At 69.4% G+C, this 47,264-nt stretch carries 36 protein-coding genes and 2 tRNA genes; 13 read left to right on the forward strand and 25 right to left on the reverse strand.

All coding sequences use genetic code 11. The annotated features are described in order from the left end of the window. Positions 1 to 203 precede the first annotated feature (203 nt). The 3 genes from IBL26_RS19230 to IBL26_RS19240 all read right to left on the reverse strand — a co-directional run bounded on the left by IBL26_RS19230 (position 204) and on the right by IBL26_RS19240 (position 3,295). The gene (locus IBL26_RS19230) at positions 204 to 1,100 is read right to left on the reverse strand and encodes a septal ring lytic transglycosylase RlpA family protein (RefSeq protein ID WP_187786135.1); all 897 of its coding nucleotides are present in this window, start codon (positions 1,098 to 1,100) and stop codon (positions 204 to 206) included. Positions 1,101 to 1,102: 2 nt separating this feature from the next. Then, positions 1,103 to 2,092, reverse strand: coding sequence for a lytic murein transglycosylase (locus tag IBL26_RS19235; protein ID WP_187786136.1), 990 nt, complete (start codon positions 2,090 to 2,092; stop codon positions 1,103 to 1,105). A 147-nt stretch (positions 2,093 to 2,239) separates the two neighbouring features. Continuing rightward, complete coding sequence (locus IBL26_RS19240) at positions 2,240 to 3,295, reverse strand: lipid A deacylase LpxR family protein (RefSeq protein WP_187786137.1); 1,056 nt, start codon at positions 3,293 to 3,295, stop codon at positions 2,240 to 2,242. Positions 3,296 to 3,380: 85 nt separating this feature from the next. Here IBL26_RS19240 and IBL26_RS19245 point away from each other — a divergent pair. After that, a tRNA-Ser gene (locus IBL26_RS19245) sits at positions 3,381 to 3,470 on the forward strand. A 125-nt stretch (positions 3,471 to 3,595) separates the two neighbouring features. Here the strand turns inward: IBL26_RS19245 and IBL26_RS19250 are convergent. Both IBL26_RS19250 and IBL26_RS19255 read right to left on the reverse strand, forming a co-directional pair. Continuing rightward, positions 3,596 to 4,792 carry a GGDEF domain-containing protein gene (locus IBL26_RS19250; RefSeq protein ID WP_187786138.1) on the reverse strand — a complete coding sequence of 399 codons (1,197 nt, stop codon included), beginning with the start codon at positions 4,790 to 4,792 and terminating at the stop codon, positions 3,596 to 3,598. Between the two features lie 382 nt (positions 4,793 to 5,174). Then, on the reverse strand, positions 5,175 to 6,068 hold the full coding sequence (locus tag IBL26_RS19255; RefSeq protein WP_187786139.1) for a LysR family transcriptional regulator: 894 nt from the start codon (positions 6,066 to 6,068) through the stop codon (positions 5,175 to 5,177). A gap of 88 nt (positions 6,069 to 6,156) precedes the next feature. Between IBL26_RS19255 and IBL26_RS19260 the strand changes: the two genes are divergently transcribed. Together IBL26_RS19260 and yghX are read left to right on the forward strand one after the other, a co-directional pair. Next, positions 6,157 to 7,149, forward strand: coding sequence for an SDR family NAD(P)-dependent oxidoreductase (locus IBL26_RS19260; protein WP_187786140.1), 993 nt, complete (start codon positions 6,157 to 6,159; stop codon positions 7,147 to 7,149). An 84-nt stretch (positions 7,150 to 7,233) separates the two neighbouring features. After that, positions 7,234 to 8,121: a YghX family hydrolase gene (yghX, locus tag IBL26_RS19265; protein ID WP_187786141.1), complete on the forward strand. Its 888-nt coding sequence runs from the start codon at positions 7,234 to 7,236 to the stop codon at positions 8,119 to 8,121. Positions 8,122 to 8,130: 9 nt separating this feature from the next. Here the strand turns inward: yghX and IBL26_RS19270 are convergent, their stop codons facing one another. After that, positions 8,131 to 8,763: a metal-dependent hydrolase gene (locus IBL26_RS19270; RefSeq protein ID WP_187786142.1), complete on the reverse strand. Its 633-nt coding sequence runs from the start codon at positions 8,761 to 8,763 to the stop codon at positions 8,131 to 8,133. A gap of 148 nt (positions 8,764 to 8,911) precedes the next feature. On the opposite strand from IBL26_RS19270, the gene IBL26_RS19275 reads away from it, so the two are divergent. Continuing rightward, complete coding sequence (locus IBL26_RS19275; protein WP_367615468.1) at positions 8,912 to 9,598, forward strand: DsbA family oxidoreductase; 687 nt, start codon at positions 8,912 to 8,914, stop codon at positions 9,596 to 9,598. A 296-nt stretch (positions 9,599 to 9,894) separates the two neighbouring features. On the opposite strand, the gene IBL26_RS19280 is transcribed toward IBL26_RS19275, so the two are convergent. From IBL26_RS19280 to IBL26_RS19295, 4 genes are all read right to left on the reverse strand, one after another. Continuing rightward, positions 9,895 to 11,217, reverse strand: coding sequence for a GGDEF domain-containing protein (locus IBL26_RS19280; protein ID WP_187786143.1), 1,323 nt, complete (start codon positions 11,215 to 11,217; stop codon positions 9,895 to 9,897). A 2-nt stretch (positions 11,218 to 11,219) separates the two neighbouring features. Next, entirely contained in the window at positions 11,220 to 12,029 is an 810-nt protein-coding gene (locus IBL26_RS19285; RefSeq protein WP_194443656.1) for an alpha/beta fold hydrolase, read from the reverse strand. Positions 12,030 to 12,246: 217 nt separating this feature from the next. Further along, entirely contained in the window at positions 12,247 to 13,452 is a 1,206-nt protein-coding gene (locus tag IBL26_RS19290; protein ID WP_187786144.1) for a mandelate racemase/muconate lactonizing enzyme family protein, read from the reverse strand. A 6-nt stretch (positions 13,453 to 13,458) separates the two neighbouring features. Beyond that, positions 13,459 to 14,451 (reverse strand): Bug family tripartite tricarboxylate transporter substrate binding protein, encoded by a 993-nt coding sequence (locus IBL26_RS19295; RefSeq protein ID WP_187786145.1) that lies wholly within the window; start codon positions 14,449 to 14,451, stop codon positions 13,459 to 13,461. A gap of 157 nt (positions 14,452 to 14,608) precedes the next feature. Between IBL26_RS19295 and IBL26_RS19300 the strand changes: the two genes are divergently transcribed. After that, entirely contained in the window at positions 14,609 to 15,304 is a 696-nt protein-coding gene (locus IBL26_RS19300) for a FadR/GntR family transcriptional regulator (RefSeq protein WP_187786146.1), read from the forward strand. 14 nt (positions 15,305 to 15,318) lie between these two features. Here IBL26_RS19300 and mfd read toward each other — a convergent pair whose 3' ends face one another. Both mfd and IBL26_RS19310 read right to left on the reverse strand, forming a co-directional pair. Beyond that, the gene (gene mfd, locus IBL26_RS19305; RefSeq protein WP_241749565.1) at positions 15,319 to 18,783 is read right to left on the reverse strand and encodes a transcription-repair coupling factor; all 3,465 of its coding nucleotides are present in this window, start codon (positions 18,781 to 18,783) and stop codon (positions 15,319 to 15,321) included. Then, complete coding sequence (locus IBL26_RS19310) at positions 18,780 to 19,094, reverse strand: FAD assembly factor SdhE (RefSeq protein ID WP_241749566.1); 315 nt, start codon at positions 19,092 to 19,094, stop codon at positions 18,780 to 18,782. The genes mfd and IBL26_RS19310 overlap by 4 nt, the downstream gene beginning before the upstream one ends. A gap of 34 nt (positions 19,095 to 19,128) precedes the next feature. Here IBL26_RS19310 and recG point away from each other — a divergent pair, with 34 nt between their 5' ends. From recG to IBL26_RS19340, 6 genes are all read left to right on the forward strand, one after another. Continuing rightward, positions 19,129 to 21,210 carry an ATP-dependent DNA helicase RecG gene (gene recG, locus IBL26_RS19315; RefSeq protein WP_187786148.1) on the forward strand — a complete coding sequence of 694 codons (2,082 nt, stop codon included), beginning with the start codon at positions 19,129 to 19,131 and terminating at the stop codon, positions 21,208 to 21,210. 89 nt (positions 21,211 to 21,299) lie between these two features. Then, positions 21,300 to 22,028 carry an ABC transporter ATP-binding protein gene (locus IBL26_RS19320; protein WP_187786149.1) on the forward strand — a complete coding sequence of 243 codons (729 nt, stop codon included), beginning with the start codon at positions 21,300 to 21,302 and terminating at the stop codon, positions 22,026 to 22,028. Further along, the gene (locus tag IBL26_RS19325; protein ID WP_187786150.1) at positions 22,028 to 22,759 is read left to right on the forward strand and encodes an ABC transporter permease; all 732 of its coding nucleotides are present in this window, start codon (positions 22,028 to 22,030) and stop codon (positions 22,757 to 22,759) included. The genes IBL26_RS19320 and IBL26_RS19325 overlap by 1 nt, the downstream gene beginning before the upstream one ends. Before the next feature lie 5 nt (positions 22,760 to 22,764). Further along, positions 22,765 to 24,717, forward strand: a complete 1,953-nt coding sequence (locus tag IBL26_RS19330; protein WP_187786151.1) for a GldG family protein — start codon at positions 22,765 to 22,767, stop codon at positions 24,715 to 24,717. A 16-nt stretch (positions 24,718 to 24,733) separates the two neighbouring features. Further along, positions 24,734 to 25,804, forward strand: coding sequence for a DUF4340 domain-containing protein (locus IBL26_RS19335; protein WP_187786152.1), 1,071 nt, complete (start codon positions 24,734 to 24,736; stop codon positions 25,802 to 25,804). Then, positions 25,801 to 26,238, forward strand: a complete 438-nt coding sequence (locus IBL26_RS19340; RefSeq protein ID WP_187786153.1) for an NUDIX hydrolase — start codon at positions 25,801 to 25,803, stop codon at positions 26,236 to 26,238. Before IBL26_RS19335 ends, IBL26_RS19340 begins: the two co-directional genes overlap by 4 nt. 79 nt (positions 26,239 to 26,317) lie before the next feature. On the opposite strand, the gene msrP is transcribed toward IBL26_RS19340, so the two are convergent. From msrP to IBL26_RS19355, 3 genes are all read right to left on the reverse strand, one after another. Beyond that, complete coding sequence (msrP, locus tag IBL26_RS19345) at positions 26,318 to 27,262, reverse strand: protein-methionine-sulfoxide reductase catalytic subunit MsrP (RefSeq protein WP_187786154.1); 945 nt, start codon at positions 27,260 to 27,262, stop codon at positions 26,318 to 26,320. 64 nt (positions 27,263 to 27,326) lie between these two features. Next, positions 27,327 to 28,781: a glycosyltransferase family 39 protein gene (locus IBL26_RS19350; RefSeq protein ID WP_187786155.1), complete on the reverse strand. Its 1,455-nt coding sequence runs from the start codon at positions 28,779 to 28,781 to the stop codon at positions 27,327 to 27,329. After that, complete coding sequence (locus IBL26_RS19355; protein WP_187786156.1) at positions 28,781 to 29,866, reverse strand: glycosyltransferase; 1,086 nt, start codon at positions 29,864 to 29,866, stop codon at positions 28,781 to 28,783. Before IBL26_RS19355 ends, IBL26_RS19350 begins: the two co-directional genes overlap by 1 nt. Positions 29,867 to 30,262: 396 nt before the next feature. Between IBL26_RS19355 and IBL26_RS19360 the strand changes: the two genes are divergently transcribed. Continuing rightward, positions 30,263 to 31,855 carry an ABC transporter substrate-binding protein gene (locus IBL26_RS19360; RefSeq protein WP_187786157.1) on the forward strand — a complete coding sequence of 531 codons (1,593 nt, stop codon included), beginning with the start codon at positions 30,263 to 30,265 and terminating at the stop codon, positions 31,853 to 31,855. Positions 31,856 to 31,914: 59 nt separating this feature from the next. Here the strand turns inward: IBL26_RS19360 and IBL26_RS19365 are convergent, their stop codons facing one another. From IBL26_RS19365 to ssb, 9 genes are all read right to left on the reverse strand, one after another. Further along, positions 31,915 to 32,778 (reverse strand): FkbM family methyltransferase, encoded by an 864-nt coding sequence (locus tag IBL26_RS19365; protein ID WP_187786158.1) that lies wholly within the window; start codon positions 32,776 to 32,778, stop codon positions 31,915 to 31,917. Positions 32,779 to 32,917: 139 nt separating this feature from the next. Next, positions 32,918 to 32,990: transfer RNA gene (locus tag IBL26_RS19370), tRNA-Lys, on the reverse strand. A gap of 102 nt (positions 32,991 to 33,092) precedes the next feature. Continuing rightward, on the reverse strand, positions 33,093 to 33,617 hold the full coding sequence (locus tag IBL26_RS19375) for a peptidylprolyl isomerase (protein WP_456316411.1): 525 nt from the start codon (positions 33,615 to 33,617) through the stop codon (positions 33,093 to 33,095). Positions 33,618 to 33,672: 55 nt separating this feature from the next. Then, positions 33,673 to 34,200: a pantetheine-phosphate adenylyltransferase gene (gene coaD, locus IBL26_RS19380; RefSeq protein WP_187786160.1), complete on the reverse strand. Its 528-nt coding sequence runs from the start codon at positions 34,198 to 34,200 to the stop codon at positions 33,673 to 33,675. Beyond that, the gene (gene gyrA, locus IBL26_RS19385) at positions 34,193 to 36,949 is read right to left on the reverse strand and encodes a DNA gyrase subunit A (protein ID WP_187786169.1); all 2,757 of its coding nucleotides are present in this window, start codon (positions 36,947 to 36,949) and stop codon (positions 34,193 to 34,195) included. Before gyrA ends, coaD begins: the two co-directional genes overlap by 8 nt. A gap of 225 nt (positions 36,950 to 37,174) precedes the next feature. Then, complete coding sequence (locus IBL26_RS19390) at positions 37,175 to 38,944, reverse strand: fructose-specific PTS transporter subunit EIIC (RefSeq protein ID WP_187786161.1); 1,770 nt, start codon at positions 38,942 to 38,944, stop codon at positions 37,175 to 37,177. A gap of 42 nt (positions 38,945 to 38,986) precedes the next feature. Then, a complete protein-coding gene (locus IBL26_RS19395; RefSeq protein WP_187786162.1) occupies positions 38,987 to 39,937 on the reverse strand; it encodes a 1-phosphofructokinase family hexose kinase in 951 nt (316 codons plus the stop codon). Next, positions 39,927 to 42,428: a phosphoenolpyruvate--protein phosphotransferase gene (gene ptsP, locus IBL26_RS19400; RefSeq protein WP_187786163.1), complete on the reverse strand. Its 2,502-nt coding sequence runs from the start codon at positions 42,426 to 42,428 to the stop codon at positions 39,927 to 39,929. The genes IBL26_RS19395 and ptsP overlap by 11 nt, the downstream gene beginning before the upstream one ends. Positions 42,429 to 43,074: 646 nt before the next feature. Beyond that, positions 43,075 to 43,608: a single-stranded DNA-binding protein gene (ssb, locus tag IBL26_RS19405; RefSeq protein ID WP_187786164.1), complete on the reverse strand. Its 534-nt coding sequence runs from the start codon at positions 43,606 to 43,608 to the stop codon at positions 43,075 to 43,077. 247 nt (positions 43,609 to 43,855) lie between these two features. On the opposite strand from ssb, the gene uvrA reads away from it, so the two are divergent. Next, positions 43,856 to 46,831 (forward strand): excinuclease ABC subunit UvrA, encoded by a 2,976-nt coding sequence (gene uvrA / locus IBL26_RS19410; protein ID WP_241749567.1) that lies wholly within the window; start codon positions 43,856 to 43,858, stop codon positions 46,829 to 46,831. 38 nt (positions 46,832 to 46,869) lie between these two features. Here uvrA and IBL26_RS19415 read toward each other — a convergent pair. After that, positions 46,870 to 47,264, reverse strand: a 395-nt coding sequence (locus IBL26_RS19415) for an energy transducer TonB (RefSeq protein ID WP_194443658.1), incomplete at its 5' end; no start/stop codon positions are given.

Genomic DNA, 47,264 nt, shown 5'->3' on the forward strand with positions numbered 1-47,264 from the left:
CGCCGGCGTGGCGGGCGCGCGCCCGCGCGGGGCGCGCTGCGCGGCGGCGGGGTCGATCAGGGCGCCCGTTGCAAGCAGCGCAGCGGCCCCGCCCAACAATTCGCGGCGATGCGGCATGACAGGAAACTCCCCCAAGAACGTCCAGGCTGAGCGCCACGGGCTCCTCAGCCGCGGGCGTTCACCTACTTTATCAACAATAAGCGCTAATCGACCAGGATGCGCGCATCCGATACGCCGGACCGGCGTACCATCTCAAGCCCCGCATCCGCCTGTGCGACGGATGCGTAGGGGCCGAGGCGCACCCGGTACTCCGGCCGCCGCCCCGGACCAAAGGCGTCCACCCGCGCACCCGGCAGGCGGGCGGCCTGGCGCTGCGCGGCATCGCGCGCCGTAAAGGTACTGGCCTGGATGAACAACCGGCCAGGGCGGGCATAGCCCTGCGCGACAGCCTCCGGCAGACGCGTCGGCACCAGGGCGCGCGGCGTGGCATCGACGCCGGTGGCCACCGGCGTGGCGGACCTGCCTTCGCGTACCTGCGTCGCCACCCGGGCGCCGGGTGGCGGGGCCAGCGTCTCCGCTTGCAGGGATTCGCGCGGCGCGGTGGCAATCGCCAGCCGGCTCTCCGCCGGCTGCGGCAATGCGGAGGCCAGGGAGCGCGACGCCTCCCCATCCACCGCGATCGACACCTGGGTGCCGCCGGCCGAGACCCGTAGCAACTCCGCCGCGCGGCGGGACAGCTCGATCACCCGTCCGGGGTTGGCGGGGCCACGGTCGTTGACCCGCACCCGCAGTTCCAACCCGTTCTCCAGGTTGGTCACCACGAGGATGGCGGGCAGCTGCAGCGTGCGGTGCGCCGCCGTCAGCAGCGCCGGGTCGTAGATCTCGTCATTGGCGGTGCGGCGCCCGGCGCGCGGGTCGGCGATCACGGTCGCCAGCCCGGTCTCCTGCAAGGCGAAATCCTCGCGCGGGTAGGACCAGACGCCGCCGAGCTGGTAGGGCTCGCCAACGATGTAGCGGGGCTGGGCCACCGGCAATTGCGGTGCCCGTGGGGTACAGGCGGCCAGGAAGGGCAGCAGCAGGGCGGCGCGGCGCGGCAACATGCTCAGGCCACCCGGTCGGAGAGCAGGCCGACCACCAGCGCGTAGTAGTCGGACGGGTTGTAGCGCCGGATGACGTTGAAGTTCTGGTACACGGCGAAGGCCTGCCCTGTCGGGCCGCTGGGCGCGACAATGGCCGTCGGCATATCCAGCGGCGGCAGCACGGAGCCATCGGCAGCGGAGACACCCAGCCGCACCCACTCGCTTAGCGGCCGGCGGTTGTTGCGGCCGATGCTGCCGGCGTCGATGCCGCCGGGCAGGACGACCTCCCTGCCCCAGCGCTCATCGCCCTTCCAGCCGCTCTTGGCCAGGTAGTTGCCGATGGAACCCAGCGCGTCCGCCTTGTCGTCCCAGATGTCGCGCCTTCCATCGCCATCGAAATCCACCGCCAGCCGCTCGAAGCTGGTGGGCATGAATTGCGGGTGGCCCATGGCGCCGGCCCAGCTGCCGCGCATCCGCTCCGGCGTCGTGTCGCCCTTCTGCAGGATGCGCAGCGCCGCCAGCAACTCGGCCCGGTAGAAGGCGGCACGGCGGCCTTCCCAGGCCAGCGTCGCCAGGGCCTCGATGACGTTGTAGTTGCCGGTGAAGCTGCCGTAATTCGTCTCCAGCCCCCAGATGGCCACGACCACGCGTGGGTTTACCTCGTAGCGGGCGGCGATGGCTTCCAGCAGCACGCGGTTCTCGGCATAGGCGGCCTTGCCGCGGTCGGTGCGCTGCTGCGTGATGCGGCCGTCCCGGTACTGCTCCCAGGTCAGGGTGAACTCGGGCTGGCGGCGATCCAGCTCCACCACCTTGTCGTTCGGCTGGATATTGGCGAAGGCGCGCTGCAGGATGGCCGGCGAAACACCGCCGCGCCGTGCCTCGGCGCTGACGCCGGCCAGGAAGTCCTGGAAGCTCTGGCTTTGCGCTCTCGCGGCCCCGCCTCCCGCCATCAGGGCAGAGGCAACGGCGGGAAGGGCCAGGGAATGAGTCAGCAGGCTGCGGCGGTTCAGCATGCGCCATGCAATGCCACGCCGGGCCGCCCGCCGACAACCTCGGCCATTCCAACAATTGGGGTTGTTACACCTTATGATGGCGGGCGCGCTGCCCGCCATCCCCGCCAGCGGCCGGGCGCCCGATCCAGGCGCCCAGGCCACCCCGGGCTAGAAGCGGAAGGACACGCTCAGCGAGCCGAATTTCTGCGTCCCGTTCTGGCCGTAGAATTCTTCCGAGCGCCAGACCTGCGTCGCCGCGAATCGGACGCCGCGCCAGATGATGGCCGCGCCCACCTGCAGGTCGCCGACGAGCACGCGCTTATCGACGCTGCGGCTGTTATGCCAGGTGTTGCCGTCCAGGAAGATGTCGTTGGCGACGGCGCGGCCGTCGATGCCGGCGAACAGGTACCAGCCGAAATCATCCTGCGGCTGCACCCAGCCAGAGCCACCGAGCGCGGGGCGGATGCGCGGCGGGCCGAAATCGGCCTGCAGCCCCTCACCGATCCGCACCATGCCGCCGACGCCCAGATAGGTCTGCACGTTGCCGACGCTGAGCGAGACATCCGGGATGACCTCGGTCTCCATCCCCCACAGCGTGCCCATCGGCACGCGCCACTTGCTCTCGTACCGGCCGGTCACCGCCGGTTCGTCCTTCAGCTGGTAGTCCCAGCCATTGGCGCGGTCGAAGCCCCGGAAGTCGTGCACGGTGTTCTGGACGAATTTGCCGAGCGCCGAAGGGCCGACGACGCCGACCTGCAGCTCCAGCATCCGGGAGGTCCGGGCGGTGATGCGGTACAGGCTGACGGCACCGTAGAGGTAGCCGGCATAGGGCCGGTCCCGCGGGTCGGGGTTGTTCCGCTCGGTATCCTCGGGCGTGTACATGCTCTGGCCGAAGGAGAGGCCCCAGCGTAGGGCCCCCGGGCCAAGCACCCAGTCCAGCCGGTCGTTCAACGCCGCCAGCGGCCGCGGCAGATCCTCGGAGGGGGAGCGCCAGCTGAACAGGAAGCCGTTGGTGTAATACCGGTCCGTGCCGCCGCCGAAGAGATCGTTCTCGATCGAGAAGCTGAAGGTCCCGTAGGGGTCCGGCAGTGGCGCCTGGTCGGGCTGGCTGAGCGGGGGCGTGGTGGTGAGTGGCCCGTTGGTGCCATTGACCTGCGCCCAGGCGGCCGGGGAGGCCCCCAGCGCCATCGCAAGCGACAGCACGGTCACAACTTTTAGGCGCATGGACTTTCCTTCTTCGGGCAGCGGCGCTAACGGCACTCAAGCTACCGGCTTGGGCAAAAAGCCTAAATGGAATTCTAAGTCCAGTGGACAGGTGGCCGAGTGGTTTAAGGCAGCGGTCTTGAAAACCGCCGTAGGTGCAAGCCTACCGTGGGTTCGAATCCCACCCTGTCCGCCAATGCCCTCCCCGCCGCACACCGAAAAATTCCGCCCGTAACCGCCCGGACGCACGCACGCCGTTTCCTGGCTAGACCCCTGTGCCTGCCCGAACCGGCGCCGTGTTTCTGCCGGGCGCCGCAGAACTCAGCCGGCGCTCGCGGCTTCGAAGAGCTCGACGCGGGCGGCACGGATGGCGTCGGGCGAGACGGCGAACTGGTCCCTGCCCCGGCGCTTCGCCCGGTACAGCGCCAGGTCCGCATCGTGCATGAGGTCGGAAATCGTCGCGGACCTGGCCGGCCGCCAGTCGGCAATGCCGATGCTGAGTGTCATGGGGATCGCGACGTCCCGCCACTCGGCGGCCTCTGCCCGCACCGCGCTCACCAGGTCTTGCGCCACCACGGCGGCCTGGCTCGCCAGCGTCTCCGGCAGCAGCACGCAGAATTCGTCGCCGCCCATCCGCGCCACGACATCGGTGGCGCGCAGCCGTTCCGAGACAAGGCGACTGAAATGCAGCAGGCAGGCGTCGCCGGCGGCGTGGCCATGCGTGTCGTTGATCTGCTTGAAGCGGTCGATATCGATGATCATCAGGCTGAACGGCTGTTCGCGCCGGTGCGCGCGCTCCTGCTCCTCCAGGATACGGCCCATGAAGTAGCGGCGGTTCGGCAGCCCGGTGAGGTCATCGACCGCGGCCAGCTTCTGCAGGTTCCGGCGCAACCGATCCATGACCAGCAGGAGCAGACCCAGGTTCCGCGTCAATCCGCTGAAGATGACCACCAGCATCGTCACGAATAGGAACTGATTATACGCCGCCGTCGCCAGCAGGCCTTCCTGATGCGCCACCAGGCTGCCAAGCCGCACGCCATTGCCGATGGCGCCCGCCACCAGGGCCAACGCGGTCAGGACGGATGCCATGCCGCGCCGCATGCGGCGGAGGAGGAACACGGCGGCCGCCACCATCGGCATCGCCTGGCCGACCGTGTAGACGGTATTGCGGCCGATACGGCTCTCCTGCACTAGGAGCAGCAGCATGACCGTAACGGCACCCGCCAGAACCGCGATCTCCCAGTAGCTTCGCAGGCCCTGAAGGTGGCGGATGCCGCACCAGACCATCCAGAAGCCTGAAATCACCATCGCATTGCCGGCCATGACCAGCAGCAACGACTGCATCGGTTCGCCAACCGCCATGGTCGTTCCGCCGGCTGCGGAGAGCAGGTTGGCCAGCATCCAGAAGCCTGAGCCACCGATCGTGGGGTAGTAGCGCCACAGAACGCCCCAGCTCATCGCCATGCACGCGCTGATCAGCAACACTACGATGTAAAGCGTTGATAGGTTGATGATCATGCGACCACTCGGTTGCGGCTGACAGGCTGGCCGCGAGCGCGGCGCCCTTGATCAAACACCCGAGGCACAGACTGCCGAAGGCCGACGCTATCTGGCAGTGTTGCTTACAAATGTCATGCATCAAGATGCGTTTTGAATAAAAAATAAGATATCTGCGCGAAAATTAGTGCTTCGCGAGGAGACGCCATAGGCTCGTCGCCGCGGAGGCAACCACAACGTGTGTCTGCCTCTGGCCTACACGGACGTTTGTAAGGAGCCCGCTCCGGCCAGCTGCCGCTAAGCCTGTACCTTAGGAAGGCTCAAATCGGGCTGGGTTAGCCGTCCCTAACCCCGGTCTCCGCAGCTACAGCGGCGCAACCGATATCCACGTCGCCAACTCCCGTCAGGACGCGCGGGTCAGAGGCGCCAGACCTTCGGCCAGCGCATCGAACACCGCCCGGCAGCGCGCGTTGCCGCGCAAGTCCTCATGCATCACCACCCAGACCTCCAGCTCGACCTGGAACTCGGCTTCCAGCACCCGGACCAGATCCGGCGCCGCCGCCGCGATCGGCACCTGGCAGACACCGACGCCGAATCCCGCCCGGATGGCCGAGAGCTGGGCGATATCGCTATCCGTCCGCAACGCGAAGGCGGTGCGAGCAAGTTGCGAATAGCGGGCGACCAAGGCGCGGATGGGCGGCGTCTCTAGATCGAAGCCGATCAGGTCATGCCGGCCCAGCGCCTCCATGCTCGCTGGCACGCCCCGTCGGGCCAGGTAGTCGCGGTGGGCGTGCAGGCCGAGGGGAATGCAGCCGATCCGCCGCGCCAGCAGGGCCTGTTGCACCGGCCGCACCATCCGCACGGCGATATCCGCCTGGCGCTGCAGCAGGTCATCCACGCTGTTGGAGAGCGAAAGCTCAATCGTCAGTTGCGGATGCCGCGCCCGCAGCCGGGCCAGGATGGCGGGCAGATGCTCACTGCCGACGATGTCGCTGGCCGTGATCCGCACGGTCCCGCTGACCTGCCCTACCCCACCCTCCGCCGTCCGCAGCAGCGCGGCGGCGGTTGAGGCCAGCAACTCCGCGTAGGGCCTGAGTTCCTGTGCCGCCTCGGTCGGGGCCAGCCCACGCTGGGTGCGCACGAACAGCGCGGCGCCGGTTGCTTGCTCCAACGCCGCGATGTGGCGGGCGATGCTGGGCTGGGTCAGTCCCAGGACCCGTGCGGCGCCGGAGAGCGAGCCCTCCCGCAGCACGGCGTGGAAACTGCGGTAGAGGTCCCATCCTGGTTCGGAGTTCATCGTTTTTCTTATAGCAACATGACGTTTAACGGCAATTTCGTTGAACAACCCGGTCTCGCAAAATGGCCTCCTGCAAAGGATGACCGAGATGGAAGACAAGACCGCGCTGATCCTGGGGGCCACTGGCGGCATCGGTGGCGAGGTTGCCACCAGACTGGCCCAGGCCGGCTGGCAGGTCCGTGCCATGCACCGCGACCCGCAGCGCCTGAGCGGCGCGGCGAAGCTGGGTTGGGTGCAGGGCGATGCGATGGTGGCTGGGGATGTCGCCCGCGCGGCGGCGGGGGCGGCGCTGATCGTCCACGCCGTCAATCCGCCGGGCTACCGGGATTGGGAACGGCTGGTATTGCCGATGCTGGACAACACAATCGCGGCCGCGCGTGCCAACGGCGCCCGCATCCTGCTGCCCGGCACCATCTACAACTACGCCCCCGAGCAGCGCGACATCGCCGAGGATGCGCCGCAGCAGCCCCGCACCCGCAAGGGCCGCATCCGGGTGGAGATGGAATACCGGCTGCAGCAAACGGCGAGAGCCGGCGACGCGAAGGTCCTGATCGTCCGTGCCGGGGATTTCTTCGGCCCAAAAGCAGCCAATAACTGGTTCAGCCAGGGCCTGGTGAAGCCGGGCCGGACGCCACGCTTCATCACCGCCCCAGGCCGCCCTGGCGTGGGGCACCAGTGGAACTACCTGCCCGATGTCGCGGAAGCGATGGTGCGGCTGGCCGGGCTGCCGTCCCTCGACGACTTCGCCCGCTTCCAAATGGCCGGCCATTGGGACCCTGACGGTACGCGCATGGTGGACGCGATCCGCGCTGCCATCGGCAACCCCGCCCTGCCCGTCCGCCGCATGCCGTGGCTGGCAATCCGGCTGGCCGCGCCCTTCGTGACGCTGTTCCGCGAACTGGCGGAGATGCGGTACCTGTGGGAGCAGCCGCTTCGCCTGCGCAATACGCGGCTGGTCGCTGCGCTAGGGGCGGAGCCGCTGACCCCGCTGGAGGACGCGGTGCGCGTGACCCTGCGCGCCCTGGGCTGCCTGGCCCCGATAGCGTCAGGCGGGGACCACCACCACCCCATGGCGAATTGAGCGGCGCAGGCCAGGGCTGCTGCTACACTGCCGCCAAAGGCCGCCTCGCTTCCCCAAGGCGCCGCAGGTGGAGAGGAGCGTCCAATGACACGCCTGACCGCGAAAGACTTCCCGCAGGAACTGCTCGAGCTCTACGACTACTACGCCCATGGCCGCATCTCGAAGCGCGAGTTCCTGGACCGCGCCGGCGCGTTCGCGGTGGGCGGGCTGACCGCCGCCAGCATCCTGGCCTCGATGAGCCCCAACTACGCGCTGGCCCAGCAGGTGGCTTTCACCGACGCCGGGATCGTGGCGGAATACATCACCTACCCCTCGCCCAACGGACATGGCGATGTCCGCGCTTATCTAGTCCGCCCCGCCGGTAGCCAGGCCAAGGCGCCGGGCGTGGTGGTGGTGCATGAGAACCGGGGCCTGAACCCATATATCGAGGACGTGGCCCGGCGCGTGGCCAAGGCCGGCTTCGTCGCCATGGCGCCGGACGGACTCAGTTCCGTCGGCGGCTATCCTGGCAATGACGAGAAGGGCCGGGAATTGCAGCAGCGGGTCGACCCGCAGAAGCTGATGAACGACTTCTTCGCCGCCGTGGAATTCCTGACCCGGCACCCGGCGACTACCGGCAAGGTCGGCATGACCGGCTTCTGCTACGGGGGCGGCGTCTCGAACGCCGCGGCGGTTGCTTACCCGGAACTGGCGGCGGCGGTGCCCTTCTACGGCCGCCAGCCGAGGGTGGAGGACGTGCCACGCATCCGCGCGCCCCTGCTGCTGCATTATGCGGAGCTGGATACCGGCATCAACAACGGCTGGCCCGCCTACGAAGCCGCGTTGAAAGCCCAGGGCAAAACCTACGAAGCCTATATCTATCCCGGGGTGAATCACGGCTTCCACAATGATTCGACCCCCCGCTACGACGAAGCCGCCGCCAAGCTGGCGTGGGAGCGGACGGTGGGCTGGTTCAAGCGCTACCTCGCGTAGCGCCGACCCTTACCGCGTCTGGGAGAGCGGCGTGGCGCCACCCTGCCAGGCCAGGCTGTTCCAGGGCCGCCACGGAACGGCGGTGGCTGCGGGGGCCACGCCCTCGCACACCCCCGGCATCTCCGCCGCCAACAGGCGGCAGATGCCGGTGGAGCGCAGCCCGGCGCGCAGATCCAGCCGCTCGGTCGTATTGCCCCAGGCCCAGGAGAGCACCAGCGCCACCACCAGCGGCTCGAACGGCGAGCCGGTGCGGCAGAGCGGCAGCGCCCAGGTGCCGCGCAGAGGCCAGGTCAGCCGCAGCCCACCCGGTGTCAGCAGATCCGCCGCCAAGTGCGACAGGTAGCCCACCACAAGCGGCGAGGTGACACCAACCGGCAGATCTTCCCGCAACAACAGGGCGATGCAGGCAATGACGGCGATCAGCGAATGCGTCAGTCCACGATGCCCGAACAGCCGCGAACACAGCCAGGACACCGGCCAGACGCGCTTGCCCACCCAGGATTTCGGATGGTCGATATCCGGCAGCAGCGCCCCGAATATGGCCAAGCCCAGCGAGACCGGTTCCAGTGCCGGCAGGCCAAGCCGCGGCGCCGCGACGAACCATGCGGCCGCCCCCAGCGCGATATGCGACCCCGCCATCATCCCGTTTGTTTGCATCCTGGTGTGCAGGGCTCAAACTAGGAGTCAGGAATCGTCCCTACAAGACTGATTTAGGGTCATTTTTAGCCTAAGTTCCTGTTAATCCCTCCCATCCCCTCCCGCCCGCCAGGGTTTGGCCTATGATGCGGGTGTGAACCTGCTGTCTCCCCCCACCGGCCAGCTCGAGATCGAGGTGGTGTTCGACCTGGTCTGCCCCTGGTGCTTCCTCGGCATCCGCCGGTTGCGCCGCGCGCTCGGCCGGCGGCCGGACATCCGGGCGGAACTGCGCTGGCGCCCCTTCCTGCTGAACCCCGATATCGGCCATGGCGGCGTACAGCGGCAGGACTACCTGCTGCGCAAGTTCGGTGGGGAGGAGCGCGCCCGCCGCCTGCAGGCCACCATCGTGGAACTCGGCCGGGCCGAAGGCATCGCCTTTCGCTTCGACCAGCTGCGCCGGGTGCCGCCTTCGGTCGATGCCCACCGCCTGGTGCGCTTCGCCGCCGCGCATGGCACGGCGGAGATCATGGTCGACCTGCTGTTCGAGGCCCATTTCACCGAGGGCGCCGACCTGGGCGACCACCTGGTGCTGACCCGGCTGGCCGTGGTGGCGGGGCTCGAGCGGGAAGCCGTCTGGCGCTTCCTGGCCAGTGGGCTGGAGGCCGAGGCCGTACACGCGGAAAACCTGCGCGCCCACCGCCTGGGCATCAACGGCGTGCCCTGCTTCGTTATGTCCAGCCAGCACAGCACGGCGGGCGGCCACGCCATCGCCGGCGCTCAGGAGCCGGAAGTGCTGGAGCGGTTGATGGATGTGGCGCTGTCCGAGGCCGCCGAATTCTAGGCGGACCTGGCCGTTAGCCGCGGCCACTCCGCTTATTGGCGCTGGATGTCGTCAGCTGCGGCCGCCTGGGGATGGCACCCGTTCCGACAATAACGATTTAGGCCGCCAGAGTGAGCAGGGTCCGCAACGAGCGGTTCGCTGGGATCATTCCGGCAATCGCGGCGGTATGCGCCGTACATCAGTCGGCGGACGCACGCTCAGGCTTTAAGCCGGACGGTTTGAGATGGAATCACCGAAAAGCCTGAATTACGCCGTCAACAAGGGCTTAGAGCGCGGGGCGTGAACGCGTCATGCCCTCAGGCGAATAACACGCGGTTCCGTCCGCCTGCCTTGGCGTCATACAGCGCCTTGTCCGCCTGCCCCAACACCTCGTCCAGCACCGCATCCTCGCCATTGAGGGTGACGCCGCCGATGCTGACATGCACATCCACCTCCGCCATCGGCTCGGCCGCCACCGCCGCGCGCAGCCGCTCGGCGATCGCCGCGCCTTCCTCGGCACTGGCATAGGGCAGCAGCACGGCGAATTCCTCGCCGCCCAGCCGGGCGATCAGGTCATGATCCCGCATCAGCGCGCGGCAGCGGCGCGCCATGGCCTGCAGCACCTTGTCCCCCACCGGGTGGCCGAAACGGTCGTTGATCGACTTGAAATGGTCGATATCCAACATCAGCACCGTCATCGGCCGCCCCTCGCGCCGCAGCCGGTCGATCAGCGTCTGCCCGGTGGCGGCAAAGCTGCGGCGGTTGGACAGGCCGGTCAGCGGGTCGGTGCCCGCCATGTGCCGCAACTCCTCCTGCGCCTTCCGCTGGGCGGTGACGTCGTTGAACAGCCAGATCCGCCCATTGGCGCCGTCGCCGAGGATGGGGTGGGTATCGACCTCGAACTGCCGGTCCCCGATCATCCAGTAGGTGATCAGGTCGTAATCGAGCTGGCCCTGCAACGGCGCGTAGGTCTCCGCCAGCGCGGCGGCATTCAGCGCACCCTCGCGCAGCTGGCGCATGGCGATGGCCAGCCGGTCCGCCGGCGTCTCCCCCGCCGGGATGGAGAGCAACGTCGCGGCGGCCTGATTGACCAGCGCCGTGGTGCCGTCGCCCTCCAGAATGACGATGGCGCTGCTGACACTCTCGAACAGGTCGTGGAAGCGCTCGCCCAGCAGCCGCCGCTTCATCATCGATCGGCGGGACGTCAGCATCTGGGCGAACACCTTGCCCAGCATCGGCACGCCCTGCGCCATGCCATCGCGGAACGGGCAATCGCACTGCCAGGCGGCATTGGCGGAGAACAGGAGCAGGACGCCGCTGCGAGGTGATTCATCCGTCGGCGCGGGCAGGAACAGCACGTCCCGCGCCGGCCGGCCAAGCGCGGCCAGGATCGTGCTCGGCAGCCGGATCTGGCTGGCGGGCCGCGCGCCCTTGGACCAGTCGTGTTCCCCCAGCCGCATATTGCTGATGGAGAACGGGAATGGCGGCCGCGACGGGTCAGCCGCCAGCGGCACGGCGATGCCGTCCTCCCCCGCCTCGAACGCCACGGCGAGGTCGGCGCCGGCGGCCATGCGGGCGAAGCGCGTCAGCGCCAGCAGGCCGTCGTCGTCCAGGGTCGGCGCCGCGGCCTCGGTCGTCATCCTCAGGCCTGGGCCGGGGCGTTGACCAGCCGGTGTTCCAGCACGCGGATCACCTCATCCGGCGCGGTCATGTGCGGCAGGTGGCCGACGGCGTCGATCACGTCCAGCACCGCGCCGTCGATATGGTCGCGCAGCCATTCGGCCACCTGGACGGGCACCGCCATGTCCTGCCGGGTCTGGATCAGGAAGGTCGGGCTTTCCAGCCGGGCGGCGACCTCCCGCATATCGGACTGGAAGATGGTGCGGCTGATGGCCAGGGCGATATCCGGCCGCATCAGGAACAGGGTGCGGCAGAACTCGTGCACGGCGGGGTGGTTGGAAACGCCGACCACGGCCGGCGCGAAGCCGGCGCCCCAGGCCTGGAAGTTCGCCGCCATGCCGTCATGCAGGCCGTTGAGGTCCGATTGCTCGAAGCCCCCGGCGTAGCCTGGCGCGTTCAGGTAGCGGGGCGAGGCACCGATCATCACCAGCTGGCGGAAGGGTTCCGGCCGCGCCACCGCCGCCGCCGCACCGATCATGCCGCTGACGGAGTGGCTGACATAGGCGCAGTCCTCGATCCCCAGCTCATCCAGGATGTCGAGCAAATCGTCCGCGAAGCCGAAGAGCGAGTCATGCTTCCGGGGGTCGTAGCTGCTGGCGCCCAACGGCCCGCAGCCCGCGAGGTCGAAGGACACCACCCGGAACCGGGCGTCCAGCCACGGGCGGATGCCGTCCCACGCCGTCTGATCAGTACCGAAGCCGTGGGAGAGGATGACCGTACGCGAGCCCTGGCCGGTGATACGGCCATTGAGGGCCTGGAATCGCTGAGACAAGATCGGCTCCGTGCTTGGGCTTAGCCTTCATGCCGCATCGCACCCAGCGGTTCCACACCTGATGCAGGTGACAGGTGAAGCTGGGACGTGTCGGCAAACTTAACAGTCGGAAGCCTGTGCCCAAACCCTGGCCCGATCACCTTCCGTTCAGGTGCGGACCGCGAACCCTCCGTCGAAAGGCTGCCCTGACCGCCGCGTCGCGGCCAGGGCAGCGCCGTCAGCTCAGCTTGCTCTCCCGGGACACGGCGTCCTCCCGCAGCCACAGCGCCGGCTGCAACTGGGTGCCGAGGCCGGGGCCCATCGGCGCCTGCACCAGCCCGCCTTCGATCAGCGGCAACTGCGTCACCAGCTCCTGGTACCACGTCGCCAGGGTGGCGCGGACCACTTCCTGGAAGATCGCGGTGGAGGCATGCAGCGCCAGATGCAGCCCGGCCATCAGCGTCACCGGGCCGGTGCAGTCATGCGGCGCCAGCGGCTTGGCGTAGCTTTCCGCCAGGGCGGCGATCTTGCGCCCTTCCGTCAGCCCGCCGCACCAGGCGAGGTCCAGCATCACCACGTCGATGGCGTCGGCGGCCAGCAGGTCCCGGAACGGCACGGTGCCGGCCAGCGTCTCGCTGCCGCAGATGGGCGTGCGGGTCTGGCGGCGCAGGTCGGCCAGGGCGCGGGCGTCGTCCATCTTGTTCAGCGGGTCCTCCGCCCAGAACACTCCGTAATCCTCCAGCGCGCGGCAGATGCGGGTGGCGGCGTGGGTGCCCCACAGGCTGTGCAGCTCGCACATGATCTCGATGCGGTCACCGACGGCGGCGCGGACCTTGCGGAACGGCTCCAGCCCCGCCTTCAGGTCCTGCAACGAGATCATGTGGCCGTTGGAGGCGGTTGCGTAGACGTCGAAGGGCCAGATCTTCATGGCGCGATAGCCTTCGGACAGCAGGCTCTCGGCCAGCCCGCCGGCATCGCGCATGAAGGCGACCTGGTCGTCATAGGGCCCGATCGCCTGGTCCCCGGCCCCGATGCTGCGCCGCCAGGTGCCGCCGCTGTTGTAGGAGTAGCCGGCACAGGTGTTGTAGGCCGGCACGGTCAGGCGGGAGGCACCACCCAACGCCTCATGCACCGGAATGCCCTGGCGCTGGCCCGCCAGGTCCCACAGCGCGATATCCACCGCGCTGGCCGCCCGTACCTCGGCGCTGGCGCTGTGGAAGCCGATATAGGGCGTCATCAACTGGCGGGAGATCGCCTCGATCCGCCGCGCATCCTTGCCCAGCAGCGCGGGCGCCACCTGCTCATGGATGACGGCCTCCACCGCCTGGGCGCCGCGGAAGCTCTCCCCCAGGCCGACCAGCCCATCCTCGGTCTCGATCTCCACCCAGATCAGGTTGGGGCGTTCGGCGATACGCAGGGTACGCAGGCGCTTAACGTTAGACATGGGACCTCACTCGGCACTGATCTTGTTGGTGCGGATGACCTCGCCCCACCGGGCGGTCTCGTTCCTCACCTGCTCGCCCATCCGCTCCGGCGGCCCACCCACCGGGTTCACCGAGGCCTCGCGCAGCCGCTGCTGGATCACCGGGTCCGCCAGCGCCTTGTTGAAGGCGGCATTGAGCTGGGCGATGACGGCGGGCGGCGTCTGCACCGGCGCCAGGAAGCCGAACCAGCTTTCGATGACAATGCCCGGCACGCCGGCCTCGGCGAAAGTCGGCACGTCGGGCAGCTCCGCCAGGCGGGCGGCGGCGGCCACGGCCACCGGGCGCACCGCGCCGGCGCGGATATGCGGCAGGATGGACGGCAGGTTGTCGAAGAACACGTCGATGCGGTTGCCGATCAGGTCGGTGATGGCCGGGCCGCTGCCACGATACGGCACATGCACCCAGCGCAGCCCCAACTGGCCCCGCAGCATCTCCGGCGTCAGGTGGTTGGAGGCGCCGACGCCGGAGGAACCGAAGCTCAACCCTTCCGGCTTGCGGGCCAGGGCGATTACCTCGGCCAGGTTCTGCGCCGGCAGCCCGGGGCGCACCACCATGACGTTCTGCACCGCGCCGGTCATGATCACCGGCGCGAAGTCTCGTGCCAGGTCGTAGCCGGGGTTGCTGTAGAGGGACGGGTTGGCGCCGCAGGTGCCGATGGTGCATTGCACGATCGTGGTGCCATCCGGCTGCGCCCGCGCCACTTCCGCCGTGCCGATATTGCCGGAGGCACCGGTCTTGTTCTCGATCACCACGCCGGCGGGCAGATAGGCGGCGGCGCCATTGCCGACCACGCGGGCGACCAGGTCACTGGTACCACCAGGCGGGAACGGCACGACGATGCGGACAGGACGGTTGGGCAGCTGGGCCAGCGCCGGCAGCGAAGTGGCCAGGCAGACGGCCGAGACGATGGCCGGCGCGAGCAGGCGGGCGAGAAGCCGCGCCCGGGAAACAGCATGCACGATGTCCTCCTTCCCCTCTGAGGGGGTTGCTGGCGCGCAGAACGCCCGCAAATCGGAAGGCTGTCAAACAGCTTTGCCAGATAACGGCCTCATGCGCCCCATTTTCTGACAGATTTTACATCTTGTCAGGTCTTCGGCTGCGGGCGACCTTGCGCGCATGACCGCCCCCTCACCTCAAGCCCTCAGCGATACCGTGCGCGCCCAGTTGCTGGACCTGTTAGCCTCCGGTGCCTTCTCGGCCGGGGAGCGGCTGCCGGCGGAGAACAGCCTGGCGCAGCGCTTCTCCGTCTCCCGCCCCGTCATCCGGCAGGCGCTGGCGCAGTTGCGGGCGGAGGGACGGATCGAGACCCGCAAGGGCTCCGGCACCGTCGCAGTGCGGGCCAGCAGTGCCGAGCCGGTCGCCGGCCTGTCCTACGGCCCGCTGGGCAGCATCGCCGACGTACGGGCCTTCCTGGAATTCCGCTATGCACTGGAAGGCGAGATGGCGGCCCGCGCCGCCGAGCTGTGCGAGCCGGACGCCATCGCCGCACTGCGTGCCGCCATGCTGCGGATGGAGGCGGACCTCGACAGCGGCTTCCGCCCCACCGAGGCCGATGTGCAGTTCCACCTGATGGTGGCGCGGGCCGCCGGCAACCGCTTCTACGCCGCGACGGTGGAGGCACTGGCGGAACAGATGCGCTTCAGCATCCGCCTGACCGGCGAGCTCTCCGGGCAGGAGCCGCCGGAGCGGCTGGGCCGCATCCGGCGGGAGCATTCCGCCATTCTGGAGGCCATCGCCGCCGGCCAGCCGCAGGCGGCGCGGGACGCCATGCGCCTGCACCTGCGTGGCGGCATCACCCGCCTTTTCGGCTAAGTGTCCGGCGCAGCCTAGGCTGCCTTACGCCCCTGCATCGCCACCTTCGCCAGGGAAGCCAGCATGTCCTTGGCGGCGCGAACGCGGGTGGGCAGGTCCATCTCCCGCACCATGGCCAGCTTGTGGTCCGGCCGCAGCTTCACCAGCCCCTTCTGTGCCGTCACCCAGTTGATGAGACCCTCGGGGTTGGCGAAATTGTTGCGGCGGAAGCTGGCGACGATGCCCTTCGGCCCGGCATCCAGCTTCTCCACCCCCGCCTGCCGGCAGAAATGCTTGATGGAGACGACCTGCAGCAGGTTCTCCACCTCGGCCGGCAACGGGCCGAAGCGGTCGGCCAGCTCGGCGGCCATGGCTTCCACCTCGGCATCCCCGGCCAGCGCGCCGATGCGGCGATACAGGCCAAGGCGGACCGGCAAGTCGGAGACATAGGCCTCCGGAATCAGCACCGGCAGGCCGAGATTGATCTGCGGCGTCCAGTCCCGGTCCTCGTCCCCACGGCGCTTGCCCTGCCCGGCCTTCAGGTTCGCCACCGCCTCCTCCAGCATCTGCTGGTACAGTTCGATGCCGACCTCGCGCACATGGCCGGATTGCTCGTCGCCCAACAGGTTGCCGGCGCCGCGGATATCCAGGTCGTGGCTGGCCAGGGTGAAGCCGGCGCCCAGGTTGTCCAGCGTCTGCATCACCGCCAGCCGCTTCTCGGCGGCGACGGAAAGGCGCTGGCTGGCTGGCCAGGTCAGATAGGCATAGCCACGCTGCTTGCCACGGCCAACGCGGCCACGCAGCTGGTACAGCCCCGCCAGGCCGAACATGTCGGCGCGGTAGATGATCAGCGTGTTCACCGCCGGCATGTCCAGGCCGGATTCCACGATGTTGGTGGCCAGCAGGATGTCGTACTTGCCGTCGCCGAACTCGGTCATCACCCGCTCAAGCTCGGTCGGCGTCAGGCGGCCATGCGCCTGCACGGTGCGCGCTTCCGGCACGATCTCGGCCAGGCGCGCGGCCATCTTCGGCAGGTCCTCCAGCCGCGGCACGACGCAGAAGATCTGCCCGCCGCGGAAGCGCTCGCGCTGGATGGCTTCCCGCGCCACCACGGCGTCGAACGGCATGATGAAGGTCCGCACGGCCAGACGGTCCACCGGCGGGGTGGCGATGATGCTCATCTCCCGCACGCCCGTCAGCGCCAGCTGCAGCGTGCGCGGGATCGGCGTGGCCGTCAGCGTCAGCACATGCACGTCGGCCTTGAGCGACTTCAGGCGTTCCTTGTGGGAGACGCCGAAATGCTGCTCCTCATCGACGATGACCAGGCCGAGATCGGCGAACTCGATCCCCTTGGCCAGCAGCGCATGCGTGCCGACGACGATGTTGACCGAGCCATCGGCCAGCCCCGCCTTCACCTGCGCGGCTTCCTTCGCCGTCACCATGCGGGAGAGTTGCGCCACCTTGATGGGCAGCCCGGCGAAGCGCGCGGTGAAGGTGCGGTAATGCTGGCGGGAGAGCAGCGTGGTGGGCACCACCACCGCCACCTGCACGCCCGTCATCGCCACCACGAAGGCAGCGCGCAACGCCACCTCGGTCTTGCCGAAGCCGACATCGCCGCAGATGAGGCGGTCCATCGGCCGCCCGGCCGCCAGGTCTTCCAGCACGTCGCTGATGGCGCGCAGCTGGTCGTCCGTCTCGGCGAAGGGGAAGCTGGAGCAGAATTCGTCCCACGCGCCTTCCGGCGGCGTCGCCAGCGGCGCTTCCTTCATCTGCCGCTCGGCGGCGACGCGGATCAGCTGCCCCGCCATGTCGGCGATGCGCTGCTTCGCCTTCGCCTTGCGGTTCTGCCAGGAGGCACCGCCCAGCTTGTCCAGCTGCACGCCGGCACTGTCGCTGCCGAAACGGGAGAGCAGCTCGATATTCTCGACCGGCAGGAACAGCTTGTCACCGCCGTCATAGATCAGCCGCAGGCAATCATGCGGGGCGCTGGAGACGGCGATGGTCTCCAGCCCGTCATAGCGGCCGATGCCGTGGTCCTGGTGCACCACCAGGTCGCCCTCGGCGATCTCGGTGGCATCGGCGATGAACTGGTCGGCGCGCTTGCGGCGGCGCGGCGGGCGGGAAATGCGCTCGCCCAGCAGGTCCTGCTCGCCGGTCAGGGCGATGGCGTTGCGCATCTTGCCGGCGGCGGGGCCGATGAAGCCACGCTCCACCCCATACACCGCCAGCGCCACCACGCCGGGCGGCAGGCGGCGCGCGGCGGTCCAGTCATCGACGGCCTGGGCGGGGATCTTGTTCTCGCGCAACAGGTTCGCCAACCGCTCGCGCGATCCCTTGGTCCAGGCCGCCAGCACCGGCTGCTGGCCCTGGTTGGCCTGGGTCTGCGCCTGTTCCCGGTAGGCGGCGAAGACGTTCTCGCCCGAGGCGCGGACTTCCGAATACAGCCGCCCCGGCCGCCCACCGGCATCGATGCCATTGGCGCCATCCGCCTGCGGGAACGGGTCGAAGCGCAGCAGCGGCCCGCCGGCCAACATCTCGTCCCAGCCGGCGCGGTCCAGGTACAGGCGCTCCGGCGGCACCGGGCGGTAGGGTACCTCGCCATCGCGGCCCGGTCCCTTCCGCGCCTGATAATGGTCCTCGATCATCTCGAGGCGCGCGGTCAGCGCGTCCTCCGCCTGATGGTCCAGGCTGACGGAGGCGCCGGGCAGGTAATCCAGCAGCGTTTCCATCCGCTCATGGAACAGCCCGGCGAAATGCTCCATGCCAGGATGGCGCCGCCCGGCGGAGACGGAGACGTAGAGCGGGTCGTCCCCCGCCGCCGGGCCGAACAGGTCCCGGTAACCGCTGCGGAAGCGGGCGATGGAGGGTTCGTCCAGGAACACCTCGCCCACCGGGCGCAGCCACAGCTCCTTGATCTCTACGCCGCTGCGCTGCGTCTCGGGCGAGAAGCGGCGCAGGCTCTCGATCTCGTCGCCGAACAGGTCCAGCCGCACCGGCTCCGGCTCACCGGCCGGGTAGAGATCGACGATCCCGCCGCGCACGGCGTACTCGCCCGGCTCCATCACCGTGGCGGCGCGGCCATAACCGCTGGCCTCCAGGAACGTCGCCAGCTTGTCCGGGGAGACACGCCCCCCCTTCTTCAGGTGCAGGGAGGCACCGCGGAACAGCTCGGCCGGCGGCACGCGCTGCACCAGCGCGTTCACCGTTGTCAGCACGATGCGCGGGCGCGGGCCGGGTTCCAGCAGGCGCGTCAGGGTGGCGACGCGCTCGGCCACCAGCTCCCCATTGGGGGAAACGCGGTCATAGGGCAGGCAATCCCAGGCGGGGAAACGCAGCACCTCCACGCCCGGGGCGAAGAACTCCAGCCCGTCCTGCATGCGGGCCATGCGCGAGTCGTCGCGGCAGACATGCAGGACGGGACCCTCGGTCTCGGCGCGCCGGCGGGTGAGCAGCAGCGCATCGAACCCTTCCGGCGCGCCGTGGACCGTGAGGGTGCTCATACGCGGCGGGCGTCCTTCGGCACGCCGGCCCCGAGCTGGGAGCATTCCTCCGCCATCCGGCCCAGCATCGGCGTCATCACCTCCGCCGGGATGGGGCGACGGCCGGAGAGCCAGTCGGCGAGATCGACATCCAGCAATTCCAGCACCCCTTCCAGCTCATCCAGTTCCGCTTCGGTGAAAGTGGCGATATGTCGCGCCACGAACCCGCCGATCATCAGGTCGGTCTCCTTGGTGCCGCGATGCCAGGCGCGGAACATCAAACGCCGGCGGCGCGGAGAAAGTTCGGTGGGGGTGTTGTCTGGATCGGTCATGTCGGCGCCTCTGGTGGCTGGGATATAGAGGGCGATGGGAATTGTGTCAGCCCAAGTGGCGGAACAAGATCGGAACATGACGCTTTTCGCGCCGCTGTCCAGCCTGCCGCTGCCGGAGGAAAAGGCGAAGCGCCTGGCCCAGGCGGTGGAAGGCCCGCGGGTACTCGACCTGCTGTTCCATCTGCCGGAGCGCTACCAGGACCGCCGTTCCAGCCAGGCGCGGGAGGGCGAGGTCGCCACCCTGGCCGTGCGGGTGGAGCGCGTGGTCGGGCCGCGCAGCCCGTCCCAGCCCTGGGTAGTGCTGTGCGATTCCCCGGCCGGGCCGCTGGAGCTGATCTATTTCGGCCGCCGCAGCTGGATGGGCGCCTGGCTGGAGCGCCACTTCCCGGAGGGCGCGGAGCGCCTCGTCTCCGGCAAGATGAAGCTGTTCCGCGACCAGTGGCGGATGGAAGCGCCGGACTACGTCTCCCCACCCGATATCATCCCGGATATCCAGCCGGTCTGGCCGCTGGTGCGCGGGCTGGGGCAGAAGGACGTGGCGAAGGCCATGGAGGCCGCCCTGGCCGCCGTGCCGGACCTGCCCGAATGGCAGGACGCACCGCTGCTGGCGCGCCGCCACTGGCCACCCTTCGGGGAAGCCCTGCGCGCCGTGCAGGCCCCCGCCGAGCCGCCGGAGGACACGCCCCGCGACCGCCTGGCCTATGACGAGCTTCTGGCAGGCCAGCTGGCCATCGGCCTGGTGCGGCGCACAGTGATGCGTCGCCCGGGCCGCCAGTTGCTGGGCGACGGCCGGCTGCGGCAGGCTGCCCTGGCCGCCTTCGGCTTCCCGCCGACCGAGGGCCAGGCCCGCGCCCTGGCCGAGATCGACGCCGACCTCGCAGCTCCCACGCGCATGCTGCGGCTGCTGCAGGGCGACGTGGGCTCGGGCAAGACCCTGGTGGCGTTGCAGGCCATGCTGCGAGCGGTGGAAGGGGGCGCCCAGGCGGCGCTGATGGCGCCGACGGAACTGCTGGCCCGCCAGCACCTGCGCACTTTCCAGCGGCTGGCCGGCGCCGCCGGGGTCGAATGCGTGCTGCTGGCCGGCTCGGTAAAGGGCAAGGAGCGCAAGCGTGTGCTGGCCGGCCTGGCCGATGGCTCCATTCCGCTGGTCGTCGGCACCCACGCGCTGATCGAGGACGGGGTGGCGTTCCGCGACCTCGGCCTGGTGGTGGTGGACGAGCAGCACCGCTTCGGCGTCTCCCAGCGCCTGGCCCTGACCGAGAAGGGCACGACGGACGTGCTGGTGATGACCGCCACGCCCATTCCCCGCACCCTGCTGCTGACCCAGTGGGGCGAGATGGCGACCAGCCGCCTGGATGGCCGCCCGGCCGGCCGCCAGCCCATCGTCACCCGCATCATCAGCCGCGAGCGGCGGGAGGAACTGACCGACCGCCTGCGCGCCGCTTTCGCCAGTGGCCACCGTGCCTACTGGGTGGTCCGCGCCGTGGAGGAAGGCGAGCGGCACGACAACGTCGCCGCCGAGACCACCTTCGCCGAGTTGGCCGCCATCTTCGGCGACAAGGTCCGCCTCGCCCACGGCGCGCAGAAGCTGGATGTGCGGGAGGCCGCGCTGCAGGATTTCGCCGCCGGCCGGGCCCAGTTGCTGGTGGCGACCACGGTGGTGGAGGTCGGCGTCGATGTGCCCGAGGCCACCATCATGATCATCGAGCAGGCCGAGCGGTTCGGGCTGGCGGCGCTGCACCAGCTGCGCGGCCGCGTCGGGCGCGGCAAGGCACAGTCCTTCTGCCTGCTGCTGCCCTCCGGCGAGCTGAACGAGTTCGAGCAGCGCCGACTCGCCGTGCTGCGCGATACGGAGGACGGCTTCACCATCGCCGATGCCGACCTGGAATTCCGCGGCGGTGGCGATGCGCTGGGGGTACGGCAGGCGGGACATATCGGCCGCCGGCTGGTGGACCCGCAACGCCATGCCGGGATGATCCGCATGGCGCACAAGGATGCCGAATTGCTGATGCAGAAGGACCCGGACCTGGCCGCCACGCCGCGCGGCAAGGCGGCCCGGCTGCTGCTCGCCCTGTTCGGCCATGACCTGACGCTAGCGCCGCTGGCCGCCGGTTGAGACGGTTCGATACGCGGAGGGGGGCTTGCAAACCCCCCCTCGGGGGTTAAACCCGCCGGGCGTCCCGCCATTGCAGGGGTTTTTGCCGCTTGTCCGCCTTGATCGAGATCGACCGCCTCAGCAAGCGCTTCGGCGCCTTCACCGCCGTGGACGATGTGTCCTTCAGCGTCGCCAAAGGCGAAGTGCTCGGCTTCCTCGGCCCTAACGGCGCCGGCAAGTCCACCACGATGAAGATGCTGGCGGGCTTCGTCACCCCCAGCAGCGGCACCGCCCGCATCTGTGGCGAGGATGTGGTGGACCGCCCCGTGCCCGCCAAGCGCAACCTGGGCTACCTGCCGGAGGGCGCCCCCACCTACCCCGAGATGACCGTCTCCGGCTTCCTGGCCTTCGCCGCCCGCGTGCGCGGCTTCCGGGGCAGCGAGATGCGGGACCGCGTGGCGCACGCGATGAGCCTGACGACGCTGGAAGGCGTCCGCCTCCAGCCGATCGAGACCCTCTCGAAAGGCTTCAAGCGCCGCGTCGGCCTGGCGCAGTCCCTGCTGCACGACCCGCAGGTGCTGGTACTGGACGAACCGACCGACGGCCTGGACCCGAACCAGAAGCATGAGGTCCGCCGGTTGATCGAGCAGATGGCGCCGAGCAAGGCGATCATCATCTCCACCCACATCCTGGAGGAAGTCTCCGCCATCTGCACCCGCGCCATCGTCATCGCGCGCGGCAAGGTGCTGGCGGATGCGACGCCCAAGGAACTCTCCTATCGCGGCCCGACGCTGGATGCCGTCTTCCGCGACCTGACCATGCCGAAGGAGTCCGCGTGATGGGCGCCACCCTGATCGTCGCGCGGCGGGAACTGGCGGGCTACTTCGCCACCCCTGTCGCCTATGTGTTCATCGTCATCTTCCTGGTCATGACGGGCGCCCTCACCTTCACCCTGGGCAATTTCTTCGGCCGTGGCGTGGCGGACCTCCAGCCCTTCTTCGGCTTCGTGCCCTGGCTGTTCCTGTTCCTCGTCCCCGCGCTGACGATGCGGCTGTGGGCGGAGGAACGCCGCCTCGGCACCATCGAGCTGCTGCTGACGCTGCCGCTGGCGCAGTGGCAGGCCGTGCTCGGCAAGTTCCTGGCGGCCTGGGCCTTCTGCGCCATCGCCCTGGCGCTGACCTTCCCGCTGGTGATCACGGTCAACTACCTGGGCAATCCGGATAACGGCGTCATCGCCGCCGGCTATGCCGGTTGCCTGCTGGTGGCCGGCGCCTTCCTGGCCGTCGGCGCCGCCATCTCGGCGCTGACGAAGAACCAGGTCATCGCCTTCGTGCTGACCGTCGCGGTGTGCTTCCTGTTCACCGCCGCCGGCAGCCCGGTGGTGACGGAGTTCCTCTCCGTCCGCCTGCCCATCCTGGTGGAGATCGCCCGCGGCGTCTCGATCACCGAACGGCTGGGCGGCTTCTCGCGCGGCATCGTATCGCTGCCGGACCTCGTCTTCTTCGCCAGCTTCATCGGCTTCTGGCTCTTCGCCAACGCCCTCGTCGTCGATCACCGGAAGGCGGATTGAGCCCCATGAGCGACACCACTCTCCCGCCCGCCCGCCCGGCTTCCCGCCGCCTGCTGCATTCCGCCGGCGGCCTGCTGGCCGTGGCCGTGCTGGCCGTCGGCGCCAACGTGCTGGCCGACCGCCTGCTGCCCCGCGCGCGCATCGACCTGACGCAGCAGCGCCTCTACACCCTCTCGGACGGCACGCGGCAGGTGCTGGCCGGGCTGCATGACCCGATCACGCTGCGCCTGTTCTACTCCCGCCGCCTCGGCAGCCAGGTGCCGGTCTATGGCTCCTACGCGGACCGGGTGCGGGAGATGCTGCAGGAATACGCCGCCGTCTCCGGTGGCAAGATCCGCCTGGAATACCTGGACCCCGAGCCGTTCAGCGAGACCGAGGACCGCGCCCTCGCCTACGGGATCCAGGGCGTGCCGATCGACCAGTCCGGCGAGCAGGTCTATTTCGGCCTGGCCGGCAACAACCTGCTGGATGACGAGCGGGTGCTGCCCTTCTTCCAGCCGGACCGCGAGCGGTTCCTGGAATTCGACCTGACGCGGCTGATCTACGAGCTCTCCAACCCGCGCCGCCCGGTACTGGGCACGCTCTCTGCCCTGCCGCTGAACGGCGACCCGCGCGCGATGATGATGCGCCAGGGCGGCGGCCAGCCCTACACCGTCATCAACCAGTTGCGGCAGTTCTTCACGGTGAAGGACGTGGCGAGCACCACGCAGGTGATCGACCCCGATATCCAGATCCTGCTGGTGGCGCAGCCGCAGGGCCTTTCCGACGCCACGCTCTACGCCATCGACCAGTTCGTCATGCGCGGCGGCAAGCTGTTCGTGATGACGGACCCGCATAGCGAAGGGCAGAGCATCCGCCCCGGCCCCACCGGCCAGCCGCCAGCCGATACCAGCTCCAACCTCAACCGCCTGCTGAATGCCTGGGGCATCGAGACGCCGACGGACAAGGTGGTGCTGGATCTGCGCGGCGCCTGGCGCGTCCGCGCCGCGCCGACCGATCGCGTACAGGCGGTGGATTACCTCGCGTGGTTCAACACCTCCGGCGACGCATTGAACCATGGCGACGTGGCGACGGCCGACCTGCAGCAGGTGACCTTCGCCTCCGCCGGTGAAGTGCGGAAGCGCGAGGGTGCCGGCATCGAGATGACGCCGCTGATCACCAGCAGCACGCAGTCGCAGCTGGTGGATGTCGCCACGGTGCGGCAGAGCCCCAACCCGTCGCAGATCCTCGCGGCCTTCAAGCCGGATGGGCAGCGCCATGTGCTGATGGCGCGGGCCCGCGGCGTGCTGAACACCGCCTTCCCCGACGGCCCGCCGGCGGTGGCCGAGGGCGCCGAGGCCCGCCCCGCCGACTTCCCGGCCCACCGGGCACAGAGCGACGGCCCCGCCAACCTCGTCATCGCCAATGACAGCGACGTGCTGGAAGACCGCTTCTGGGTGCAGACCCAGGATTTCTTCGGCCAGCAGGTGGCGACGCCGTTCAGCGACAACGGCGCGCTGGTCGCCAACCTCGCCGATACGCTGGCGGGTGGCGATGCGCTGATCGGCCTGCGTTCGCGCGGTGAGTCGCTGCGGCCCTTCGGCGTGGTGGACGATTTGCGCCGCAACGCGGAGGCGCGCTACCGCCAGACCGAACAGGGCCTGACGCAGAAGCTGCAGGCCACCGAGGCCCGCCTGCGCCAGTTGCGCCAGGGCACCCCCGGCACCGGCGAGCGCAACCAGGCGACAAACGCCGTCATCACGCCGGAGCAGCGCGCCGAGATCGACCGCGCCCGCGCCGAGATCACCGCCACGCGCGGCCAGCTTCGCAACGTGCAGCTGGAATTGCGGCGGGATATCGAGAGCCTGGAGACGCGGCTGCGCATCATGAACATCGCCGCCGTGCCGGCCTTGTTGACGCTGTTCGCCATCGTCCTGGCCGTGCTGCGTATCCGCCGCCGCGGCGCGGCGCGGGCCTGAAGGAAGGAACGCCGAGATGAAGCGCCGTTCCCTGTTGCTGCTGGGCGGTTCCGCCGTCGTCGTCGCCGGTGCCGCCATCCTGGTCGGGCCCGGCACGCCGCCGGCGCCGGATACCGGCAACGCCCCGCTGATGTTCCAGGCCCTGGCCCAGAAGCTGGCCGAGGCCCGGCGGATCGAGGTGAAGCAGGGCGACAAGCACGTCGTCGTCACCCGCCGCGATGCCGAGACCTGGGTGCTGCCGGAGCAGGACGACTACCCTGTGCGCGCGGACAAGGTGCGCGAACTGCTCGTCGGCCTGACCGAGCTGCGCCTGACTGAGCCACGCACCTCGGACGCCGCCATGCTGGAGCGGCTGGGGTTGGACGACCCGGCCAAGCCGGGCAGCACGGCTTCGATGCTGCGGGTGCTGGACGGCGCTGACAAGCCGATCGCGGAGCTGGTGGTGGGCCGCCGACGCATGCGCACCCAGGGCAATGTGCCGGAGACGGTCTATGTCCGTCGGCCGGATGAGACGCAGTCCTGGCTGGCCGAGGGCCGCCTGCCGCTGGATGCCGACCCGCAGCTGTGGATCGACCGGGACATCGCCAACATTGCCCGCGAACGCATCCTGAAGGTCGAGACCAACCGCACCGGGGAGGCACCGCTGGTGCTGACGCGCACCGAGGGGCCGGAAGGCCGTCTGGCCGTCACCACCCCCGCCGAACCGCCGCCGCTGGAAGAAGCCAGCCTGGACGAGCTGGGCCGGGCCTTCGAGTTCCTGACGCTGACCACCGCGCGTAAGGAAGCCACCGCCGCCGGGCAGCCGCTCGGTACCACCCGCTTCTCGCTGACGGACAACCTGGCCATCACCGTGACCGGGCAGCAGGACGGAGACACCGTGTGGCTGCGCTTCGCCGCCGCCGGGGACGACGAGGCCGCGCGGCTGAACGCCCGCTGGCGTGGCTGGGCCTATCAGGTCGGCGCCTGGAAGGTGAAGGCGCTGCTGCCCCGGCTGGATGACCTGAAAAAGGCCGAGCCCGCCGCTGCTGCCGCCCCGCCGGCCCTGCCAGGCCTGCCGCCCGGTGCCGCCCCGGCCCCCGCGCGGTGAGCAGCCGGGAATATCCCGACAGGCCATGGATCGGCATTGGCGTCGTCGCCTTCCGGGGCGGCGACGTGCTGCTGGTGCGGCGCGGCAAGCCGCCGCGCAAGGGTGAATGGTCCATCCCCGGCGGCGCGCAGCATATTGGCGAGACGGCCGAGCAGGCGGCGCGGCGGGAGTTGCTGGAAGAAGCCGGGATCGAAGTCGGCCCCCTGGCCCTGGCCGTGGTGGTCGATGCCTTCGAGACGGATACGGCCGGCCGCACCCGCTTCCATTACACCATCATCGACTTCGCCGGTGAGTGGACCGGCGGTGACGTCATCGCCGGTGATGACGTCACCGAAGCACGCTGGTTCAGCCCGACCGAACTGCCGACCCTGCGCCTGTGGTCGGAGGCGATCCGGGCCATCGAGGAAGGCCGGACGCGTCTGCGGCAGTCCTGAAACAGGACTGCCGGTTCGCTTTCAGGGCGTGATGGCTTGAAGCGGCATCGCTGAAAGCCCGAATCACGCGACCCACCACCTAGAGGTACAGGTTCTCGCCTTTGATGTCCGTGTACATGCTGGCGACGAAATCGGCGTAGCCGTTGAACAGCTGTGTCGGCACCATCTCGCCACTGCCCAGCAGTCGTTCGCGCGCCTGGCTCCAGCGCGGATGCGGCACCTGCGGGTTCACATTGGCCCAGAAGCCATATTCGCTGGCCTGCAGCTTCTCCCAGAAGCTGACCGGCCGCTGGTCGGTGAAGGTGATGCGGGTGATCGCCTTGCCGGACTTGAAGCCGTATTTCCACGGGAACAGCACGCGCACCGGCCCGCCATTCTGCGGCGGCACCGGCTTGCCGTAGAGGCCGACGGCCATGAAGCACAGCTCGTTGCCGGCTTCGGCGATGGTGCAGCCTTCCTTGTAGGGCCAGGGAAACCAGCTCTGCCGCAGGCCGGGCATGGTGGCGCGGTCCGCCGCCGTCTCGAACACCACGTATTTCGCGCTGGCCAGCGGCGTGGCCATCTTCAGCAGGGCGGACATGGGGAAGCCGGTCCAGGGCACCGTCATGGCCCAGGCTTCCACGCAGCGGTGCCGTAGCACCCGCTCCTCCAGGCTCACCTTCTTCAGCAGGTCGTCGAGGCCGAGTTCCACCGGCGTCTCGACCATCCCGTCCAGCTTCACCGTCCAGGGGCGCTGCGGTAGGCGCTGGGCCACGGAGGCCACGCCCTTGCTGGTGCCGAATTCATAGTAGTTGTTGTAGTTGGTGGCTTCCCGCTCGGCGGTCAGGGCGCGGCCGGGCTCGAAGCGCGGGTTGCGCATAGCGGCCACCGAGGGTGCGTCCTGCGCGCCCGCCGGGTGGATCACGGTCCCGGCGGCCAGGATGCTGCCCAGCCCCAGCATCGCCTTGCGGCGGCCAAGCACCAGGTGCTCCGGCGTCGCCGCGCTTTCGGGAAGTTCCCAGCCGCGGCGGATATGGATGGGCATCGCGAGTCTCCTGCACAGGCCTGGACAGGATGTGGGATCGCGCAGCCCTCCCGCCAGGGGATATTCAGCGACGCAATGGTAACAGCGCCAGCGGCGGTCCGTCCGGCGCCACGGTCACGGCATGCAGGCGGTAGCGCTCGGCCTCGATCCCTGCCCGTGCCCGGACGATGCCGCCGGTCTGCCGGGCACCGGGCCACAGTGGCGGGCCGTCACCACGCCGCTCGCTCCGCACCAGCAGGCCGGTCTGGCTGGCGGTGGGGGATGGCAGGTCGAACAGGTCCCAGCGGTCGCCGATCGCCACCACGCGCACACCGGGCGGCAGGTGCAGCGCCAGCTCGGCGGCCAGGCCGTATTCCTCGGCGGCGACGAAGCTGGCGCCCTGTTGCAGGCGGGCTTGTTCCACCTGGGCGGCAAAAGCGGGCCAACCGCCCAGCCGCGCCAGGGTCGGGTCGTTGCGGCGCGGCAGCGGGATGGGTGAGAACGCGGCCTGCACCAGCGCCAGCAGCATCACCGCCAGCCCCAGCGCCACGCCCGCCTGCTTCCAGCGCCGCCAGGGCGCGCCGAGATAGCCGGCCGCCGCCAGGCAGGCGGAGGGGTAGAGGATGGCCGGCCAGTTGCCCTGCACGCGGTTGCCGGTGGCCTGCCAGAGGAACAGCGCCGCCGCCGGCACCGTCAGCGCTACCAGCAGCCCGGCCGCCGCGTCCCGCCGCCGCACCCAGGCGACGCAGGCCAGGGCCACCCCCACCACGCACAGCACGAAGATGATGGGCGTCGCCAACGCCAGCTGCCCGCCGACCAGCTCGCCCAGATAGCGCAGGGCGGAGCCGGTGCCGGCCGAGCCGGTGCGGCCACCCTGCTTGGCGAAGCTGGCCCAGCCATGCGCCGCGTTCCACCAGATGACCGGGGAGAAGCACAGCACCGCCAGCGCCCCGCCGGCCCAGAGCTGCCAGCGCAGCAGCCAGGGCCGCGCCTGCCGCTCCGCCACCAGCCAGATGACGATGCCGATGCCCAGGAACGCCGCCGTGTACTTGGATAGCAGCGCCAGCCCGGCCATGACGCCGAAGACCAGCCACCAGCGCCCATCCTGGCTGGCATGCAGCCGGGCCGCCGCCCAGATGGCGGCACACCAGAATACCAGTAGCGGCGTATCCGGCGTGATCAGCACGGAGCCGACGCCGAACAGCAGCGTGGCGTTCAGCAGCACGGCCGCCCACAGCCCGGCCCGGCGGCCGGGGAACAACGCTTCTCCCGCCTGCGCCAGCAGCAGGGAAGCGATGGCTACGCCGATCGGCCCCAGCAGGCGGATGCCCAGCGCGCCATCGCCCGCCAGGGCGGTGCCGGCGGCGATCCAGAACGCCACCATCGGCGGGTGGTCGTAGTAGCTGGGCGCCAGGGCGCGGCCCCAGACCCAGTAATAGGCTTCGTCCGGCGAGACCGGGATCAGGATGGCGGCCAGCAGGCGCAGCGCCGTCAGCCCCAGCAGGGCCAGCAGCCAGGTCCGGTTGCCCCAGGCCTGCATTAGCGCGCGCGCCACACCAGGGTGGAGGAGACGGCGTAGTTCCACACGCCGGTCAGCAGCGCACCGGCGGCACCCGCCCAGCGCCAGCCCACCAGGTCATCCACCAGCAGCAGGGAGGCGACGCCCACATTGGCCACCGCGCCGAAGCCGCAGACCACGTAGAACAGTGCCAGCCCCCGCCACAGCGCCGGCCCGCGCAGCTTCACGTCCCGGTAGGTGATGCGGTTGTTCAGCCAGAAATTCACCGTCATCGCCACGAAGGTCGCCACCCACTGCGCGGTGACGAAGGGCGCGAAGCGGATGACGATGCTCAGCACCACCAGATGCACCAGCACGCCCACCGCGCCGACGATGGCGAAGGAGAGGAAGCGCAGCGGCAGGAAGCCGCCCAGCGACTTGTCCAGCAGCAGCGCCACGAATTCCAGCAGGACGGTGGTGTCCAGCTTCGACTCGCCGGCGGTGCGCGGGCGGAAGGAATAGGGGATCTCCGCCACGCGCAGCTTGCGGTCGGCGGAGAGCAGGATATCCAGCAGGATCTTGAAGCCCCGCCCGGTCAGGCTGGGCGCGGTGGCTTCGAACAGCGCGCGCGGCAGCATGAAGAAGCCGCTCATCGGGTCCGCCACCTTCACCGGCAGCAGCGCCTGCGCCATGGCGGTGCCGCCATCGCTGATGCGCCGCCGCAGGGAGGAGAAGCCTTCCGTCGCCCCGCCGCCCTCCACGTGCCGGCTGCCGATGGCGATATCGGCCCGCCCGGCCTGCAGTTCCGCCAGCATGCGTGGCAGGATGCTCTCATCGTGCTGCAGGTCGCCGTCGATCACCGCCACGTAATCGGCCGAGGATGCCAGCATGCCCTCGATGCAGGCCGAGGCCAGGCCGCGCCGGCCGATACGGCGGATGCAGCGGATGCGGCTGTCCCGCGCCGCCAGCCCGCGCGCGATGGCGGCGGTGCCGTCGGGGCTGTCGTCATCGACGAAGATCGCCTCCCACGCCACGCCCGGCAGGGCGGCATCCAGCCGTTCCGCCATGGTGGCGACGTTCGCGGCTTCGTTGAAGCAGGGGATGACGACGGTGAGGATGGGCGGCATGTCGAGCGCGTGCTTACCCTTCCTGGCGCCGCGCCGCCAGCGCCGCCGGGCGGGGCCCGCTCCGCACCGGCCGCACGCCTCCGCCAGCGTCTGATGCCACCGCAGGCAATCGCGGCCGCGTTACGGGGCGGTTGGCGCCGCAGCAGGCAAACCTGGTCCGGAAGGCCAAAAAATGCCGTGCCTACCACGTGGCGTCCGCGGCTGGGCCGCGGGACACTGCGGCAGGCCATACCTGGCCTGTGGCCCGGCTCACTGCGCCGAGGCGGATGGTTCGGCCCATACGGGCGCCTCCACCGCCCTGCCGGGCCGCCACGCAAGCCGCCGGCCGTCACGCCGGCTCTGCCCATTCCGGCCGCCACGCCCCACGGGGTGCGCGGATCGACAGGAGTATTCTTCATGCAACGTCGTGACCTTCTGCTGGGCGCAGGCGCCATGCTGGCCGGCAGCCGCCTGGCCGCCCCGGGCCTGGCCCGCGCGCAGGGCAGCAAGGTGCTGCGCTTCGTCCCGCAGGCCGACCTGCCCAACCTGGACGCCGTCGCCGGCACGCAGCTGGTGGTGCGCAACGCCAGCCTGATGGTGTTCGACATGCTGTACGGCATCGGCGCCGACCTGCAGCCCAAGCCGCAGATGTGCGAGGGGCATGAGGTCTCGGCCGATGGCAAGACCTGGACCTTCCGCCTGCGCCCCGGCCTGAAGTTCCATGATGGCGAGCCGGTGCGGGCCGCCGACGCCGTGGCCAGCATCCAGCGCTGGATGCCACGGGACGGCATGGGCCAGATGATCCAGGCGCGGCTGGACGCGCTGGAAGCCACCGACGACCGCAGCTTCCGCTTCCGCCTGAAGCAGCCCTTCCCCAAGCTGCTCTACGCCCTGGGCAAGAGCAACACGCCGCTGCTGGTGGTGATGCCGGAGCGCATCGCGAAGACCGACCCGTACAAGCAGATCACGGAATATGTCGGCTCCGGCCCCATGGCCTTCAAGCGCGACGAATGGATCGCCGGCTCTCGCTCGGTCTTCGAGCGTTTCGCCGGCTACCAGCCGCGCGAGGAAGCGGCGGACTGGCTGGCCGGCGGCAAGCGCATGCAGGTGGACCGCGTCGAGTGGATCACGATGCCGGACCCTGGCACCGCTGCCAGCGCCTTGCAGAATGGCGAGATCGACTGGTGGGAAAATCCGATCGCCGACCTCGTGCCGCTGCTGCAGCGGGCGCGTGGCGTGAAGGTCAACATTGCTGATCCGCTGGGCAATGTCGGCGCCATGCGGTTGAACCACCTGCAGGCGCCGTTCGACAACAAGCTGATCCGGCAGGCGCTGCAGCTGGCCGTCAGCCAGGAAGACTACATGCGCGCCATCGTCGGCGACGACGACTCGCTGTGGAAGGCGATGCCGAGCTTCTTCACCCCCGGCACGCCGCTCTACACCGAGGCCGGCGCCGAACGGCTGAAGGGCCCGCGCAACTACGACCGTGCGCGGGAGATGCTGAAGCAGGCCGGCTATAACGGCGAGAAGGTGGTGATGCTGGTGGCCACCGACGTGCCCATCACCAAGGCGCAGGGCGACGTGACGGCGGATATGCTGAGTCGCATCGGCATGAACGTCGACTATCAGGCGCTGGACTGGGGCACCGTCGGCTCCCGCCGCACCAGCAAGAAGCCGGTGTCGGAGGGTGGCTGGAGCATCTTCTTCAGCTGGCATTCGGGTGTCGATTGCATCAACCCCGCCCCCTACAAGGGCGTCAGCGCCAGCGGCGACAAGGCGTGGTTCGGCTGGCCGACCTCCGAGACGGTCGAGCAGCACATCGCCGAGTGGTACGAGGCCCCTGATCTGGCGGCTGAGAAGACGGCGCTGGAGGGCGTCAACCGCGCCGGCATGGACAACGTCACCTTCATTCCCACCGGCTTCTTCATGGGCCACTCGGCCTGGCGGGATTCGCTGAAGGGCGTGACGCAGGGGCCGTTCCCGCTGTTCTGGAACGTCACCAAGGGCTGAGAGCAACGCTCAGGGCGTATCCGCCGCCGATGCGGCGGATACGCCCTGGTTTCGCCGCCTCAGGCGTCCGCCGCTCGGGCCGCCGGACGTGCGACCAGGTTTTGCGTCACATAGATCTCGCAGCGCTTTACGTCGTAGGGGAACAGCGGCAGCAGGTCACCGTTCAGGCACAGGCGAAAGATCTCGTAGCCCGGCAGCGCCTCGAAGAAGTCCCGCATGGTGACACGGGTGGCGATGTTGGCGGGGATGAACTCGAACTGGATCAGGTCGAAGCGCTTCGCCGCGATCGCCTCCCGCGCCCCGCGCAGTACCGAGAGGTCGAAGCCCTCGGTATCGATCTTCAGCAGCGCCACCCGTTCCAGCCCCGCCTCCATCATGTAGCGGTCCAGCGTCGTGCAGGTGACGCGGTGCGCCACCACATGCGGGTCGAACAGCGCCACGGCCTCCCGGCTCAGGCTGGCCTGAGTGGAGCCATCGGCTTCCGCGAAATCGTAAAGTTCCAGCTCCCCCTCCTGCTCGCCCAGGGCCTTGTTCACGACACGGATGCCGGGGCTGGCCGCCTGGAGCGCCGCGAAGGTACGTGGATGCGGCTCAAAGGCATGGATCTCTGCACGGGGCGCTGCCCGGGCCACCATGCGGGCGTAGGCGCCGTTATTGGCGCCGACATCCAGCACCACCCTGCCATCCAGCCGCGAGGCCATACGGGTGAGGAAGTTCTCCTCGGCCTCCGACACATCGTGCTTGCCCTCGAAGCCAATGGCGATGCCGTTGAAGCGGAGCGCGATGTCGTAGAGCGCACGGCCGAACCATGCGGCGGAGGGCCGGTTCAGAAGGCGCACCAGCGGCCGCAGCACGGCGCTGGAGATCCGCGAGCCCCGTCCGCCGCTCCATTTGGCCATGGTGGTCCGAGCGATAGGCTCCATCCGGCCGGTCTCCGTTCATTCTGAATGCCACAATCACGCAGCTTAGCCGCGATAATTGCGCAGGCAGAATCATTCAGTCCGTGGGGTGGGGGCAATCGCCGCAGGCAAGGCTGCTTCGGGCTGATTTATAAAGGGGAAATGTGCCCGCAGGGACTCGAACCCTGGACCCCATGATTAAAAGTCACGTGCTCTACCGGCTGAGCTACGGGCACACACCGCGCCGAACAGGCGCTTCTGGCCAAAAAGGCCGGGGCGGGAGAAACCCGCACCCGGCCATTCTGTCAAGTCACGCCGGGCCAAAACCCGGCGGGATCTCAGCCCGCGTCGGCTGCGATCTGCGCCTTGATGATCTTGTCGGCCGGCGCAGGCACCATGCCGCTGCTGCCCGAGCCGCGCTTGATCTTGTCCACGGCTTCCATGCCGGAGACCACACGGCCCCAGATGGTGTACTGGCCGTCCAGGCTGGGCGCCGGGGCGAACATGATGAAGAACTGGCTGTTGGCCGAGTTCGGGTTCATCGTGCGCGCCATGCCGCAGGTGCCGCGCAGGTAGCGCGCCTTGGCCGGCGGCGTGAACTCGGCGGGCAGGTCGGGCAGCTGGCTGCCACCGGTGCCGGTGCCGGTCGGGTCGCCACCCTGGGCCATGAAGCCCTCGATGACGCGGTGGAACGGCGTGCCGTCATAGAAGCCCTGGCGAACCAGGGTCTTGATCCGCTCGACATGCTTCGGCGCCAGGTCGGGCAGCAGCTGGATGGTCACACGGCCGTCCTTCAGCTCCAGGAACAGCGTGTTTTCCTTGTCCGTCGTGCCCTGGGCAGCGGCGTCGTTGGTGTCGGTCATCAGAATCCCCGTTGCGGCGATGGTGCTGGCGAGAAGGGTGCGTCGCTGCATGCGCTTATTCACTCCCCTGGGGCTGCTGCACACGATCCAACGTGCGCTGCAGCGTGAGACGCGGAACGAAGGTGGAAATGTCACCTCCGAGTTTCGCGATCTCCTTCACGAAGCGTGAGGAGATAAAATGGTTGCCTTCACTGGCCATCAGAAAGACCAGCTCGATCTCCGGGTCCAGCCGTCGGTTCATGCCGGCCATCTGGAACTCGTAGTCGAAATCGGTCACGGCCCGCAGGCCGCGGATGATCACCTGCGCGTCAACCTCACGCGCGAAGCTGACCAGCAGGCTCTCGAACGGCACCACCTCGATGATGGTGCCGGTGCGGGCGGCGATGGCGTCGGTCTCCGCCTTCACCAGCTCCACCCGTTCCTCCAGCGGGAACAACGGCGACTTGCCGATGTTCTTCGCCACGCCCACCACCAGCCGGTCCAGGATCCTGGCGGCGCGGTTGATGATGTCCAGGTGGCCATTGGTCACCGGGTCGAAGGTGCCGGGGTAGACCCCGGCCCGCAGGCGCGCCTTCTCAGCCATCGGTGTCGTCCGCCGGGGCCGGCGCCGGGGGCTCATCCTCGCCGGCCACGTCGTCGGCGCCCGCCCCCTCCACCACGGTGAAGCAGGAGGTGACGCGCTCGTTCTCGTTCAACCGCAGCAGCGTGACGCCCATGGACTGGCGGCCGGTGACGCGCACCTGGTCCACCGGCATGCGGATCAGGCGGCCATTATCGGTCACCAGCATCACGTCGTCGCCCGGGCGCACCGGGAAGGTGGTCACCACCTCCCTGCCCGTGCGCGGCGTCAGGGTGATGTTGGCGATGCCCTGCCCGCCGCGGCCGGAGACGCGGTACTCGTAGGCGGAGCTGCGCTTGCCGAAGCCGCCATCGGTGACGGTCAGCAGGATCTCCTCGGCCTCCTCCATCTCCATCGCCTTCTCGGGCGAGAGGGCGATATCGGCGGTGGCCTCAGCCTCATCCTCCGCCGGCGCGCCGTTCTCGGCCTCGGCGGCGTCGTCGCCGTTGCGGCGCTTCTGGGCGGAGAGCTTCAGGTAGGCCGCGCGCTCATCCGGCGTCGCCTCGACATGGCGCAGCACGGACAGCGCGATGACCTCATCGGCCTTGCCGCCATCCTTCTTCTCGGCGAGGCGGATGCCACGCACGCCGGTGGAATCACGCCCGGCGAAGACGCGCAGCGTCTCGACATCCGCGACGAAGCGGATGGCGCGGCCCTGGCGGGTCGCCAGCATGACGTTGTCGCCCTCGCGGCAGGTGGAGACGCCGATCAGGCTGTCGCCCTCGTCAAGCTTCATGGCAATGAGGCCGGAGGAACGGACGTTCTTGAAATCCGACAGCCGGTTACGGCGAACATTGCCCTGCGCCGTGGCGAAGACGAGGTGCAGGTTCTCCCACAGGCTCTCATCCTGCGGCAGCGGCAGGACGGCGGTGACGCCCTCCTTCTCCTGCAACTGCAGCAACTGCCGGAGGGAGCGGCCACGCGCGGTCGGCCCGGCTTCCGGCAGCTTCCACACCTTCTCGCGGAAGGCGATGCCGCGGCTGGTGAAGAACAAAACCCACTGGTGCGTATGCGCGTTGAAGCTGCGGACAACGACGTCATCCTGCCGCGTGCCCGCCGCACTGCGGCCGCGGCCACCACGGTTCTGCGCGCGGAAGACATCCAGCGGCGTGCGCTTCACGTAGCCATCACGCGTCAGCGTCACGACCATCAGGCCAGGCTCGATCAGGCTCTCATCGTCCTGGTCGGCCAGCCCGTCCATGATCTCGGAGAGGCGGGAGGAGGCGATCTGCGCGCGCACAGCCACCAGCTCCTCGCTCATCAACTCCATGCGCCGCGGGCGGGAGGAGAGGATGTGCAGCAGCTCGCGGATGCGGGCGGCGACCTCATCCAGCTCGGCGGTGATCTTCTCCTGCTCCAGCCCGGTCAGGCGGTGCAGGCGCAGCTCCAGGATGCCGCGCGCCTGGGCCTCGGTCAGCTTCACCGTGTCGTCGACGACGATGTTGCCGGCGTCGTCCACCAGCGCCAGCAGCGGCGCGATGTCACCCGCCGGCCAATCGCGCGCCATCAGCGCGGCGCGGGCGGCGGCGGCGTCCGGGCTTTCCCGGATCAACTTGATGACTTCGTCGATATTGGCGACGGCGATGGAGAGGCCGATCAGCAGATGCCCACGGTCCCGCGCCTTGTTCAGGCGGAAGCGGGAACGGCGGAGGATCACCTCCTCGCGGAACTTGATGAAGGCCTTCAGCGCATGGATCAGGCCCATCTGGACGGGCTTGCCCTCGTCCAGCGCCAGCATGTTGATGGCCAGCGAGGTCTGAAGCTGCGTGTACCGGTACAGGTGGTTCAGCACCACGTCCGGCGTCGCGTCCTTCTTCAGCTCGATGACGATGCGCAGGCCGGAGCGGTCGCTCTCGTCGCGCAGGTCACTGATGCCCTCAAGCTGCTTGATGCGCACCAGGTCGGCGATGCGCTCGATCAGCGAGGACTTGTTGACCTGGTACGGGATCTCGGAAATCGCGATCAGGCTGCGGCCGCCGCGCATTTCCTCGATCTCGGCCCGGGCGCGCAGCACGATGGAGCCACGCCCGGTCTCGAACGCACTGCGGATGCCGCTGCGGCCGAGGATCAGCGCGCCGGTCGGGAAGTCCGGGCCGGGGATGATCTTCATTAGCTCATCGAGCGTGATGTCCGGCTCGGCGATCAGCTTCAGCGTGGCGTCGATGATCTCGGTCGGGTTGTGCGGCGGGATGTTGGTGGCCATGCCGACGGCGATGCCGTTGGCGCCGTTCACCAGCAGGTTCGGGAAGGTCGCCGGCAGCACGCGCGGCTCGTCTGCGCTCTCGTCGTAGTTCGGCTGGAAATCGACCGTGTCCTCGTCGATGCCTTCCAGCAGCGCCGTGGCGGACTTGGCCAGCCGGGCCTCGGTGTAACGCATCGCGGCCGGCGGATCGCCGTCCATGGAACCGAAATTGCCCTGGCCATCGATCAACGGGACGCGGAGCGAGAAGCCCTGCGCCATGCGGACCATGGCGTCATAGATCGCGCTGTCGCCATGCGGGTGATACTTACCCATGACGTCGCCGACCACGCGGGCGGATTTCTTGTACGGCTTGTCGGCGGTGAAGCCGTTCTCGTTCATCGCGAACAGGATGCGGCGGTGCACGGGCTTCAGCCCGTCCCGAGCATCCGGCAGCGCGCGGGAGACGATGACGCTCATCGCGTAAGCGAGGTAGGAGCTGCGCATCTCCTCCTCGATCGCGATGGGCATCATGCCTTCAGGCGACGGGTTGCTATCGTCCGGCAGGTCGGCGCCGTTGTCGCTGTCGCTCACGCAGTCATCCTATTCAGCGGGGCGGGGCCCGGAGTATGTCGTACCTGCCGGGCTCGGCCGGAATCGACACACCTTATACTCTGGCAGGCGCCCGCCGCCAAATCCGCTGGAACGCCCGGCCGGGCCTGGCGAAAATGCCAGGCCCTGGCTACCGGGCCGCGGGTGTCAGGCCTGCGCCGTCGCCACGGGGGAACCCCGCTTCAGCGTGGCCAGCACCAGCGCCGTCACCACCGTGCCGGCCACGATGGCCATCAGGTAGCCCAGCGGATTGCCCACCGCGCCTGGAATGCCGACGACGAAGATGCCGCCATGCGGCGCCCGCAGCGTGCAGCCCAGCAGCATGGACAGCCCGCCCGCCACGGCCGAGCCGGCGACAAGGGAGGGAATGACCCGCACCGGGTCCTTGGCCGCGAAGGGAATGGCACCCTCGGTGATGAAGGCGGCGCCCAGCACGGCGGCGGCCTTGGCGGCGTCCCGCTCCTCCTGGCTGAAGCGCGCGCGGGCGATCAGGGAGGCCAGGGCGATGCCCAGCGGCGGCGTCATGCCGGCGGCCATGATGGCGGCCATCGGCGCATAGGTCTCCGAGCCCAGCAGGCCGACGCCGAAGGCATAGGCGGCCTTGTTGACCGGGCCACCCATGTCCACCGCCATCATCGCCCCCAGCAGCACGCCGAGGATGACGGCGTTGGAGGTGCCCATGCCCTGCAGGAAGGCCGTCAGCCAGCCCTGCGCGGCGGCGATCGGCCCGCCCAGCACGTAGATCATCAACAGGCCGGTCACCAGCGAGGCCAGCAGCGGGATGACCAGAACCGGCTTCAGCCCTTCCAGGCTTTGCGGGAATGGCAACCTGTCGCGCAGGAAGCGGGCAACGTAGCCGGCCAGGAAGCCGGCCACGATGCCGCCGAGGAAGCCGGCGCCGAGCGAGCCCGCCAGCATGCCGCCGACGAAGCCCGGCGCCAGGCCCGGCCGGTCCGCGATGGAGAAGGCGATGAAGGCGGCCAGCACCGGCACCATCAGCGCCAGTGCCGATTGCGCGCCAATCTGGAACAGCGCCGCCGGCAGCGTGCCCGGCTCCTTGAACGCCTCGATGCCGAAGGCGAAGGATAGCGCGATGCAGAGGCCGCCCGCCGTGACCAGCGGGATCATGTAGGACACGCCGGTCATCAGGTGCTTGTAGACGCCGGGCGCCTGGGTGGCCTTGCCGGGCGCATGCGCGGCGCCGGCCGCCGGGGCGGAGGGTTCCGCCGCCAGGGCGCGGTTGATCAGCCCAGGCGCGTCCTTCAACGCATCTTTGGTGCCCGCCACGATGATGCGCTTGCCGGCGAAGCGGGCGGTATCCACCCCCGTATCGGCGGCGATGACCACGGCATCGGCCTCGGCGATCTCCTCCGCCGTCAGCGCGTCCTTGGCACCGACCGAGCCCTGGGTTTCCACCCGCATGGCATAGCCCAGCTTGGCGGCGCCGGTTTCCAGCGCCTTGGCGGCCATGAAGGTGTGGGCGATGCCCGTCGGGCAGGCGGTGATGCCCACCAGTTTCTTGGGAGCGCCACCCGCCGTGGCCGGCAAGGCGGCGGACGCATGTGCCGCGGCTGCCGCTGGCGCAGGCGCCGCGACCAGCACCGGCCGCGGCACCGCCGTTAGCGACGCCGCCGAGCGCAGCGCCTGGTCCGGTCGGCGGATGGCCTCGATGACGGTGGTGGCGATCAGCGGCCGGCCTGCATGGCGCGCGGCGTCCGCTGTGGCATCGCCCACCAGCAGCACGGCATCGGCCTCGCCCACAGGCGCCGGGCCGTCGTCGGTATCCAGCATCAGGGTCAGCCCGGCGCGCTGCGCGGCATCCCGCAGCGCCTCGGCCGCCATCTGCGCGTGTGGCGCGCTGGCGGCATGGCGGATGACGCCGAGGAGCTTCGGCGTCGTGGCAGTCTGGTCAGACATGGGCGTGATCCATGACAGAAATCAGGAGGGCGCGGCGGGTCATCACAGGCGTTCCACCTGGGTTTCGGCGGCAAGGCGTTGGATATCGGCCAGGGCCGGCACGCCGCCCCCGGGGGCACCGACGTCGCGGGAAACGGCGGCGGCGGCGCAGCCGGTGGCCAGCCGGGCGGTCGCCTCGGCATCCAGGCCGCGCGCCAGGGCGGCGGTCAGCCCCGCCACCATGGCATCGCCGGCACCGACGGTGGTGGTCAGCGCCACCTTGGGCGGTCGGGCCCAGAGCGTGGCATCCGGCAGCACGAACAACGCGCCGTCCCCGCCAGCGGAGACGACGACGCGCTCGACACCCCGCGCCACCAGTTCCCGCGCGCCAGCCACCAGCGCGGCGCGGTCCGGCAACGCGCGTCCCAGCAGGCCGGCGAGTTCAGAGCGGTTGGGCTTCACCAGCGCCGGGCCGGCGGCCACGGCGGCCTCGAAAGCCGGGCCGCTGCTATCCAGCAGCAGCTTGCGGCCATCGGCGGCCAGCGCGCGCAGCAGAATGGCCCAGGCTTCCACCGGCAGCCCCGGCGGCAGGCTGCCGGCCAACACGACGATCTCGGGCGCCAGCGCATCCAGCCGCCGCGCCAGGGCATCCAGCGCCGTGCGCGAAGCCTGAGCGCCGGCTGGGTTGACATCGGTGACCTGCCCGGCCACCGTCTCCACCAGCTTCACGTTGATGCGGCAGCGGCCCGGCAAGGGCTCGAACGCCGTGGCGATGCCGAAGGGGCGCAGGAAGGCGTCGAAAGCGGGGATGTCCGCCTCGCCCAACAGTCCGGCGGCGGTCGAGCCCTCGCCCAATACCGCCAGCATGACGGCGACGTTAACCCCCTTCCCGGCCGGCCGCAGCTCCGCCGGGCCGGTGCGGTTCACCTCGCCCCGCTCCAGCTCCGGCAGGCGAATGGTCAGGTCCAGCGCGGGGCTGAGCGTGACCGTGGCGATGCGCGGCTCAGGCGACATCGGCCAACTCCCGCAGCCCGGGCAGCGCCCGCACCTCGGCGGCGGTGCCGCAATTCAACGCTTCCCGCGCCACCTTCTCCGCCCGGGCCATGCTCAGCCCGCGGATCTGCGCCTTCAGCGCGGCGACGTTGGGGATGGAGACGGACAGCTCATCCACGCCCAGGCCCAGCAGGATCGGCGCCGCCATAGCATCGGCGGCCATGTTGCCGCAGACGCCGACCCAACGGCCACGCGCATGGGCGGCGCGCACCGTCATGTCGATCAGCCGCAGCACGGCGGGGTCCAGCGCATCGGACCGCGCGCCCAGCGTCGGGTGCTGCCGGTCCACCGCCAGGGTGTACTGGGTCAGGTCGTTGGTGCCGATCGAGAAAAAATCGGCTTCCTGCGCCAGTTGGTCGGCCATCACGGCGGCGGAGGGCACCTCGACCATGATGCCGATTTCCACCGGCGGCGTCCCCAGCTCGGCGCGCTCCTGCTCGATGAAGGCGCGGGCGGCGCGGAGGTCCTCCAACCCGTCGATCATCGGCAGCATCAGCTTGATGTCGCCGAAGCGTGCGGCACGCAGCGCTGCACGCACTTGCGGGCGGAACAGCACCGCCCGCTCCGCCAGGGAGAGGCGGATGCCGCGCAGGCCCAGGAACGGATTGGCCTCCACCGGATGCGTCACGAAGCGCAGCGGCTTATCGCCGCCAGCATCCAGCGTGCGCAGCACCACCGGCAGGCCGCCGAAGCCTTCCGCCAGCTGGCGGTACAGCTGAAACTGCTCCTCCTCGGAGGGTGCGTCGGCGCGGTCGTGGAACAGGAACTCGCTGCGGACCAGCCCAGTGCCCTCGGCGCCGGCGGCCACGGCGTCCAGCGCCTCCTCCGGCTTGCGGACATTGGCGGCGACCTCGATGCGGTGGCCATCCTGCGTCACCGCCGGGCGGAAGGCGGCGCCGCGCGCGGCGGCGGCACGGTCCTTGCCGCGCGCCATGGCGGATCGGGCGGCGGCCAGCGCCATCTCGTCCGGGTCGGGCAGCAGGTAGCCATGGTCGCCATCCAGCACCACGGTGGTGCCGTCCGGCAGGTCCAGCACCCGGTGTCCGGCGGCCACCACGGCCGGGATGCCCATGGCGCGGGCCAGGATGGCGGTATGCGCCGTGGGCCCGCCCGCCGCCGTCACCATGCCGGCCACCTTGGCCGGGTCCAGGTTGGCGGTCTCGGACGGCGTCAGGTCCTCGGCGGCGACGATGGCGTTCTCGGGCAGCGGCGCCACTTCGCTGCTGCCGCCAACCAACTGGCGCAGCACGCGGCGAGAGACGTCCTTCAGGTCGATGGCACGGGCGGCCAGCAGCGCATCGCCCATGCCCGCCAGCGCCATGGCACGGCCTTCCGCGGCGCCCTGCCAGGCGGCGGGGGCGGAGGCACCGCCGGCGATGGCGGCCCGCGCTTCGGCCAGCAGTTCCGGGTCCTCCAGGAACTCGGCATGGGCGGCGAAGATCTCGGCGTGCTTGGCGCCGATCCGCGCCGTCATCTCGGTGCCGACATCGTGCAGCTCGGCCTTGGTGGCCGCGAGAGCCTTGTCCAGCGCCGCATTCTCGGCGGCGGGGTCTGCGGCGGTCAGGGCGAAGCCGGCAGTCTCCGAGCGGAAGCGGTGCAGCACGCCGATGGCGACGCCCGGGCTGGCCGGCAGGCCGGCGATGGTGCCGGGCGGCAGTGGCTCCTTCGGCAGGTCCGGGCGCGGCGGGGTGTCGACAGCCTGGGGCGGGTGCTCGTCCGCGTCGCCCAGGCCCTCGGCGAAGGCGGCGCGCAGCGCCAGCATGGCGGCGGCGGCGTCCGCCCCCTTGGCGGAGAGGGTCAGCTTGGCCCCAGGCCCGGCGCCCAGCTGCAACAGGGCGATCATGCTGCGCGCATCCGCCGTCTTGCCGCCCAGGGAAAGTGTGATGGCGGACTGGAAGGTTTTGGCCAGGGTGGTGATGGCCTTGGCCGGCCGGGCATGCAGGCCGGCGGCGGCCGGGGCTTCCACCTCGGCGGTCATGCCGCCCTCGGTGGAGGCCACGCCGGCAGCCGGGGCATCCGGCAACGGCGCGTCGGGGTCCAGCGCGGTCAGGATGTCCTGCGGGTTGCCGGTGGTGGCCAGGCGCTGCGCCAGGCTCTCCTCGCCCAGCACCTCGGTCAGGCGGCGCAGGACCGTGATGTGCTCGTCTCCCTTGGCGGCGATGGCGACCACCAAATGCACCACGTCATCGCCGTTCCAGCGGACGCCGCCTGGCACCTGCAGCACGGCGATGCCGGTGCGGGTGATCATCTCCCGGTCGTTGCGCTGGCCGTGCGGGATGGCGATCCCGTTGCCGAGGAAGGTGTCCGCCTCCCCCTCTCGGCGCAGCATGCTGTCGGCATAGGCGGGCAGGATGGAGCCGCTGTCCACCAGCAGCTGCGCCGCCTGGCGGATGGCGGATTCCTTGTCGACCGGGCTGGCGGCAAGGCGGATGCGTTCGGCGGAAAGGATCACGATCGGGAGCCTTTGTCGTTCGGCAGTCACGCAAGCAATCCTGGCGCCATTGGGCTGGCCAGGATCGGACGCGATGGGGTCAGGGAGAGTGCGGCGCCCGGGTCAGATTCGGGCTGACGGCAGCGGCAATATTGTGGGTGCGAAAACACATGTCTTATACAAGTCTGTCATCACACAACCTCTACCTGTCATGGAAAGACGAAGATGGCGGGGTTTTCGCGTGGCTCACAGGCTAATGCTGGCCACTTTTCTTAACATTTCTATAGGCCATCCCGGCGTCATCAACAAATTGCAACGAGGCCGAGCTTTGGCTTCGTGCAACGTCATGCGGCTTGCTGGCCAAGGGGCGATGTTGGCAGCTCGCGGAGCGCATCCGCAGCCTTCCGCGGAGGCTCTTTCACTGCGGACGAAACGGCGCAGCCCTGCGGGCTTATCAGCCGCGAGCGCGGTTCAGACGATCGATTTTGGGAATATCAACGATACTGGTGGCCTTCCCGCCGGAAGGCGCCTGGCGATGCGTCATGCCGCACCGGCCTGCGGTACCGCCCGTGCATGGCGCCGGCAGGCAAACACCCGCCGCAGCTGCCTGCGGCCCTGCTAGAAGGCGGGCCACCGGACAATGCCGGGGCCCGCCGTCGATTGTCCCTTAGAACGGGATATCGTCGTCCAGGTCGCTGCCGCCGCCCTTCGGGGCATCCCAGCCGCCCCGCGCCGGCTGCTGCGGGCGGGAGGAACCGCCTCCGCTGCGCTCGCCCGCCGGGGGACGGCTGCCGCCGCCATAACCGCCGCCACCACCACCCCCGAAGCCGCCCTCTTCGCCGCCGGCACCGCCGCGGCTGTCGAGCAGGGTCAGCTCACCGCTAAAGTTGCGCAGCGCCACCTCGGTGGAGTAGCGGTCCTGGCCGGCCTGGTCCTGCCATTTGCGGGTCTCCAGCTTGCCCTCGACATAGACTTTGCTGCCCTTGCGGAGGTACTTCTCGGCAATCTCGCCCAGCTTCTCGTTGAAGATGGCGACGGAGTGCCACTCGGTCTTCTCCTGCCGGTTGCCCTCGCGGTCCTTGTAGTTCTCCGTCGTGGCGATGCGCAGGTTCACCACCCGGCCGCCATTCTGGAAATTCCGCACCTCAGGGTCCCGGCCCAGATTGCCGATCAGGATCACCTTGTTGACGCTGCCGGCCATGCCGCCCTGTCCTTTATAACTGCGCTGCCTGCCCCATATCGTGCCTACCCCCCAGGTTGGAAAGCAGGCCGGCGCGGTTCAGGCAGCCCCATCTACACGTTCCGGTGTGGCCTAGGCCTCACTTGCCGCAACCTAGCGTTCACACGGCATCGCGGCCAGCCCTGGCCCGCCTGACGCCCACTTCACGTAGCCTGCGAAGGCTGCCATACTGGAACACAGCGCGAACATCAACGCGCAGGAGCCCGTTTTGACGAAGCTGAAGCCGATCCCCCTCCCCGTCGCTCAAAGCGGGCAGATCCGCGTGCGTGGCGCGCGGCAGCATAATCTCAAGAACGTCGACATCGATATTCCCAAGGATACGCTGACGGTCATCACCGGCCTGTCGGGCTCCGGTAAATCCTCGCTCGCCTTCGACACGATCTACGCCGAGGGCCAGCGCCGCTACGTCGAGAGCCTCTCCGCCTACGCCCGCCAGTTCCTGCAGCTGATGCAGAAGCCGGACGTGGATTCGATCGAGGGCCTCTCCCCCGCCATCTCCATCGAGCAGAAGACGACGAGCCACAATCCGCGCTCGACCGTCGGTACCGTGACCGAGATCCATGACTACATGCGCCTGCTCTGGGCGCGTGCCGGCGTGCCGTACTCGCCCGCGACCGGCCTGCCGATCGAGGCGCAGACCGTCAGCCAGATGGTGGACCGCACCCTGGCGATGCCCGAGGGCACCCGCCTGCTGCTGCTGGCCCCCGCCGTGCGCGGCAAGAAGGGCGAGTTCAAGAAGGAGCTGGCCGAGTACCAGCGCCGGGGCTTCGAGCGCGTCAAGATCAACGGCACGCTGATGCGGGTCGAGGACGCGCCGAACCTCGACAAGCGCAAGAAGCATGACATCGAGGTCGTGGTGGACCGCGTCGTCATCGGCTCGGAAGGTATGGCCCAGCGCCTGGCCGATTCCTTCGAGACGGCGCTCGGCCTGGCCGACGGCGTCGCCTATGCGGAGGATGCCGGCACGGGCGACCGCACCGTGTTCAGCAGCCGCTACGCCTGCCCGGTGTCCGGCTTCACGCTGGAGGAGATCGAGCCGCGGCTGTTCTCCTTCAACTCGCCGCAAGGCGCCTGCCCGGTTTGCGACGGCCTGGGCACTGAAAGCTTCTTCGATCCGAATCTCGCGGTCCCGGATGAGAACCGCAGCCTGAAGGACGGCGCCATCGCCCCCTGGGCCGGTAACGGCGCCCCCTATTACGACCAGACGCTGGACAGCCTGGCCCGCCACTTCAAGGTCAAGACGACCGCCCCGTGGTCCGAGCTGCCGGAGGATGTGCAGCACGCCATCCTGCACGGCACGGGCACCGAGGTGGTGGCGCTGAAGTATAAGGATGGCCTGCGCGCCTACGAGGTGAAGAAGCCGTTCGAGGGCGTGCTGCCCAACCTCGCCCGCCGGCTGCGCGAGAGCGACAATCCCTGGGTGCGCGAGGACCTCTCCCGCTACCAGGCGGAGCAGCCCTGCCACGCCTGCCTTGGCGCCCGGTTGAAGCCGGAGGCGCTCTCCGTCCGCGTCGCCGGCATGAACATCGCGCAGGCAAGCGAGCTTTCCATCCGCGACGCTGCCCCGTGGTTCGAGCGGGTCGAGGCGCAGCTGACGCCGCAGCAGCGCGAGATCGCCCGGCGCATCCTGAAGGAAATCATCGAGCGGCTGCGCTTCCTGCTGGATGTCGGGCTGGACTACCTGAACCTGGCTCGTGGCTCCGCCACCCTCTCCGGCGGCGAGAGCCAGCGCATCCGGCTCGCCTCGCAGATCGGCAGTGGCCTGACCGGTGTGCTGTACGTGCTGGATGAGCCCTCCATCGGCCTGCACCAGCGGGACAATGAGCGGCTGCTGGGCACGCTGCGGCGGCTGCGCGACCTCGGCAATACCGTGTTGGTGGTGGAGCATGATGAGGACGCCATCCGCACCGCGGACCACCTGATCGATATCGGCCCAGCCGCCGGTGCGGGCGGCGGGCGCGTCATCGCCCAGGGCACGCCGGCCGAGGTGGAGGCGCATCCGGACAGCCTGACCGGCGCCTATCTCTCCGGCCGCCGCAACATCGAGGTACCGGCCGAGCGTCGTGCGCCGGACAAGAAGCGCATGCTGCGGCTGGTGGGGGCCACCGGCAATAACCTGCGCAACATCAGCGCCTCCATCCCGCTGGGCACTTTCACCTGCGTCACCGGCGTTTCCGGCGGCGGCAAGTCCACCTTCGTGATCGAGACGCTGTACAAGGCCACCGCGCGCCGCCTGATGGGCGCCGGCACCGTCCCCGCCGCTTATGAGAAGCTGGAGGGGTTGGAGCATCTCGATAAGATCATCGACATCGACCAGTCGCCCATCGGCCGCACGCCGCGTTCCAATCCGGCCACCTATACCGGGCTGTTCGCGCCGATCCGCGACTGGTTCTCCGAACTGCCGGACAGCCGCGCGCGCGGCTACAAGCCCGGCCGCTTCAGCTTCAACGTCAAGGGCGGCCGTTGCGAGGCGTGCCAGGGCGACGGCTTGCTGAAGATCGAGATGCACTTCCTGCCCGACGTCTACGTCACCTGCGACACCTGCAAGGGCAAGCGGTACAACCGCGAGACGCTGGAAGTGAAGTTCCGCGGCAAGTCCATCTCCGACGTGCTGGAGATGACGGTGGATGAGGGCGTGGAGTTCTTCTCCGCCGTGCCCGCCATCCGCGACAAGCTCCGGATGCTGCAGGAAGTCGGCCTCGGCTACATCCATCTTGGCCAGCAGGCCACCACCCTCTCGGGTGGCGAGGCGCAGCGCATCAAGCTGTCCAAGGAGCTGTCCCGCCGCTCGACAGGCCGTACCCTGTACATCCTGGACGAGCCGACGACCGGCCTGCATTTCGAGGATGTGCGGAAGCTGCTGGAAGTGCTGCACCGGCTGGTTGAGCAGGGCAACACCGTCGTCGTCATCGAGCACAATCTGGAAGTCATCAAGACCGCCGATTGGATTCTGGATCTCGGTCCGGAAGGTGGCGATGGCGGCGGGCGCATCGTGGCGGAAGGTACGCCGGAGGACGTGGCGAAGGTGGCCGGCAGCCACACCGGGCGCTTCCTCGGCCCCCTGCTGAAGCACCGCCCGGCGGCAGCCAAGCCCCGGCCGCAGACGAAGCAGGTGGCGATGAGCCGGCCACCAACGGCAGCCGAGAAGAAGGCGGCCGGCAAGCAACGCCGCAAGGCGGGGTGAGAAAAGGGCGCTTCCCGGTTCGGGAAGCGCCCTTTTGCTTAGCGCAGCGTGAACGAGATGGGCACGGTGGGCGACCACGTCTCGCCCCCCATTTCATCCGGCAATGGTGGCAGCCTGGCACGCTGGATCATCTCGCCCACCGCCTCATCCAGTTCCGCATCGCCCGTGCTGCGGATGATGCGCCACTGGGTCACCGTTCCATCACGCAACATGGTGAAGCTGAGTAGGGCGGTGCCCTCACTACGTCGCAGGCGCGCACGGTTCGGGTACCGCTTGGCACGGTTCAACGCGTTGGAAACGCGATCCACGTAGTTCGGCGGCGGCCCAGCGGAACGGCTGGGCGTCGCACTCGGCGCGGCGGTCTGCGCGGGCGCGGCCGTCACCGGGCCCGGGGGCGCCTGGGTGTGCTGGGTCGCGGCCGGTGCGGCCGGGC

This window comes from Teichococcus aerophilus (genome assembly GCF_014490485.1).
In the GTDB taxonomy this organism is placed as follows: Bacteria; Pseudomonadota; Alphaproteobacteria; order Acetobacterales; family Acetobacteraceae; genus Pseudoroseomonas; species Pseudoroseomonas aerophila.

Excerpts from the sequence above, each read along its gene's own strand:
- IBL26_RS19260 (WP_187786140.1), top strand. The coding sequence starts at position 6,157 with ATGGAAGACAAGACCGCGCTGATCCTGGGGGCCACTGGCGGCATCGGT.
- mfd (WP_241749565.1), bottom strand. The coding sequence starts at position 18,783 with ATGAGCACCCTCACGGTCCACGGCGCGCCGGAAGGGTTCGATGCGCTG.
- IBL26_RS19255 (WP_187786139.1), bottom strand. The coding sequence starts at position 6,068 with ATGAACTCCGAACCAGGATGGGACCTCTACCGCAGTTTCCACGCCGTG.
- IBL26_RS19355 (WP_187786156.1), bottom strand. The coding sequence starts at position 29,866 with ATGCCGCCCATCCTCACCGTCGTCATCCCCTGCTTCAACGAAGCCGCG.
- msrP (WP_187786154.1), bottom strand. The coding sequence starts at position 27,262 with ATGCCCATCCATATCCGCCGCGGCTGGGAACTTCCCGAAAGCGCGGCG.
- IBL26_RS19310 (WP_241749566.1), bottom strand. The coding sequence starts at position 19,094 with ATGACCGATCCAGACAACACCCCCACCGAACTTTCTCCGCGCCGCCGG.
- IBL26_RS19375 (WP_456316411.1), bottom strand. The coding sequence starts at position 33,617 with ATGACCGACACCAACGACGCCGCTGCCCAGGGCACGACGGACAAGGAA.
- coaD (WP_187786160.1), bottom strand. The coding sequence starts at position 34,200 with ATGGCTGAGAAGGCGCGCCTGCGGGCCGGGGTCTACCCCGGCACCTTC.
- IBL26_RS19330 (WP_187786151.1), top strand. The coding sequence starts at position 22,765 with ATGAGCGACACCACTCTCCCGCCCGCCCGCCCGGCTTCCCGCCGCCTG.
- IBL26_RS19350 (WP_187786155.1), bottom strand. The coding sequence starts at position 28,781 with ATGCAGGCCTGGGGCAACCGGACCTGGCTGCTGGCCCTGCTGGGGCTG.
- IBL26_RS19300 (WP_187786146.1), top strand. The coding sequence starts at position 14,609 with ATGACCGCCCCCTCACCTCAAGCCCTCAGCGATACCGTGCGCGCCCAG.
- IBL26_RS19390 (WP_187786161.1), bottom strand. The coding sequence starts at position 38,944 with ATGTCTGACCAGACTGCCACGACGCCGAAGCTCCTCGGCGTCATCCGC.
- IBL26_RS19335 (WP_187786152.1), top strand. The coding sequence starts at position 24,734 with ATGAAGCGCCGTTCCCTGTTGCTGCTGGGCGGTTCCGCCGTCGTCGTC.
- IBL26_RS19250 (WP_187786138.1), bottom strand. The coding sequence starts at position 4,792 with ATGATCATCAACCTATCAACGCTTTACATCGTAGTGTTGCTGATCAGC.
- IBL26_RS19270 (WP_187786142.1), bottom strand. The coding sequence starts at position 8,763 with ATGATGGCGGGGTCGCATATCGCGCTGGGGGCGGCCGCATGGTTCGTC.
- ssb (WP_187786164.1), bottom strand. The coding sequence starts at position 43,608 with ATGGCCGGCAGCGTCAACAAGGTGATCCTGATCGGCAATCTGGGCCGG.
- IBL26_RS19365 (WP_187786158.1), bottom strand. The coding sequence starts at position 32,778 with ATGGAGCCTATCGCTCGGACCACCATGGCCAAATGGAGCGGCGGACGG.
- IBL26_RS19240 (WP_187786137.1), bottom strand. The coding sequence starts at position 3,295 with ATGCGCCTAAAAGTTGTGACCGTGCTGTCGCTTGCGATGGCGCTGGGG.
- IBL26_RS19280 (WP_187786143.1), bottom strand. The coding sequence starts at position 11,217 with ATGACGACCGAGGCCGCGGCGCCGACCCTGGACGACGACGGCCTGCTG.
- gyrA (WP_187786169.1), bottom strand. The coding sequence starts at position 36,949 with ATGATGCCCATCGCGATCGAGGAGGAGATGCGCAGCTCCTACCTCGCT.
- IBL26_RS19395 (WP_187786162.1), bottom strand. The coding sequence starts at position 39,937 with ATGTCGCCTGAGCCGCGCATCGCCACGGTCACGCTCAGCCCCGCGCTG.
- IBL26_RS19235 (WP_187786136.1), bottom strand. The coding sequence starts at position 2,092 with ATGCTGAACCGCCGCAGCCTGCTGACTCATTCCCTGGCCCTTCCCGCC.
- recG (WP_187786148.1), top strand. The coding sequence starts at position 19,129 with ATGGGAATTGTGTCAGCCCAAGTGGCGGAACAAGATCGGAACATGACG.
- IBL26_RS19360 (WP_187786157.1), top strand. The coding sequence starts at position 30,263 with ATGCAACGTCGTGACCTTCTGCTGGGCGCAGGCGCCATGCTGGCCGGC.
- IBL26_RS19230 (WP_187786135.1), bottom strand. The coding sequence starts at position 1,100 with ATGTTGCCGCGCCGCGCCGCCCTGCTGCTGCCCTTCCTGGCCGCCTGT.
- IBL26_RS19290 (WP_187786144.1), bottom strand. The coding sequence starts at position 13,452 with ATGTCTAACGTTAAGCGCCTGCGTACCCTGCGTATCGCCGAACGCCCC.
- IBL26_RS19325 (WP_187786150.1), top strand. The coding sequence starts at position 22,028 with ATGGGCGCCACCCTGATCGTCGCGCGGCGGGAACTGGCGGGCTACTTC.
- yghX (WP_187786141.1), top strand. The coding sequence starts at position 7,234 with ATGACACGCCTGACCGCGAAAGACTTCCCGCAGGAACTGCTCGAGCTC.